Genomic DNA, 54,694 nt, shown 5'->3' with positions numbered 1-54,694 from the left:
CGCGGCCTTGCTGCACGGGATTTCGCGCCAGGCAGTAGACAAGCGCGTGCAGGAAGGAAGCCTGCTCGCTGTGCCCGGGCCAAGCAATCGGCGGATGTATCCGACGATCCAGTTCCAACACGATGGCTCTCTTGTCGAGGGGCTTCGGGCGGTCCGGCGCGCGCTGCCGACCGATAATCCCTGGACCATCCTGAATTTCCTCGTCCATCCCGACGACCGGTTGGGTTCGCGCAAGCCGATCGACCTGCTGAAGGCAGGTGAGGTGGAACTGGTGGTGGAAGCGGCGCGCCGCCTGGGTGAGCAGGGGGCGTGAGCGCGCCTCTGCCGCCTCCGGATCTGGCGGCTCGTTCGCCGGAATTCGTGACGCTTCCGACTGGCACGCCAATCCACCGCTTCTACACCGCACTCTACGAGCCGGTCTTTTTCGATACTTCGCGCAACGGCCGGCTGAATGCGCCCGATGCGAGCTACGGCGTCCTTTATGCCGCGAAGGAAGAAAGTGGCGCGTTCGCGGAAACTTTTCTGCGCGTTCCCGGCCGCACGTTGATCGATACCGGCCTGCTCCGGCGCAAGGCCTATGTCCGCCTGGGTCTCCTTACAGATCTCACGCTCATCAAGCTTGCCGGCCTGGGACTGGCGCGCCTCGGCGCGACCGCCGAAATCGTCCATGCCGGCCTGCCTTATGATGCGCCGCAGATATGGTCGAAGGCCCTGTGGGATCATCCCGCCAAGGCCGACGGCATTGCCTATTATGCCCGCCACGATGATGAGGCGCTTTGTTACGCGATCTTCGATCGAGCCAAAGCGGCATTGCATGAAATCGAGAGGCAGACAGATCTCGATCAGGACTGGTTCTGGCAACTGGCGAACCGCTATGGTGTCGGCATGGCACCGTAGCCGATGATTTCGGTGCGCCGACCTCCTCAGCCACATCGTGGCGGAAAGGTCGGAAGACCGATCATCAACGCCCCTCGAACACGTCAACGGCACGCAGGCGTTCCACATAGGGGGCGGGCAGGAGGTCGCTCCCGGCCAGCAGATGGGCGAGATAGACCGCACGCGGCTTCAGCGCTCCGTCGAGGAAGTTGCGGGCGACATAGGTGACGGCATCGACCTTGTCACCCACCCCGGGGCGGTGAACCGTCACGGCCATGCGCTCGTAATGGCCGGTCGCGACGTTTTCGTAATAGTCGAGCACGTCGAGCCCCGCCTCCGGCATCCGATTGAGCGTGCCCAGCACATGGGCACCGGCGGTGAAGGCAATATTGGCCGCCGAGGCGCCGGGGAAATAGGCCGACGGCTTGTCGAAGACCAGCGACCAGCCCTCCAGCCGGCCGAGAACGCGCTCGGAGCAGGCAATGCCGGCCGGCTGCAGCCGCGCTGTGATCAGGCGGGCCGGATCCATGTTGGAGCCATAGGCGAAGTACCAGACGGAGGGCATGGTGTTGCGGTCCCGTTGAATTTCATTGCCCAGAATTTCATTGCCTTTGTAGGACACAGCTGAAATTTGAGGGAAGAACAAATTCCGCGAATGGTGCCCCATGTCTCCAGCGTCCTCTGCCTCCTCCTCCTGGGATTTCTGGATCGATCGCGGCGGCACCTTCACCGATATCGTCGGGCGCGATCCTCAGGGGCGGCTGCATCCCCACAAGCTCCTCTCCGAGAATCCCGGCGCCTATCGCGATGCGGCCTGCCAGGGCATTCGTGAACTGCTCGGCCTCAAGGCGGGCGAGGCGATCCCGGCCGGGTTGATCGGCTCGGTGAAGATGGGCACCACGGTTGCCACCAATGCGCTGCTGGAGCGCAAGGGCGAGCGGCTGGCGCTCGTCACCACGCGTGGCTTTCGCGACGCGCTCGCCATCGGCTACCAGGCGCGGCCGAAGATCTTCGCCAAAAACATTATCAAGCCCGAGCAGCTTTATGCGCAGGTGGTGGAGCTCGACGAGCGCGTGCTCGCCGACGGCACGGTGGAGAAGGCCATCGATCTCGTCCAGGCCGAAGAGGCGCTGCGGGCGATCAAGGCCGATGGTTTCGAGGCCGTCGCCATCGTCTTCATGCATGCCTATCGCTATCCCGAGCATGAGAAGGCGGTGGCCGACATCGCCCGCCGGCTCGGCATCGCCCAGGTCTCGGTGAGCCATGAGGTCTCGCCGCTGATCAAGCTGGTCGGGCGAGGCGACACCACCGTGGTGGACGCCTATCTCACGCCGATCCTCAGGCGCTATGTCGACCAGGTCGCCGAGGAACTCGATACGGCCCGCACCGGCGCGCGGCTGATGTTCATGATGTCCTCGGGCGGCCTCACTGCCGCGGATCTCTTCCGTGGCAAGGACGCCATCCTGTCCGGCCCGGCCGGCGGCGTGGTGGGCCTCGCCCAGACCGGTGCGCAGGCGGGTTTCCGCCACCTGATCGGCTTCGACATGGGAGGCACTTCCACCGACGTCTCGCATTATGAGGGCGCCTATGAGCACGCCTTCGAGACCGAGGTCGCGGGCGTGCGCATGCGTGCCCCGATGATGCAGATCCACACGGTAGCGGCGGGTGGCGGCTCGATCCTGCATTTCGACGGCTCGCGCTTCCGCGTCGGCCCGGATTCGGCCGGCGCCAATCCCGGCCCTGCCTCCTATGGCCGCAACGGGCCGCTTACCGTCACCGACGCCAATGTCATGGTCGGCAAGCTCCATCCCGAGTTCTTCCCGAAGATATTTGGGCCGGGCCGCGATGCCCCGCTCGATGCCGGCGTGGTGCGCGCCAAATTCGAGAAGCTGGCGGCGGAAGTGGGCGATATCGGCAGCCCGGAGGCGATCGCCGACGGCTTTCTCGCCATCGCCGTCGCCAATATGGCCAACGCCATCAAAAAGGTCTCGGTGGCGCGCGGCTATGACGTGACGCGCTATGTGCTGCAGTGCTTCGGCGGCGCGGGCGGCCAGCATGCCTGCCTGGTGGCCGATGCGCTCGGCATGACCCGGATCCTGATCCACCCGCTTTCGGGCCTGCTCTCGGCCTATGGCATGGGCCTTGCCGATATCCGCGCCACCCGCCAGCGCGCGATCGAGGCGACGCTCGGCGAGGAACTGCTGGGGCGCCTTGCCGCCGAGGCGGACGAGATCGCCGCTGAAGCCCGAAGCGAAGTCGAGGGGCAGGGCATCGCCAGCGACGACGTCACCGTCCTCTCCCGCGTGCATCTGCGCTATGCCGGCACCGATGCGCCTTTGGTGGTGGAAGCGGGCAGCATTGCATCGATGCGGGAGGCCTTTGAAAACGCACATCGCAGCCGCTTCGGCTTCATCGATCCGGCAAAAGCGCTGATCGCCGAAGCGATTTCAGTCGAGGCCGTGGGCGGCGGCTCTCCCTTCAGCGAGCCGGAGTTGCCGCTCGACGGCGGCACGCCGGAAGCAGCCGAGGCCTTGCGCTTCTTCAGCGAGGGCGCCTGGCGTGACGGCCATATCTATCGCCGCGAGACGCTCACGCCCGGCCGCCATGTCGACGGCCCCGCTCTAGTGATCGAGCCGCACCAGACCATCGTGGTCGAGCCCGGCTGGCGGGCCGGCGTCACCGCCAGGAACCACCTGCTGCTCACCCGTGTGGAAGCGCTGCCGGCCCGTGTCGCCATCGGCACCTCGGCCGATCCCGTCATGCTGGAGATCTTCAACAATCTCTTCATGTCGATCGCCGAGCAGATGGGCGTGACGCTGCAGAACACGGCCTCCTCGGTGAACATCAAGGAAAGGCTCGACTTCTCCTGTGCCGTCTTCGCCGCCGACGGTTCGCTCGTCGCCAATGCCCCCCATATGCCGGTGCATCTGGGCTCGATGGATTCCTCCGTGGAAACAGTGCTGCGCCTCAACCGTTCGGCGATGCGGCCGGGTGATGTCTACTGCCTCAACGCGCCCTATAATGGCGGCACACATCTGCCTGATATCACTGTTGTCACGCCCGTCTTCGACGAGAAAGGCGAGGATATCCTCTTCTTTGCCGCCTCGCGCGGCCATCATGCCGATGTCGGCGGCGTCTCCCCCGGCTCGATGTCGCCGCGCGCCACCTTGATCGAGGAGGAGGGCGTCTATATCGACAATTTCAAGCTGGTCGACCAGGGCCGTTTCCGCGAGGCGGAGCTGGAGGCGCTGCTGACCGGGGCGCGCTACCCGGTGCGCAACCTCCTGCAGAATGTCAATGACCTCAAGGCACAGATCGCCGCCAATGAGAAGGGCGTGCGCGAACTGCGCCGCATGGTCGAGATGTTTGGGCTGGAGACGGTCGCCGCCTATATGGGCCACGTGCAGGACAATGCCGCCGAGAGCGTGGCGCGGGTGATCGACCGGCTGGAGGATTCCCGGTTCACCTATGCGATGGACCAGGGGACCGAGATCAAGGTCGCCATCACGGTGGACAAGGAGAAGCGTCGGGCGAAGGTCGACTTCACCGGTACGTCGCCCCAGCAGCCGAGCAATTTCAATGCGCCGGCCCCGGTCGCCCGGGCGGCGGTGCTCTATGTCTTCCGCGTCATGGTGGAGGACGAGATCCCGATGAATGCCGGGTGCCTGCGCAACATCGACATCGTCATTCCGGAAAAGTCGATGCTCTCGCCCGAATATCCCGCCGCCGTGGTGGCAGGCAATGTCGAGACCAGCCAGGCGGTGACCAATTGTCTGTTCGCCGCGCTCGGTTCGCTCGGCATGGCGCAGGGCACCATGAACAACCTCACCTTCGGCAATGCCCGCCATCAATATTACGAGACGCTCTGCTCGGGCGCGCCCGCCGGCCCCGGTTTCGACGGCGCGCCGGCGGTGCACACCCACATGACCAATTCGCGTCTCACCGATCCCGAGATCCTGGAACTGCGCTTCCCGGTTGTGCTGGAGGATTTCCATATCCGCCAGGGCTCGGGCGGGAGGGGCCGCTGGCACGCTGGCGACGGCACCGCGCGCACGCTGCGTTTCCTCGAAAGGATGGATTGCGCCATCCTCTCCGGCCACCGTCGTGTTGCCCCACCCGGCATGGCCGGTGGCGAGGCGGGTGAACTCGGCCGCAACAGCGTGAGGCGGCTGGACGGTTCGGTCGAGACGCTGGAGGGCTGCGACCAGACCGTGCTGGAGGCCGGGGAGGCGATCAGCGTTGTGACGCCCACCGGCGGGGGCTATGGCTCGGCGATATAGGCGTGGGAAATCCGGGTGCACAGGCATCCTGCCCGTTCTTCCAATAATCGGTTCGGTTCAAGAACGGGCAGGATGCCCGTTCACCCGGGGCTATTCGTCCTGATCGCCCGTCGGATCCTGGATCGAGCCGGTGAACTCCGGCTCCGGCTGCGCCATGCCGCGGCGCTCGGCGGTGGCGACCCAGCCGGCGGGGACGCGGGGGCGGCAGATATGGACGTCGCGCGTCGCGCTGTGGCGGGCGAGATCGAGATGGAGATGGTTTTCGTGCATGCCGTCGGAGGTGCCGGGGCCGAGCACGGTGTTGAATTTGCGGCAGCCGCCATAGGCGACATCGCGCCAGAAGGCCTGCTCTTGGGGCGAACCGCGCCAGCCGGTGAGAACGCGCGTCTCGCGGCCGTCGGCGAGCTTGAAGCCCTTGACGTCAACGGCATTGGCGAAGGCATGCTCGGAGAGTTTGCCTACCATGCGGTTGTCACGGCGGCGGCAGGAATAGCTGCCGAAGGTGGTCATCTCCACGATCGGCGAGCCGAAATTGGCGAGCGCTGCCGGCTGTACATCCTGCGTCAGCCAGCGCGTCAAGGTCGGGACCATCGAGCAGGACATCACGAGGCTGCGGTCGAGCGAGACCGAGAACGGTCCGCCGTCGCGCAACTGGACCGGGCCGGCGGACTGCATCGGCTCGGGCTGATAGGGTAGGGGGGCGGCGGCCCCGCCATCGCCGATCGAGCCGGTGGTGTCGCCCACCGGCGCCGGCGGCAGCAGGCCGTCAGGCTGGGCGGCCGGGGCCGGCGTATATTGCGGCTGGACCTGGTATTGGGGCTGCGGCTGGTATTGCGGCTGCACCGTCCGTGGCGCGCGCGGCTGCAGATTGGCATAGACGGGGGCAGAGCCGCCGCCACTGCCGGTATCGAGTGCCGAGACCCGGAAGGGATGGTCGACGCCGCAGGGGCCTGGGCCTTCGATGGCCTTGGCGATGCGGATGCCCGCGGTTTCATGCACTTCGCCGGAAGCCAGGCACTGGGCCTCGACCTGGGCACGCCAGGGCTCGCGCTCTTCCAGATCGAAGAGCGACCCGCAACCAGCCAGGCCATACAGCACGGAGCCCAGCACAAGGGAAAACGCAACGCGACGCAACATGGCTTCACTTTAGGGAGCATTTTCAAAAAGAAGAGTTAAGAGAGGCGTATGAAGTCGCATCCCCTTGGTATTCCGATATGGCCAAACCGTTGGATTGCGTGTAGTCGGCTGACGACAGGCTTGGCTGCATCGACGCAAAGCCGGTGAGAATTCCATGTTTGACGAAGACGATCTGCCTTTGACGGATTACATCGCGGTGGTGCTTGCTGGCGGCGAGGGCCAGCGCATGGGGCGCAACAAGCTGCTGATGGAGATCTCGGCCCGGCCGATGATCCGCCACGTCGTGGAAACCGTCCGCGGCGTCTTCTCCGACATCATCGTCGTCACCGGCCATCAGCGCGAGCGAGTCGAGGAGACACTCGAGCGCTCTCCTGTGGAATTCGTGGATTCGCCTGCCGCCGATGGCGCGGCGGCCGCTGTCAGGGTGGGCATGGCGCAGGCGCGCCGGCGGGCTTCCTATAGCGCCTGCAAGGGGATTGTCCTATGTATTGGCGACCAGCCGCGCTTGACGGAACGTGAAATTGTCGGCCTGATCGAGGTTTATGATGCCGGCGACAAAAGCAAGCCTCTCATACCGGTTCGGGAGGAACATCGTGGCTACCCGGTGATCATTCCGCCCGACTTTGACCTCGGCGATATTGATCTTTCAAGCGAAAGTGTCGTGGCGGATTTCGCCGGCCGCGTCGCAGTCTTTCCGACGAAGAATCCCGTGTATGTCTCGAGCGTCGACACGCCGGAAGATTATCGCACCTTTTTTGCGATCTGAAACTTTCCTTTTACATGCCGCAGTGCGCGGACAATGTGCCCCAACGGCGCAATCGTCCGACTAACGCCAGCGCAAGGGTCCGCGAATTTGAACCTCGGGTGGATTTTGTCTGTATTCAGCTTCCGTTGAGAACGGCTTTACGTAAATATTCCTTTGATATTTCGAGGTATGGATGCGTAGGCGTTCGATTTATTGGGGCAGCTGGAGGGTATTCAGAAATAATCACCTTAACTTTTTTAATTATCGGGGTTGCGCTGTTAAATTAGATTTAATCCAAAAGGGTGCGATTTCCTCATACCGCTTTTGCAAGACTTGCCCTGATGGTATGGGGGCGGTAAGGGGCAAGGCAACATATACCCGTGATTGCCAAGAGGTTTGCAGATGTCCCTTTCCCTCAGGCCAGAGACGACCCTTCCGACGGATGGCGTGGCCGGAACGCTGATCGGACGCGTCTGGCTGCCCGAGGTGGATGGTCCGGCCGTGGTGGTGGCGAAGGGCGACGGCCTGCACGACATCACCAGCAGCTTTCCCACCGTGCGGGATCTGTGCGAGGCGCGCAACCCGGCCCAGGCCGCCGGCGCGGCTCCTTCCGCCGAGGTCGGCTCGATCGCCGAAATCCTGGCCAACACGCCACCCGTCAACCGCGATGCGCGCAAGCCCTGGCTGCTGGCGCCGATCGACCTGCAGGCCATCAAGGCGGCGGGCGTGACCTTCGTCGTCTCCATGCTGGAGCGCGTGATCGAGGAGCGGGCTCGTGGCAATTCGGCTGCCGCCACCTCGCTGCGTAGCGAGATCGTCAAGCTGGTGGGCGACGACCTTGCCAAGCTGCGGCCGGGCTCGGCCGAGGCCGCCAGGCTCAAGGAGGTTCTGATCGCGCAGGGCGTATGGTCGCAATATCTCGAGGTCGGCATCGGCCCGGATGCCGAGATCTTCTCCAAGGCCCAGCCCATGGCCGCGGTCGGCACCGGCGCCGATGCCGGCCTGCATCCCAATTCTACCTGGAACAACCCCGAGCCGGAGGTCGTGCTGGTGGTATCTTCAAGCGGCAAGATCGTCGGCGCCACCCTTGGCAACGACGTGAACCTGCGCGACTTCGAAGGTCGCTCGGCGCTGCTGCTTTCCAAGGCCAAGGACAACAATGCCTCCGCGGCGATCGGCCCCTTCGTCCGCCTGTTCGATTCCACCTTCTCGCTCGATCATGTCCGCCGCGCCGACATCAAGCTCGAAGTCCGCGGGCCGGACGGCTATGTGCTGACGGGCACGAGCTCGATCTCCAAGATCAGCCGCGATCCCGGCGACCTCGTCTCCCAGATGATCGGCGTCAACCATCAATATCCGGATGGCGCCGTGCTCTTCCTCGGCACCATGTTCGCGCCGATCGAGGACCGTGACGAAAAGGGCAAGGGCTTCACCCACAAGATCGGCGACATCGTCACCATCTCGACCCCGGGCCTGGGCTCGCTCACCAACCGCATGGTGCGCACCTCCGACGCGCCGCCCTGGACCTATGGCGCCAGCCACCTGATGCGCAACCTTGCCAAGCGCGGGCTGCTGTAGCGATCCTAGGGGATTCAGCACAATTCCTGTGAGCGCAACTCCTCCGGCGGGTAGCCGGCGGAGACGAAGCCGCGCACGGTGAGGCCGATCTGCCATTCCCTCGGCTTGCCGGTGATGGAGAAGAGATTGTAGGAGGCCGGCCAGCGCGCCCGCTCCGGCGCCGCGGAGGCCGAGGGCGTGCATACGACCGGGATGGTCCCTTTCGGCCCCTTGATGCGGTGCACGAGGCCGGTATGGATGTGGCCATGCAGCACCAGCTCAGCGCCTGTTGCGCGCAGCACGGCCCTGAGCCGGTCGGAGTCGATCAGCATGGCCGTGGGCCCGGCATCCTGCCGGCGTACCGGATGATGCAGCATCACCACGCGGCAATAGCCCTCATGTCCCAAATGTTCGAGAATCGGGCCAAGGCGGGCGATCTGGCGCGGGCCGAGCTTGCCGGTCGCCATGAAAGGCGCCGTCGGGATGGCGCTCGACAGCCCGATCAGGGCGATCTTGCCGCGGATGCGCACATAAGGAAAGCGCTCGTCCTCGTCGAGCGGCCGGGCGCCGGCATTGTCGCCCCGCATCCAGGGATCGAACGCCGAGAGAAGGTGCAGGGCGCCGCCCTTGGTATAGGCATCGTGGTTGCCGGGCACGAGGGAAACATAGTCGGGAGCACCGACCGTCTCCAGAAAGGCGCGGGCGGCCGGATATTCGCCGGGCAGAGCGAGGTTCACGACATCGCCGGTGAGAGCGATATGGTCGGGAGCCTGCGTCCTCAAATCCTCCAGCAATTGCTGCAGCACGTCCATGCGGTGGGTGTCGCGCCGGCCGCGATTCCAGTTGATCCAGCCCAGCACCCGCTTGCCCGCCAGCTCCTTGGCTCTGGCTCGCGGCAGTGGCCCGATGTGGGGGTCTGAGAAATGCGCGAGCTTGAACATCGAAACCAATCGGTACTCCGCAAGGGATGTGGCGCTACCGTGACCTTGCGGACGGTCGCCTGTCAACGCAAAACGCCCGCGCATTCTCGCGAATGGGCGGGCGATGGGATTAAAGCGTCTTGCGATGCCACGGTATCACCGGGTCTCGCAAAGACGCGTCGAAACAGGGGGATAGGGCAAAACGGCGTTTTCGCTTGAACGCGTCTTGCTCTGGCAGATGATGATCATCAACCGCCGCCTTGCGGCAGGACGATCGTCAGTTCTTGGTGAAGGTCAGGAGTGCGACGGCGTCGCGGGCAGGACGGGTCCTAGTACGGATAAGAGCGGCGCTGGCAAGCAGCCGGAAGTAGGTAAACATCGAACTTTACCGGGGCGGCGGCCCCTTGGTCTCCTCTATTAAGGTCCGGGTGATATACGCCAGCAAAGAAATTTTTGCCACCCCCGACAGCCTGCTTGCCCCGCTGGACAGCTATGCGCGAAAAGGATGACGGGTGACAAAGATTAGTTTCGAAAGATATTTTTCAGATCCTGGTCCGATAGGTTCTCATTCACTGGCTGGCCACTCATGTCTTCTTCAGCAATAACCGTGCGCCAAAGGATTGGACGTCTGATAACGCCGCTCCTTTTTGGTTATTTCCATCTCGTGCGTGGCATGACCTTAGGCGTACGGGCGGCCGTGCTCGATGGCGATAACCGGGTGTTCCTGGTCCGGCATACCTATGTGCCGGGCTGGTATCTGCCCGGCGGGGGCATCGAGGCAGGCGAAACCTCGCAGGAAGCGCTGGCGCGCGAACTGGAGGAGGAGGGGAACATCCACCTCGACGGTCCGGCCGAGCTGCGGGGGCTCTACTGGAACCGGGAGGCAAGCCGGCGCGACCATGTCGCCTTCTTCGTGGTGCGGCAGTTCACGCAAGTGAGGCCCCGCCTGCCCGATGCCGAAATCGCCGAGGCCGGCTTCTTTCCGCTCGACGCTTTGCCCGAGGACACCACCCAGGCGACGCATCGCCGGCTCGACGAGGTGGCGGGAAAACGTGACCCGGATGGATTCTGGTAAGTATGACGGGTAAAATCCGGTTGTATCGTTTGAAATTTTGCTGTACCCGCCCCGGCATGATGACGATGAGCCTCCAGCTGCGACGACGAATCGTGGATCTCGCCCACGTGTTTTCGCGCGCCTGAACGGCTGAGCCCGGCAGGCCGAACCTGCCTGCCGGATTTGAACCATGCCTGAAATCGCCATCGACCTCACCCCCGAGACGCCGGATGACTGGCCCGTCATCGACAAGCTGCATGAACGGGCCTTCGGCCCCGGTCGCTTCGCCCGCACGGCCTTCCGGCTGCGCGAAGGCGTTCCGCCCGATCCCAGGCTGTCTTTCGTCGCCCGCATCGGTTCGATGATCGTCGGCTCGATCCGCCTGACGCCGATCCATATCGCCGAGCATTCCGCCTTGCTGCTCGGCCCCCTTACGGTGGAGCCGGCCTTCCGCTCGCGCGGTATCGGCCTGGCGCTCATGCAGGCGAGCCTTTCAGCCTCCGCCAAGGCCGGCCACAGGCTGGTGGTGCTGGTGGGCGACGAGCCCTATTACGGCCGCATCGGTTTCAAGCGTGTCACGCCCGGCCGGGTGATGCTGCCGGGCCCGGTCGATCCGCTGCGCCTGCTGGTGAAGGAACTGGCTGAAGGCGCCTTCGAGGGGGTTTTTGGCGCCGCACGCGGCGGGTGATTTGGGGGGCGGGTCTTCAGACCCGCTGGATGGCGCCGCAGTGCCTGTAAAGAGACAGGCGGGTCTGAAGACCCGCCCCCCCAATTTACGGCGTCACCCTTACCGCATCCGCCAGAATGGCCTGGCGCAGTTCGCGATTGTCCGGAAAGCCTTCGTCGATCCAGGCCTGTTCGGCGCGGGCAAGGATTCTTCCGACGCGTGGGCCCGGCTCGACGCCGAGGCGGGCGATGTCCTTGCCGCCGAAGGGCGGCCGCGGCGCCTTCCAAGCGGCGGGAAGGGCGAGGACTTCGCTGAAATCCTTATCCGGCCTCTGCGCGGCAAGGGCGAGCATGCCGTCCTCGAAGGCCGCCTGACCGAGTCGGTAGAGCAGTTCCCTGGCCCGGCTCGGCGAGGGCATGCCGCGCTCGGCCTCGAGCAGCAGGGCAATGGAGAGGAAGCGCTTGGCCTCGGCATTCGACAGGCGCAGCTTCTTCGCCAGGCGCTCGGCATCGAGCCTTGTGAACAGGCAGAGCACGGCAAGCCGGCGGACCGGATCGGGTGCGACGCCGGAGCGTGCTTCCAGTGTAATGAGCCGGCTAAAATTAGAGACCCGTGCGACCCCGCCGAGGATGATGGCCAGGAAACCCGCGCCGTCTATCTCCGCAAGCACCTCGCCGGCCCGTGCCGCCATCACCAGCTTCAGGAGCTCGGCGCGGATGCGCTCGGCCGAAAGCTGGCGCAGCCCCTCCCGGCTCCGGATCGCCGCGGAAAGGCTCTCGGGATCGACCGGGCCGACGCCGTAGCGGGCATGGAAGCGGAACAGCCTGAGGATGCGCAGATAATCCTCGGCGATGCGCTGCTCTGCCTTGCCGATGAAGCGCACGCGCCGGGCCGCGATGTCGTCGAGGCCGCCCGCATAGTCATGCAGCGTGCCGTCCGGCGAGAGCGAGATGGCATTGATGGTGAAATCGCGACGGAAGGCGTCGGCACGGAAGTCGCGCCCGAAGCGCACCACGGCATGGCGCCCGTCGGTCTCGATATCCTCGCGCAGGGTCGTAACCTCGAAGGGGTGGCTGTCGATGACGACGGTGACGGTGCCATGCTCGATACCGGTCGGCACCGTTTTCCAGCCCTTCGCCCGGGCGCGGGCGTTCACTTCCTCGGGCAGGGCGGTGGTGGCGATGTCCCACTCGACCACCTCTTCGCCGAGCAGGGCGTTGCGCACCGAACCGCCCACCACGCGCGCCTCCTCACCGCCGCCGTTCAGGGCGGCGAGAAGGGAGGCGAGGGGCGGTTTGTTCAGCCAGGGAAAACGCGTCCCCATCAATCTTGTACTCATCGCGTCTCGGGCTGGACCAGCTTGCCGTCTTCCATATGGGCAGGAATATACTTACTGCCGGCCGGCGCGCCACCATAATGCGCGAAGAGGGCGAGCCCCGCCGCCACGCAGATCACCGAGGCGGCCAGCAAGGAGAGGAGAGGCGCCCGCTCCCAGGCCCCGAGGCTGAAGCCGCGCCTGCCGCGAAGCAGGAGATAGAGGCTGTAGGCCAGAAAAGGCAGGAGGAAGAGCACCGTCTCAAACAGGAAAGGCCTCAGCATCAGCCATAGACCCTTTCATAGAGAGTATGGATGATTCCCGCCGTCACGCCCCAGATATAATGGCCCTGCCAGGGCATCGAATAGTAATGCCGCATGATGCCGCGCCATTCCCGGCGCTCGGCGACATGGTTGGCCGGATCCATCAGGAAGGCGAGGGGGCATTCGAACACGCCCGACACCTCGTCCGGATTGAGATGCAGCACCATGCCGGGATCGGCCAGCGCCACCACAGGCGCGATGCGGTAGCCGGAACCGGTGAGATAGAGGTCGAGATAGCCGATCGGCTGCACCAGGGAGCGGGAGAGGCCGACTTCCTCCTCCGCCTCGCGCAGAGCTGCTTCCAGGGGCCCGCGATCCCCTGGATCGATCCGCCCGCCAGGAAAGGCGATCTGGCCCGAATGGCTGCGCAGCGCGCTGGAGCGCTCGGTGAGCAGCACGGTTGGGCCATCAGGTCGGTCGACGATGGGAATCAGCACCGCCGCGGGCTTGGCCGGCACGCCGGGCAATTCGTTCAGCAGCTCGGGCGAGAAGCGGTGGTCGCCATGCGCGGGAATGCTCTCCCGATAGAGCGCGTCCGGCGGCTGGAGGGCAAGCCGCTGGCCCGCGCGCTCCAGGAAGGCGGCGAGCTCGGGATGGACGCTGGTCGTGGTGACGGTGGAGAGCATCGTCAGGACAATGCGCCAATTTCATCGGCCGGCGCCATGGCGAAGAAGCGTCCGCCGGAAGAAAGGCCGAACATGGCCTTGCCGTCGATGTCGCGGATTTCGCCAAGATCGGCAAGGTCGTAGAACAGCGCGCGGTTCACCCGGGCCCACAAGTCCGCCCGCACATGCACATAGGGCTTGAGGCCGTCGGAGGCGCCGATCTCGAAACGCATGGGATGGTCGGGGCCGGCGGTCGTCCAGTCGTCGACATTGGTGCGGAAGGAGAGGGTGCGCGCATCGCCCTCTCCCTCGACGCGCAGCTCGACGGCGATGAAGGGCACGTCTTCGACCACGATACCGACGCGTTCAACCGGCGTCACCAGCACATAGCGCTCGGGGTCGCGCCTGAGGATGGAGGCGAACAGCTTGACCAGCTCGATGCGGCCGATGGGGCTCCTCATGTAATGCCAGGAACCGTCAGCGGCGATGCGCATATCGATGTCGCCGCAGAACGGCGGATTCCACAGATGCACTGGGCGTTCGCCCGCCTGCTTGGCCGCTTTCGTCAATCCGGCCAGATCGGTTTCGGCCATAGCCCTGCCATTCGTGATAAAACGGACGTGAAAACGACATAGAAGCTCTCGCTCCTGCCTTAGTTGGTCTCTAATATCCGGTGATACAAGGGAATCGCGCAAGCGTTCCCGATTCCTCAGCGCCTTCGGGCGTGTTTACAGCGAGGCATGATGACCGCCGACACTGCCACCAATCTTGACGAAGCCATCATCCGATCGGCGGAAAACACGGCAGAACTCATCAAAAAGGCGCGGGAAGCGGTTCATACCGTGATTTTCGGCCAGAATGCCGTCGTCGATGGCGCCCTGATCACCCTGCTTTCCGGCGGCCACGGCCTGCTCGTGGGCGTGCCCGGCCTGGCCAAGACCAAGCTTGTGGAAACTCTCGGCATCGTGCTCGGCCTCGACGCCAAGCGCGTGCAGTTCACCCCGGACCTGATGCCCTCCGACATTCTGGGCACCGAGGTGCTGGACGAGAATTATGGCGGCACCCGCACCTTCCGCTTCATTCGCGGGCCGGTCTTCGCCCAGCTCCTGATGGCGGACGAGATCAACCGCGCCTCGCCGCGCACCCAGTCTGCCTTGCTGCAATCCATGCAGGAATACCACATCACCGTGGCGGGCGACCGGCACGACCTGCCCAAGCCCTTCCATGTGCTGGCGACCCAGAACCCGCTCGAGCAGGAGGGCACCTATCCGCTGCCTGAAGCCCAGCTCGACCGTTTCCTGATGCAGATCGACGTGCCCTATCCCGAGCGCGAGGAGGAGAAGCGCATCCTCCTGTTCACCACCGGCGCCGAGGAAACGCCGGCGCGCCAGGCCATGAATGCGGAGGATCTCCTTGCCGCCCAGCGCCTGGTGCGCCATCTGCCCGTCGGCGAATCGGTGGTCGAGGCCATCCTCACCCTGGTGCGCTCGGCCCGCCCCGGCGAGACGGCCGAGCTTGCCGGCAAGATCTCCTGGGGCCCCGGCCCGCGCGCCAGCCAGGCGCTGATGCTGGCCGTGCGTGCCCGCGCCCTGCTGCAGGGCCGTTTCTCGCCTTCCATCGACGATGTGGTGGCGCTCGCCGAGCCGGTGCTCAAGCATCGCATGGCGCTGAGCTTTGGAGCCCGTGCCGACGGCGAGACCGTCGAGAACCTGATCGGGCGCCTCGCGCGTAAACTGGGCTGAGCCCCATGGCAGTATCCACCCGGCTCGTCAGCGAACAGGCGGCCCTCAAATCGGTCGGTATGCAACAGGCCGCCCTCGATCTCGCGCAGGCCATGCCCAGGCTGGCGCTCGAGGCAAGGCAGGTCGCCGCCACCGCGATGCATGGCCTGCATGGCCGCCGCCGTGCCGGGCAGGGGGAGAATTTCTGGCAGTTCCGTCACTTTGCTTCTGGCGAGGCCGCATCCAGCGTCGATTGGCGCCGCTCGGCACGGGGCGATGCGCTCTATGTGCGCGAGCATGAATGGGACGCCGCGCAGACGCTGTGGCTGTGGGTCGACCGCTCGGCCTCGATGAATCTCGTCTCCAACCTCGCCCAGACCTCGAAGATCGAGCGCGCGCTGGTGCTCTGCCTCGCCTTCGCCGATCTCCTGGTGCGCGGGGGCGAGCGTGTCGGCCTGATTGGCGTGGTGAGGCCCTCCTCGCAACGCGCCATCATCCAGAAGCTCGCCCTTGCCATGATGGCCGCCAAGGAGGAGCCCTCCGGCCTGCCGGACCGTATTGCCCTGGCGCCGCGCAGCGAAGCCATCCTGATAGGCGATTTCCTCGGCGAGCCCGAGACGCTCGCCGCCACAATCGGGGCGCTCGCCAGCCGTGGCGCTCGCGGTCATCTGGTGGTGATCGCCGACCCGGTGGAAGAGACCTTCCCCTTTGCCGGCCGCACCGAACTGATCGATCCCGAAGGCGTCGGCAAGTTCCTGGCCGCCCGCGCCCAGGATATCCGGCAGGCCTATGAGACGCGCCTGGCGGCCCATCGCGACGCCATACGCGCAGTCGCGCGCCGTTTCGGCTGGAGCATGACGCTCCACCGCACCGACAGGCCGGCCTCGCAGGCCGTGCTTGCGGTGCATCCCCTCCTTCAGCAGGGCGCCGGCTGATGTTCGGACCGCTCGCCCTTGCCTCTCCCTGGATGCTGGCCGCCCTGGTGCTGCTGCCGGCGATCTGGCTCTTGCTGCGCCTCATTCCGCCGCGTCCGCAGCGGATCGACTTTCCGCCGCTGCGCCTGCTCTACGATCTCATGCCGCGCCAGCGCGTCGCGGCGCGCTCGCCCTGGTGGCTGACGGCCCTGCGCCTGCTGCTGGCGGCCTGCATCATTGCCATGCTGGCGGTGCCGATCCTCAGGCCGTCGGCCCATACCGGGCTGCCGCGCTCCGGCCCGCTGCTCCTGCTGGTCGACAATGGCTGGGCTGCGGCGTCCAATTGGGACCTGCGCAAGAATGTCATCCAGGCGACGCTGGAGACCGCGGAGCAGGATCACAGGCCTGTCGCGCTGGTGGCCCTGGCCGAGCCGGTGAGCGATCTGTCCCTCAGTCCGGCCGCCGCGGTGGCCGAGAAGCTCGCGGCCCTCAATCCCGAACCCTGGCAGGCCAATCGCGGCGCCTTCGTCAAGGCGATCGGGGATTTCCTGCGCGCCGAGCCCGATACCGAGATCGCCTGGTTTTCCGACGGATTGGCGGGTGCCGATGACAATGCCTTCCTGAAGGTGCTGGCCGCCTCGGGCAAGCAGGGCAAGGTCACCGTCTATCGCGACAGCACCCACGATGTACTGGCCCTCGCCGGCGCCAACAACGCGCCTTCCGGCGTCTCGGTGCGCGTCCTGCGCACGGGCACGCTCGAGGTACCCCTGAAGGGAAGCGTGCGGGCACTCGACCTCAAGAGCCTTCCGGTCGGCCAGGCCGACTTCACCTTCGCGCCCGGCGCGAGCGAGACCACCACCACGCTCGATCTGCCCGTCGATATCCGCAACGACATTGCCCGTATCGAGCTGGTCGGCGCCAATTCGGCGGGCTCGGTGCAATTGCTCGACCGCAATTGGCGCCGTCGTGTGGTGGGTATCGTCTCCGGCCAGGACCAGGACGTCAGCCAGCCGCTGCTGTCGGCCAATTATTATCTGGGACGCGCCCTCCAGCCCTTTGCTGACGTGCGTGCGGCCCAGGGCACGTCGCCGAGTGAGGCGATCGACCGCTTCATCGACGACAAGCTGCCGGTGCTCATGCTGGCCGATGTCGGCAATCTCGGCCCCGCCGAGGACAAATTGTCGGCCTGGATCGACAATGGCGGCGTGCTGGTGCGTTTTGCCGGCTCGCGTCTTGCCGCGGCTGAAAACACGCTGCTCCCGGTCAAGCTGCGGGAGGGCGGACGCACGCTCGGCGGTGCTCTCTCCTGGGAGAAGCCGCAGAAGCTCGGCAGCTTCGACGCCAACGGCCCCTTTGCCGGTCTCGCCATGCCCGACGATATCACCATCAACCGCCAGCTTCTGGCCGAGCCGGATATCGACCTGCCCGGCAAGACCTGGGCGACGCTCGCCGACGGCACGCCGCTGGTGACCGCCGAGAAGAGGGGCAGGGGGCTTCTCGTGCTCTTCCACGTGACCGCCGATACCACCTGGTCCAATCTCGTGCTCTCCGGCACCTTCCCGGAAATGCTGCGCAAGGTGGTCGGACTGGCGACATCGGGGCCCGCCGCCGATGCGAGCGCGGCCGGGACGCCCGCTTCCAGCACCGCTCCGGTCTTTGCTTCGCCCAGCCGGACGCTGGACGGGCTCGGCGCCTTCGAGGTGCCGCCCGCCACCGCGCAACCGGTGCGGGTGGATCAGCCGGGCGTCGGACGTCCGGACCATCCGCCGGGGTTCTACGGCCCCTCGGACGGTCTGGTGGCTGTCAACGCGCTGGCGCCGAATGCTGTCCTGAAGCCGCTGGAATTCGCGCCTCTGAATGCCACATTCGAGGCTTATGCCGTGGCCAAACCGGTGGCGCTCGGCCCCGCAATCCTTGTCTTCGCACTGGCTCTGTTGATGGCGGATGCCCTGATCGTCTTTTTCATGTCCGGCGGCCTGTCACGCCTCACTCGCGCGGGAACGGGCGCCGCCGCGCTTGCCTTGTTCGCGCTGGTGCTGGCGCTGCCGCATGAGGCTCATGCCCAGACACGTCCCTTCGATGCGGCGCTGAGGACGCGCCTCGCCTATGTCGTCACTGGCGACAAGGAGACCGACGACACCAGTCTCGCCGGCCTCAAGGGACTCTCGGCCTATATCACCGAGCGCACCGCCTTGGAGCCGGGGCCGCCGGATGGCATCGATCTGGCCAAGGACGAGCTCGCTTTCTATCCCTTGATCTATTGGCCCGTCGTGCCCGGCCAGGATCCGCCGCCGCCGGCCGTGATGGCGCGTGTCGATGCCTTCATGAAGTCGGGCGGCATGGTCATCTTCGACACGCGCGATGCCGTGCAGCGCGATGCCGGACAGGCGGATACGCCAGCCGGCGACACGCTGAAGCGCCTGCTTGCCGGCCTCGACATCCCCGAGCTCGAGCCTGTGCCGCCCAAGCATGTGCTGACCAAGACCTTCTATTTGCTCGACAAGTTCATGGGCCGTTACGACACCGGCGAGACCTGGGTGCAGGCGACGCCACAGACGGCCGACGATGCCGACAAGCCTGTGCTTGACGGCGATGGCGTCTCGCCCATCATCATCACCTCCAACGACCTGGCGGGGGCCTGGGCCGTTGACGACAGCATGAACCCGCTGTTCCCGGTCTCGACCGGCCTGGAACGCCAGCGGGAGCTTGCCTACCGCGCCGGCGTCAACATGGTGATGTACGCGCTGACGGGCAATTACAAGGCCGACCAGGTCCATGTGCAGGACCTCCTGGAAAGGCTCGGACGCTGATGGGCGATTTCTCCCTGCAATTCGCCCCGCTGCTGCCCTGGGCCGCGATCATCGCGCTGGCCTGCGTGGCAGCGCTCGTCGCCCTCCTGGGCATCCTCGCCCGTCTGCGCGCCGCCTGGCTGCGCACTGCGATGCTCGGCCTGTTCCTGCTGGCGCTGTGCGGCCCCATCCTGTCGCGCCAGGATCGCCAGCCCTTGCCGAATGTCGTCGCCCTGGTGGTCGATCGCTCGGCCTCCCAGGGCATCGGTGATCGCACCGGGCAGGCCAACGAGGCGCGCGATGCCATCGCCCGGCAGGTGCAGGCGCTCGGCAATGTCGATCTGCGCGTGGTGGAGGCGAGCGGCGACCCCGCCAGCTCCGATGGCACGCAACTCTTCGGCGCGCTCTCGAACGCCCTTTCCGACGTGCCGCCAGACCGGGTCGGCGGCGCCATCCTTCTGACCGATGGCGTGGTGGACGATGTTCCCGCCCGTGCGGCCGAGCTCGGCTTCAAGGCGCCCGTGCATGGCCTGATCACCGGCGTGCCCGATGAACGCGACCGCCAGATCTCGCTGGTCGAGGCGCCGCGCTTCGGGCTGGTCAAGCAAGCGACCACCATCCGCTTCCGCATCACAGACCACGGGCCGAACATGCCCTCGACCGCCACGGTGGTGCTGCGCCGCGACGGCGAGGAGATCGCGCGCACCAGCGTGCCGGTGGGCGAGGTATCCTCGCTGCAGGTGCCGATCGACCATGCCGGCCTCAACGTGGTCGAGCTGGAGGCCGATACGGTGCCGGGAGAGCTCTCGCCGGTGAACAACCGCGCCGTGCTGGAGATCGAAGGCATCCGCGAGAAGATGCGCGTGCTGCTCGTCTCGGGCGAGCCCAATGCCGGCGAGCGCACCTGGCGCAACCTGCTCAAGGCCGACGCCAATGTCGACCTCGTGCATTTCACCATCCTGCGCCCGCCGCAGAAGGGGGACGGCACGCCGATCAACGAGCTCTCGCTGATCCAGTTCCCGACCCATCGTCTGTTCGACGAGGAGATCCACCGCTTCGATCTCATCATCTTCGACCGCTACGCCCAGGAAGGCCTGCTGCCCTCGGCCTATTTCGACAACATGACCGAGTTCGTGCGCAATGGTGGCGCCATCCTGCTGGCCTCCGGCGCCGATTACGCCTCCGAAAACAGCCTGTGGGGCACGGCGCTCGCCGATATCCTGCCGGCGGCACCTACGGGCAACGTGCTCTACCAGCCCTTCCGGCCTGCGATTACCGATCTCGGCAAGCGCCATCCCGTGACGCGCGACCTGCCGGGCTCCAGTCCCAACCCGCCGGCCTGGGGACAGTGGTTCACCACGGTCGAAACCAATCTGCGCGAGGGTACCTCGGTGATGTCCGGGGCGCAGGGCGCGCCGCTGCTGGTGCTCGCCCATCAGGACAAGGGGCGGGTGGCGCTGCTGCTCTCCGACCATGCCTGGCTGTGGGCGCGCGGCTATGAGGGCGGTGGACCCTATGTCGACCTCCTGCGGCGCCTGTCGCACTGGCTGATGAAGGAGCCTGATCTCGACGAGGAGGCCCTGCGCGCCAAGGCCAATGGCCGCGACATCACCATCGAGCGCCAGACCATGGCCGACAGCGTCGCGCCGGTGGACCTCACCGGGCCGAATGGCGAGAAGGTGAGGCTGACCCTGAAGCCCGAGAAGCCAGGCCTGTGGACGGCTGACTATGCCACCGACGCTATGGGTATCTGGCACGCGCAGGATGGCACGCTGCAGGCCATCACCAATGTCGGTCCGGCCAATCCGCGCGAATTCCAGGATCTCATCTCGACGCCCGATCGCCTGAAGGGGTTGGCCAAGGAGACTGGCGGCACCGTGCAACGCCTCGCCACGGCCTCGAGCTTCGCGGTTCCGGCCGTGCGCGCCGTCGGCGACGGTTCGCCCTATGGTGGCGATGGCTGGATCGGCCTCAAGCGCAGCGAGGCCACTGTGGTGCGCGGCATTGCCTCCTTCCCGCTCTTCGCCGGCCTGCTCGGCCTGGCGCTGCTGCTGGGCGGCCTGTCGATGATGTGGGCGAGGGAAGGGCGGTAACAAGGAGTGGCGGTCTCCGACCGCCATCTTCCTCCCCGGCAAGCGCGCTGTTTCCAAGAATGGCGGTCGGAGACCGCCACTCCTGGTCACGCCGTCTTATGCACCCACGCAGCAAACGCCGCGCCGAAGCCAGCCAGGTAGTCCTTGCTGGCGTCATTGGCGACTTCGCCGTCCTCGCCGACCACTTGCGCGGAATTGCCGACATACATTTCCGGCTGGGCGAGCTGGGCCATGTTGAGAAAGGTCAGCGACTGGCGCAGATGGTGGTTCGAACCGAAGCCGCCGATCGCACCGATCGAGGTGGAGACAATTCCCGCAGGCTTGCCGTTGAAGGCGTTGTGCCCATAGGGGCGCGAGGCCACATCGATGGCGTTCTTCAACACGCCCGGCATCGAGCGGTTATATTCCGGCGTGACGAACAGGATGGCGTCGCTGGCCTTGATCTTCTCGCGAAACGTCAGCCAATCTGCCGGAGGGGTTGCTTCCAGGTCCTGGTTGAAGAAGGAAACGCCGCCGATCTCGATGATTTCGAAGGACAGGCTTTCCGGGGCGAGGGCGATCACTGCCTTTGCAATTTTGCGGCTGAAGGATTCCTTGCGAAGGCTGCCGATCAGCACGCCGACTTTCTTGACCGATGCCATGAACGCTCCCTATTCGCTGCCTGCAACATCGCGTGTTGCCAAAACCAGTGGCTGAAATGACGCGGTACGGCACCTGAGCATGGCTGCGACGGGTTGCCAACAGGCGGCGAAAAAGACGGCGCTTGCAGCGATGCTTGATGCCCTCACGATTCGACTCTTGCGCCCTCACGCACTACGTTAGGGATGTGGGTTCTGGTGCTGCCCTTCCTTCGGGGAATAGGCCGAGGATGCAATGATGCGTAGCGACGAGATCCGGCCAAAAACGCTTGCCAAGCGCCATGCCGAACGGCGGACGCAATTGTCCTCGGGTTTCCGGCGCGAGAGCTTCACCTTGCCGCGCGAGGAAGCACGCGCCAAGGCCCGCGATTTCTTTTCGCGTTACCCTAAGGCTGCCTATATGACCGAGATCGAATATTGGGAAGAACTGCCCGATGGCCAGATCTTCGTGACCATGCGCCATCTGCCGACGGCTGACTGACCAGCGTTAGCCGGAGCGTGGATGAGTAAGCGTGTCCTGATCACGGCAGGCGGCAGCGGCATCGGCCGGGCGGTGGCCGAGGCCTTCGAGGCGACGGGCGCGCGCATCTGGGTCGTCGATGTCGACGGGACCGCGCTCATCGCCTGCCCCGCCGCCTGGCGCAAGAGCCGGCTCGACGTCACCGATGAGGCCGCGGTCAGCCATGTGTTCGAACAGCTCGAGGCCGAATGGGGCGGCCTCGACACGCTCTGCGCCAATGCCGGCGTCGCCGGGCCGACTGCCCTGATCGAGGATATCGAGCTGGAGGCCTGGCGGCGCTGCCTCTCGGTCAACCTGGAAGGCATCTTCCTCTTCGCCAAATACGCCGTGCCGCTGATGAAGGCGCAGCGCTCGGGCTCGATCATCCTCACGTCCTCGACGGCGGGCATCTTTGGCTATCCCAACCGGGCGCCCTATGCCGCCAGCAAATGGGCGGTGAACGGTCTGATGAAGACGCTTGCCATGGAACTCGGCCCCTTCGGCATCCGCGCCAACTCGATCTGCCCCGGCGCCGTGGAGGGACCGCGCATGGAACGCGTGCTCGCCCATGAGGCCGCCATCAAGGGCACCACGCGCGACGCCATCTATGAAGGCTATGCCAGAGGCACCTCGATGCGCTCCTTCATCACCGCGAAGGACATCGGCGCGATGGCGGTGTTCCTGGCCTCGGATGCGGCGCGCTTCGTTTCCGGCCAGATCATCGCCGTGGACGGGCATACGGAGAATCCGGATCCGAAGGTGTGAGGCACCGCCGATCGGCTCAACTCGCCGCCGCCAACTGCCCCTGCCTTTCGATCCATCCGGCGACGGCCCAGCCGATTTCTTCCGGGTGATCCTCCTGCAGATAATGCGCGCCTGAGGGGAGTTGCACGAATTCGCAGTCGTGCAGGCCCGCGGCGAAGCGCTCGGCGAAGTCCGGCGCGATCAAGGCGCCGGGATTGCCCGCGAAAAGGAGCTTGGGATAACGCGAGGAGGCCAGGGCCCGGTGTGCCTCCTCCATCAGCGCATAGACGTCGGCGGGCTGGCCCTCGATCGGCAACTCGTTGGGGAAGCGCCAGGTGGGCCGGCGGGATTGCGGCGTGGGGAAGGGGGCGCGATAGACAGCCATTTCGTCCTCGCTGAGCGTGCGCATGATTGCCCCCGGTAGCACGCCTTCGACGAAGGCGTTGCCTTCCAGGATGAGCTGTTCGCCTTCTCCCGGCGTGCGGAATTTCCGGAAGATCTCACGCTCCGCCGTTCTGCGCACGAAGTCCTCCCAGCTCGGCATCGGGCGGATGAATTCCATGAAGGCGAGGCCGCGTACGAATTCCGGCCGGCGCGCGGCGAGGTGAAAGGCGAGGGCCGTGCCCCAATCCTGCGCCACCAGATAGGCCGAGGTGATGCCCATCTTCTCGATGAAGGCGTCGAGATAGCGGACGTGATCCTGGAAGCGATAGTCGATGTCGGGCTTGCCGGACTGGCCGAAGCCGATGAGATCAGGCGCGATGCAATGGGCGAAAGGCGCGACCAGGGGCATGATGTTGCGCCAGATATAGGACGAGGTGGGATTGCCGTGCAGGAAAAGGGCCACCGGCGCACCCGGCCGGCGGTATTCGCGATAGGCCATGGTCGAGCCGAGAACGGGGATCTGCGGCAGGCTGATATCCGGTGTCATGAGCGTTGCTCCTCGAAGACGGTGGCGAAGGCGATGCGCTTGAAGCGTTCCAGCGGCTCGGCCGTGCGGTCGACCTTCATGCGCAGGATGGCTCCTTCCCAGGAGGCGAGCAGGAATTCGGCGAGATCCTCGGGCGAGAAGGTCCTGGCAATCTCCCCCGCTGCCTGGGCCTCGCCGATGCAGGCGGCGAAGGGCGCGCGCCATTCGGCAAAGATCTCGATGAGCTGGCTGCGCAGCATTTCGCTCTGCGGCGCGGCCTCGAGGCTGAAATCGCCGATCAGGCAGCCGCGGGTGAAATGGTCCTGCTCCAGGCGCGCCGTGATGATGTCGAGATAGCGCCGCAGGCGCTGGCGCGGTGTCAGGCTGGTATCGTCGAGCGCCTCGCCGACCGCCACCTTTAGATTCTCGAAATAGCGCGCCAGCACGAGGCTGGCGAAGCCCTCCTTCGAGCGGAAATGATTGGTGTAGGAACCGAGCGGCGCGGAGGCCTCGGCCGCGATGTCGCGCACGCCGGCGCCGACATAGCCCTTCCTGAACATGACCCGGATGCCGGCGTCGATGATGCTGTCACGGTGAGATGCTTTAGCCATAATTTATAATGCGTACGAACGTATTAAAAGTCAATCACGGTTTTCGTGTTTGAATTCATGGGCCGGAAGGGCAAGTCTCACCCGTTCACAGGAGAAAATCGCCATGGATATCGATCTGAAGGGGCGTTGTGCCCTGGTTTGCGCGGCCAGCCTTGGACTGGCTTGCGCGACGACACCCCCGTCCGGCATCCTCCGTCACCGAAGCGTCATACTCATTGAAGTACGGGGGAGAAAAAAGAACAGATATTGATTTTTGTTCCTTCCCGTGTTCTCATCCGTCTTGGAATGAGGCGTCAGAAGCCGGCGAAGGAACGACCCGGCTCCGAACCCTCCATCCACCCCGAGAGCCTGTCCAGAGCGATAGGCGCACGGCGATCCTGCTTCTCTTGAAGCCGGCTTCCGGGGGGTGACGAGCGGGACAGACGGGATCGGCACCCCATGGAAGTGCCTCGCGATGGCAGGACCACGCGATCAAGATCCCTGGACGGAGCGTGCCGGGCAACCGCCCGGCACCGCCTTCGTCCCATCTCCCGCCGATGCGGCGAAGACAGCTCATGCTCCCATCCGGCCGGATGGAAACGCAGGGCCCCTTCATCGAGCCGGCGTGCCTGGGTCCGGATGGTCCGTGCCATCCGCCTTGGCCCGCCTCCGCCTTCTCAAGGCGGAAAAACAGGTGGCCTTGCGCGCCTTGTCAGCGCGCCCGGCAGCCGGAACAGGGCGATGGCGTCTGGCCGACAATGCGGCCTGCCATCTTCCATGATCTATGCATTCACGGCTGCTTCGCAGCCGCCATCGCCCGGTCTCTCCTTATCAACCCAGCCGGAAAGGGCGTGGGAACGAGAGCGCTTGCGCGTTGTGGTGAGAAGGCGGCAGAAGGCGAGAGAGGCTGACACTTGGGGCTTTGAGACATCAGCGGATCGGCAAACCGCTATTCCCTACACGTCATTCGGCGATCGTCCGGCCGCTTCTCCCAGAATGATCAATCACGATTTTTCGAGTTGAATTCGCGGGCTAGGAGGGCAAGTCTCACGCCCATGCGCAGGAGGAAATCGCCATGGATGTCGGTCTGAAGGGGCGCCGCGCCCTGGTTTGCGCAGCCAGCAAGGGCCTTGGACTGGCTTGCGCCACTTCTCTCGCCCGCGAGGGTGTCGCGGTCACCATCACCGGGCGCACGCTCGCCACCCTGGAAAGCGCGGCGGCCGCCATCCTGAAGCAGACGGGGGCGCAGGTGACGATCGCCCCCGGCGATATCGCGACGCCCGAGGGGCGGGCGGCGGCTCTCGCGGCGTGTCCCGAGCCCGATATCCTGGTCAACAATGCCGGCGGGCCGCCGCCCGGCGACTTCCGGGACTGGCAGCGCGAGGACTGGATCAAGGCGCTCGATGCCAACATGCTGGCGCCGATCGAGCTGATCAAGGCCGTGGTCGACGGCATGATCGGCCGGCGCTTCGGGCGCATCGTCAACATCACCTCCTCCGCCGTCAAATCGCCGATCCCGACGCTCGGCCTCAGCAATGGCGCGCGCTCGGGGCTCACGGGGTTTCTCGGCGGGCTGGCCCGGCAGGTGGCGCCCAACAATGTGACGATCAACAATCTGCTGCCGGGCTCCTTCCTCACCGACCGCCTGCGCAGCACCAACGCGGCGGAGGCTCGGGAGAACGGTCGCACGCCGGAGGAGGAGATGGCCGAGAGCACCAGGGCCATCCCCGCCGGGCGCTTCGGTGATCCGTCGGAGTTCGGGGAGGCCTGCGTCTTCCTGTGCGCGGCGTCGTCGGGCTACATCGTCGGCCAGAACCTGCTGCTCGACGGCGGTGCGTTCAGGGCGTCGTTTGGGTGAGGCTGGGAGCGCGGACGTCCCGTCCGCTCTTGGAAACGGTGTGTCCACAAGAAAGGGCTATGCCGTCAGTGCCCCGAAAACCGCTTATTCCCTATCCGGCACCGTCTTCGTTTCACGAGCGGACGGGACGTCCGCGCTCCCGGGAAGACGTCCGCGCTCCCGGCTACGGCCACTTCACCGAGGGCGGCATCGAGGACAGGATCGATTCGACGTTGCCGCCGGTCTTGAGGCCGAACAGCGTGCCGCGGTCATAGAGCAGGTTGAACTCCACATAGCGCCCGCGCCGCACCAGTTGTTCCTCGCGGTCGGCATCGCTCCAGCGCGTGGCGAAGTTGCGGGTCACCAACTCCGGGTAGATGGCGGCAAAGTTCTGCCCCACGGCCTGCGTGAAGGCAAAATCAGCGTTCCAGTCGCCGGAGGCCAGGCCGTCATAGAAGATGCCGCCAATGCCACGTGGCTCGTTGCGGTGCTTGAGGAAGAAATAGTCGTCGCACCATTTCTTGTAGCGTGGATAGTCCGCCACCTCGTGCGCCTCGCAGGCCTCGCGCATAGCGGCGTGGAAGGCCCTGGTGTCGGGGTCTTCCTGCGTGCGGCGGCGATCGAGCACGGGGGTCAGGTCGGCGCCGCCACCGAACCAGGCCTTGGTGGTGACCACGAAGCGCGTGTTCATGTGCACGGCGGGCACATTCGGGTTCCAGGGATGGGCGATCAGCGAGATGCCCGAGGCCCAGAAGCGGGGATCTTCGGCGGCGCCCGGAATCTCCTTGCGGAATTCGGGCGAGAATTCGCCATGCACGGTGGAGCAATGCACGCCGACCTTCTCGAACACGCGGCCCTGCATCATCGCCATGATGCCGCCGCCGCCGGCGCTGCCGGTATGGTCGGTGCGCTGCCAGGGCTTGCGGGCGAAGCGCCCGGGCCTCGTGCCGGCCGGCGCCAGCGCATCGGGAAGCTCGTCCTCCAGTTGCTCCAGGGATTGGCAGATACGGTTGCGCAGCTCCTCGAACCAGGCGCGCGCTTTATCTTTGCGGGAATTGAGGTCGGCCGAATAATCTAGCAATTCTGTTGTCATGCCACCTCTATACGTCATCCCGTCGGGGAGGCAATTGCGCCAGATCAAGCCATGACCAGTGATTCTACACCAATCAGGCAAGCGTTTCGCCTGGCAGCCCCTGGAATCCGCTGGTTTGTCGCAGGGCCTCTCCCACCACCATGGCGGCAGTCACGGCGACGTTCAGCGAACGGAAGCCCGGGCGCATGGGCACGATGACGCGAGCGTCAGCCGCCTCATGTACGCTTTCGGGCACGCCGGCCGATTCCCGGCCGACCAGTAGGATGTCGTCGGCCGCAAAGGCAAATTCCGTGTAGGGCGTGGCGCCCCTGGTGGTCAGCAGCACGAGGCGGCGGCGGCTGATGGCGCGCCGGGCCTCGAAGGCCACGAAAGAGGCGTGGCGCGCGATCTCGATACGGTCGAGATAGTCCATGCCGGCCCGACGGAAGGCGCGGTCGGAGACTGGAAAGGCCGCCGGCTCGATGATATCGGCGCTCACTCCCAGGCACGCGCACAGCCTGAGCATCGTGCCGGTGTTCTGCGGGATGTCGGGCTGGTAGAGGGCGAGGCTGAGAGGCATTTCAATATTCACTTGCGATGGGTGAAACGCCCTGGGTTGCCGAATCGTCAAGACAGGTCGACCGAATTCGGTACGAATGGCGTTGATGTCATGCGACATAGCGCCATTAGCAGGCTGCACGATCTAGACAACTTCGCAACAGAGTGGCATGAGCCCGTGATGAGGTTTGCCCTAGTTTCGCCGCGATCCCTTCGTGCGCGCCTGGGGTGGCCGAAGTTTGGCAGAGTTTGGCAGGCGCTGGGCGTCCCCCGTCCCGTTCCTCCCTCATCCTGGCGGCAGCCGGGGTGCGACGTATAAGAAGGATCGATCCGTGGCAACCACGAGCGAAAACGCCGCAGAGCCCACTCGTCGCGATTTCATTTACATTGCTACCGGCGCGGTCGGTGCTGTGGGTGTCGCCAGTGCCGTTTGGCCTTTCATCGACCAGATGCAGCCTGACAAGGCGACCATCGCTGCCGGTGTCCCTGTCGAGGTCGATCTGGCGCCGATTCCAGAAGGTGGGAATGTCAAGGTGTTCTGGCGCGGCAAGCCGATCTACGTGCGCCATCGCACCAAGGAAGAAATCGCGGCGGCCGACAATGTCGACATTTCCTCGCTCCGTGACCCGCAAACGGACGCCGAGCGCGTGAAGAAGGGTGACGAGCAGTGGCTTATCGTCATCGGCATCTGCACGCATCTGGGCTGCATCCCGCTCATCAATGAGGGGCCCTATCACGGCTGGTTCTGCCCCTGCCACGGCTCGGTCTACGATACGTCCGGCCGCATTCGCCAGGGGCCTGCCCCGCTTAATCTTGCCGTCCCGCCCTACAGTTTCGAGAGCGCGAGCAAGATCATCATCGGCGCCGAATCCGATTCGACCCCCAAAGCTTAAGGTCACATTTCATGAGCGGATCCTCGACCTGGACCCCGAAAAGCGCCCTCGGACAGTGGTTCGAAAGCCGCCTGCCGCTTGGCGCACTGGTTCATTCCTCCTTCATCGCCTATCCTACGCCGCGCAACCTCAACTATATGTGGACCTTCGGCGCCATCCTGTCGTTCATGCTGGGTGCGCAGATCCTGACCGGCGTCGTGCTGGCCATGCATTACGTGCCGGACGCCAAGCTCGCCTTCACGTCGGTCGATCTTATCCGCCGTGACGTGAACTGGGGCTGGATGATCCAGAAGCTGCATGCCAACGGCGCCTCGATGTTCTTTATCGCGGTGTATCTGCATATCGCCCGCGGCATGTATTACGGCTCCTACAAGGGCCCGCGCGAGGTGCTCTGGCTGCTCGGCGTGGTGATCTTCCTCCTGATGATGGCCACCGGATTCATGGGCTATGTGCTGCCCTGGGGCCAGATGTCCGGCTGGGGCGCCACCGTGATCACCAACCTGTTCTCGGCCATTCCCGTGGTTGGCGATACTATCGTGACCTGGCTGTGGGGCGGCTATGCCGTCGGCAATCCGACGCTCAACCGCTTCTTCTCGCTGCATTACCTCCTGCCCTTCATGATCGCGGGCGTCGTGGTCCTGCATGTGTGGGCGCTGCATGTGGTGGGCCAGAACAACCCGGCCGGCGTCGACATCAAGACGGAGAAGGACTCGGTCGCCTTCACGCCCTATGCGACGCTGAAGGATGCCACCGGCACTGCCCTCTTCCTCATCCTCTACATGTATTTCGTGTTCTACATCCCCGATTATCTCGGCGATCCCGTGAACTATGTGCCGTTCAACCCGGCGCAGACCCCGGCCGAGATCGTGCCCGAATGGTACTTCCTGCCCTTCTACGCCATCCTGCGTTCGATCCCGGACAAGCTGCTCGGCGTCATCATGATGTTCGGCTCCATCGCCATGCTGGCATTGCTGCCCTGGCTCGACACCTCCAAGGTGCGCTCGGCGGTCTATCGCCCGGTGTTCAAGTGGGTGTTCTTTATCTTCGTGGCCGTTTGCCTCGGCCTTGGCTGGGTCGGCTCGCAGCCGCCGCAGGGCGTTCTGCTGACGGTTGGCCGCGTGTTGACCGCCCTCTATTTCTCTTACTTCATCATCGTTCTGCCTCTCCTGGGGCTGTTCGAGCAGACAAAGCCGGTACCCGCGTCCATCGCGGATGCGATCCTGGCGAAATCAAGCGGAGATCCCGCTCCGCAACTCAACGGCTGAGGGTGGAACTGCAATGATTCGGATGTTCAAACCCTCACCGCGTCTGGTCCGTTTCGGCCTCGCGCTGGCAGCCCTCACGATGGTCGCCGGCTATGCGGTTCCGGCGTCTGCGCAGGACGACAGCAATATCCCGGAAACGCCGCCGGTCATGTATCCGCCGAAGCAAAGCTGGAGCTTCGCGGGCCCTCTCGGCAAGTTCGACCCGGAACAGCTGCAGCGTGGCTTCAAGGTCTACAAGGAAGTCTGCTCCGCCTGCCACAGCCTGCATCGCGTGGCCTTCCGCAACCTTTCCGACCCAGGCGGTCCCGAGTTCACCGAAGGCCAGGTCAAGGCCCTCGCTGCGACCTATTCGATCGCCGATTTCGACGACAAGGGACAGCCTGTCGACCGTCCCGGCCGTCCGGCGGACTATTTCCCGCTGGTGTTCCCGAACGATGACGCCGCGCGTGCTGCCAACAACGGCGCCATTCCGCCGGATATGTCGCTGCTCGCCAAGGCGCGCGGCGCGAAATCAGGATTCCCCTGGTTCATCTTCGACGTATTCACGCAGTATCAGGAGCAGGGGCCGGACTATATCCATGCGCTGATCACCGATGGCTATCTCGACGAAGCCAAGGGCGAGAAGCCGCCGTTGATTGCAACGGATGATCCGAACAATCCGGGCAAGAAAATCGTGGCCCCCTTCAAGGTGCCGGAGGGCCTGCATTACAACAAGGTCTTCGAGGCCCACTCGATTGCCATGGCCAAGCCGATCCAGGACGGCCAGGTGGAATACACCGACGGCGCGCCGCAGACCATCGACCAGTACACCAAGGACGTCGCGGCGTTCCTGGCCTGGGCTGGGGATCCGACGCTGGTCGAGCGCAAGCAGAACGGCCTCAAGGTCTTGATCTTCCTGATCGTGCTCTCCGGACTGCTCTGGTACACCAAGAAGAAGGTCTGGGCTGACGCCCACTGATGGCCGATCGATATCGTGATGAACAAAGCGGCCGGAGTGAATGCTCCGGCCGCTTTCGTTCGGGGTTTTGCGGTTCGGCACAACCTGATCATTCCCAAGGTTTGCAACCGCGCCGGAATCGTGCATCGAAGAGACGTATCCCGGAGCAAAGCGCGATTGAGCGAAAACGCTCTATTCATTAGCTCTTAGTTTCGACGCGTCTTTGCGATTCTTGGCGATTCCGTCAGATCGCAAAACGCTTTAGGAAGGCGCCATGACCAGCCCGATCGCCCGCATCCTCAAGGATGCCATCCGCACCATTCCCGATTATCCCAGGCCAGGCATCGAGTTCCGGGACATCACCACTTTGCTTGGCGATGCCTGGGCCTTCCGGCGTGCGGTCGACGAACTGGTGCAGCCCTGGGCCGGCTCGAAGATCGACAAGGTGGCGGGCATCGAGGCACGCGGCTTCATCCTCGGCGGAGCCCTGGCCCACCAGCTTTCGGCCGGCTTTGTGCCCGTGCGCAAGAAGGGCAAGCTGCCGTCTGCGACGGTGCGCATCGCCTATTCGCTCGAATATGGCCTCGACGAGATGGAAGTGCACAAGGATGCGGTGAAGCCGGGCGAGAAGGTCATCCTGGTCGATGATCTCGTCGCCACCGGCGGTACGGCGGAAGCGGCCGTGAAGCTGCTGCGCGAGATCGGAGCGGATGTGATCGCGGCCGTCTTCGTGATCGACCTGCCGGCGCTGAAAGGCGCGGACAAGATCCGGGCGCTCGGCGTGCCCGTGCATACGCTGATGTCGTTCGACGGGCACTGACTGGGAGCGCGGACATCCTGTCCGCATCTTGGAAACGTCGCGTGTGCTGGAAAGGAAGCGGCGGACAAGATGTCCGCGCTCCCAGTTTCTCGTCGCCAGACCATTTGCATTTTGCGAGCGTTAGGGCTATGAGACCCCGTCCCGCGACCAGACACCCCTGGAGGCAATGCGGGACAGCCGAACCGGCCGCATGCGCGGCCTTTTTATTTGATCCTACCAAGGAATATCCAGATGTCCGTGAAGCAGATTTCCGCCACGGCGCGTACGCAAGTGGGCAAGGGGGCCGCGCGTGCCGTTCGTCGTGAAGGAAAAGTGCCGGCCGTGATCTACGGTGCCGGCAAGCCCCCCGTTTCCATCGCGCTCGACTCCAAGGCGACCAACCTTCTCGTCTATGCCGGCCACTTTCTCACCACCGTGTTCGAGATCGAGGTCGACGGCAAGAAGACCCGCGCCATTCCGCGCGACTACGCGCTCGACCCGGTGAAGGACACCGTCGAGCATGTCGACTTCCTGCGCATCGATGCCGGTTCGCGCCTGCGCGTTGAAATCCCGGTCCATGCCATCAACGTTGCCGCCTCCCCCGGCGTGAAGCTCGGTGGTTCGGTCAACGTCGTGACCCACGCGCTGACGGTTCTGGCGCCGGCCGACAAGATCCCCGATGCGATCGACGTCGATGTCTCCACGCTCGCGATCAACGATTCCGTGCATATCTCGCAGATCACGCTGCCGGAAGGCGTTTCCTATGTCGGCCAGGACGATGCGACCCTCGTCTCGATCCTGCCGCCGGCTGGCGAGGAAGCCGCTCCTGCTGCTGCGGAGCCCGCCGCTGCACCCGTCGCTGCCGCTGCGCCGGCTGCCAAGAAGTAATCCGGCCTGTCTGCCGTTTCTGGAGTGGCCGGGCTTGTCCCGGCCATTTCCATTTCAAACAACAGGTCTGCTATCCGCTGATTGAGTCCTGCCATGCGTCTGTTCGTCGGGCTCGGCAATCCGGGCGCCAAATATGCCGGCAACCGGCACAATATCGGTTTCCTCGCCATCGATGAGATCGCACGGCGCCATCGCTTCGCGCCCTGGCGTTCGCGCTTCCAGGGCCAGGTGAGCGAGGGCACCATCGGCAATGAGCGGGTGATGCTGCTCAAGCCCCAGACCTATATGAACGAGAGCGGCCAGTCGGTGGGAGAGGCCATGCGCTTCTACAAGATCGGCCTTCCCGACATCTCCGTCTTCCATGACGAGCTCGATCTGGCTCCCGCCAAGATGCGGGTGAAGGTTGGCGGCGGCAATGCCGGGCATAACGGCCTGCGCTCGATCACCGCCCATTGCGGCAATGATTATCGCCGCATTCGGCTCGGCATCGGCCATCCCGGCGACAAGGCGCTGGTGCTGCATTTCGTGCTGGCCGATTTCGCCAAGGCGGAGTGGCCCTGGGTCGAGGATCTCTGCACGGCTTGCGCCGATGCCGCACCGCTCCTCGCCGATGGCGAGGATGCGAGCTTCCAGAACAAGGTGCACCTGTTCATGGAGGGGCGCGGGCACGGCGCCGCGAAGCTGGCGGGGGCTTGATCGGGGGGCGGATCTTCAGATCCGGCCTTTTTCGGGTGACGCTGTCTTTTCAGGCGGGTCTGAAGACCCGCCCCGTCTTCCGGCATTGACGCCGCGCCCCTTCCTATCTACCCAGCGCATAACAATTTTACCGGAGGCGAGGACGCCCCGGCCCCTGATGAACGAGCGAGAGCCATGGGTTTCAAATGCGGTATCGTCGGCCTGCCCAATGTCGGCAAGTCGACCCTGTTCAACGCGCTGACGCAGACGGCGGCGGCGCAGGCGGCAAATTATCCCTTCTGCACCATAGAGCCGAATGTCGGCGATGTTGCCGTGCCCGATGAGCGGCTGGACAAGCTGGCGGCCATCGCCAAATCGGCCAACATCATTCCGACGCGCCTCACCTTCGTCGACATCGCCGGCCTGGTGCGCGGCGCCTCGAAGGGCGAGGGCCTCGGCAACCAGTTCCTCGGCAATATCCGCGAATGCGACGCCATCGCCCATGTCGTGCGCTGCTTCGAGGACGGCGACGTCACCCATGTCGAAGGCAAGATCGATCCGGTCGCCGATATCGAGACCATCGAAACCGAATTGATGATCGCCGATCTCGACAGCCTGGAGCGCCGCGTTACGGCGCTGGAGAAGAAGGCCAAGACCGGCGGCGACAAGGAAGCCAAGGAGACGCTCGAACTGGTCAATCGCGCCTTGGTGCTGCTGCGCGAGGGCAAGCCCGCGCGTCTGGTCGAGGTCCGGCCGGAAGAGCGCCGCGCTTTCGACATGCTGCAGCTGCTCACCGCCAAGCCCGTGCTCTATGTCTGCAATGTCGAGGAAGCCTCGGCCGACAAGGGCAATGCCTTCTCCGACAAGGTCAAGGCTCGCGCCGCGGAGGAGGGCGCCAAGGCCGTGGTCGTCTCCGCCAAGATCGAGAGCGAGATCGCCGTGCTGCCGCCCGAGGAGCAGAAGGATTATCTCGAGGCGATTGGGCTGGAGGAACCGGGCCTCAACCGTGTCATCCGCACGGGCTACGAGCTCCTCAGCCTGGTGACCTATTTCACCGTCGGCCCCAAGGAGGCGCGTGCCTGGACCATCACCCAGGGCATGCGGGCGCCGCAGGCGGCCGGTGTCATCCATTCGGATTTCGAGAAGGGCTTCATTCGTTCGGAGACCATCGCCTATGGCGACTACGTCACCCTGAACGGCGAGAGCGGCGCCAAGGAGGCCGGCAAGTTCCGGCTCGAAGGCAAGGATTATGTCGTCGCCGATGGCGATGTCCTGCATTTTCGCTTTGCGACGTGAGGCATCGTGCGATTACAATCAAAAGTTGTAAGATCCGGCTATATGTTCCCTGATGGTAGCATGTAGCGGGCTTTGCTTTTTTCGGCACCCTTGTTGTGCACGAACGAAAAAACCGATTTATTTGTGTTATGCTGGTCACACGGCCTTGTTCGTGACAGAGGCAGGAAACAATGGCCCCAGACGAGCCGCAGCGAAGATCAACTGGCGAACGGCCGACGATTCACGATGTCGCCAGGCTCGCCAACGTATCACCCGCCACCGTCTCCAAGGTGCTTCGCGGCCTTGGTGCCGTGAAGGCGGAGAGCGTTGCTCGCATTCATGCCGCGGTGCGCGAACTCGGCTTCCGCGTCGATCCGCTGGCCGCCAATCTGCGCCGTTCGCGCCGCTCCATCATTGGATTGGTGGTGCCGGACTTCCGCAACCCCTTCTTCGGTTCCATGGTCGCTTCCTTCGAGCGTCTGGCCGAGGGCAGCGGCTACCGCCTGGTGGCGGTGAGCAGCGCCGAGAAGGTGGAGCGCGAGGCCGCTCAGATCGAAGCCTTGCTCGACTGGCGCGTGGCCGGCCTGATCGTGGTGCCGACCGAAGCCCGCCTGGCGGCGGAGACCTCCATCCTCGACCAGAAGGTCGCTACCGTCCTGCTTGACCGCGTGCCGGATGAGAGCAGCTTCGACAAGGTCAATGTCGACAATATCGAGGCGAGCGCCGCCGTCATCCGTGAACTCGTGGCCATGGGTCACAAGCGTATCATGATCGCCACCGCCACGCTCGAACGCACCAATATGCGCGACCGCCTGGCAGGCGTGATGATGGCCGCGCAGGAAGCCGGCATTGCCGACAGGATCGAGGTGGTGCAGTGCGGGCCCGATGTCGGCACGGCGACCGAGGCGATGGTCGCTCGTTTCGACAAGGGCAAGCTGCCGAGCGCTGCCTTCGCCCTGCTGGGCCCGGCGACCATGGCGATCCTGCGCGAGGTGGAGCGCCGAGGCCTGGTGGTGCCTGCGGACCTCTCCGTGGTGGGCTTCGATGACGTCGAATGGATGCAGGTGACGCATCCCCCCATCGCCGCCGTGATCCAGCCCATCGACCAGATCGCGGAGGCGGCCTGGAAGCAGATGATCGCCCGTCTCGCCAACCCCGCCGATCCGCCGCGGTCCCTGGAAGTGCAGTGCCAGCTCGATTTTCGCGGTTCGGTGGCGACGCTTTCGAGCTAAGCGGGTTTGTTCTGCTGGCAAGGCAGTTCAGGGCCGAGTGCGGCCCCGAATGGTGTGCCGGTCTTCAGACCGGCATGGAACTTCGACGGTTGGGACAAGAAATTTCCCAAGGCCGACTCTTCCTGCCGGCGAGGCGTTTCCGTGCCGGTCTGAAGACCGGCCCACCGAGGCGCGGATCTGATTACTCCGCCGCCTGGCGCCCGCTGCTCGACAGCTCTGCCCGCAGATGCGCCAGCAGCCGGTCGACAGCGGCTTCGACCGGCCCGTCATTGGTGATGATGAGATCGGGATGAAGCGCGTCCTCGCGGTCGACCTTGCGGGCGAGGCGGGCGCGAATCACCTCGGCGCTTTCGCGCCCGCGTGCCGCCAGCCTTTGGGCGATGACCTCGGCTGGCGCGGTGACCAGCACGACATTCACCCGGAAGCGCTCGCGCGCCTCCGACAGGCTCGAACGCGAGAGGTTGCAGACGGCATGGATGCCGCGTTCGGTGGCGCTGCGCACCTCGCGGGGCAAAGCGTAGCTCAGCCCATGCGCGCGCCAGGAGAGCGAGAAGCCGCCCTCGGCCTCGATCCTGGCGAATTCGGCTTCGGACAGCGTGTCGTGATCCTCGGCCGAGGAGCTCTCGCGAGTGATGATCCGGCGGGGGAAGACGAGGCCGGGATGTTCGGCGAATTCGGCGCGCGCGGCATCGATCAGCGTGTCCTTGCCGGCGCCGCTCGGCCCGACAATGGCGATGAGCTTGCCGTGGCTAGGCACCGGCGCGAAGGGAACCTTCTCTTCGGTGCTCATGCCGCGATCCGGCCCTGGCGCCAGACGCGGCGGATGATCGGCGTGGTGCCCGCCTGGATCACGCGCACGATGTCGGCGCGGCGGCCCTTCTCCAACCGGCCGCGATCGTCGAGCCCCGTGGCCTTGGCCGGCGTGTCGCTGACCATGCGTATGGCGGCGGCAAGATCGATGCCATCGACGCGTTCCGGCAACTGGAAGGCGGCGAGCAGGAGCGAGGCCGGCACGTAGTCGGAAGAGAGGATGTCGAGCACGCCCTCCCTGGCAAGATCGGCTGCGGCGATGTTGCCGGAATGCGAGCCGCCGCGCACGACATTGGGCGCGCCCATCATCACTCTGATGCCGGCCTTATGCGAGGCGAGGGCGGCTTCCAGCGTGGTGGGGAACTCGGCGATGGCGACGCCGTCGGCCACCGCTTCCTCGACATGACCGGCAGTGGCATCGTCATGGCTGGCGATGACGATGCCGTGCTCGCGCGCCGACTTGACCAGGCTGGTGCGGCTGAAGGCGGCGTATTGCTGGTGTTTCGCCAGCTTGGTCTGGATGAACTCCTCGACATCGGCATCGCCTCGCACCCGGCGCGGCATGTAGAACTTTAGCCACTGGTCGAGATTCTGGAACTGGCGCTGACCGGGCGTGTGATCCATCAGCGAGATCATGTGGATCGGATAGGTCTCACGAAAATAGTCGAAGTCGGTGACGACATCATGGGTCGCGAGTTCGCAGCGCAGATGCGTGCGGTGCTCGACGCGCAGATGCCCGCCCTGCCGCGCTTCTTCGAGCGCGTCGGCAAGCTGCCGGCCCTCGCTTGCGATCGTGCTTTCCAGGGCGGCGGAGCCGAGGCGGATCGAGTCGAACACGGTGGTGATGCCGGCGCTGGCGATCTGGGCGTCATAGGCCATCACCGCGCTCAGCGTATGCCAGCGCACCGAAGGGCGGGGCGTATAATGAGCTTCCAGATGGTCGGTATGCAGCTCGATCAGGCCCGGCAGCAGATAGTCGCCGCCCATGTCCAGGCCCTTCTCGGGAGCATCGCCCTCGCCGAGATCGGCGATCTCGCCCTTGTCGACGGCGAGCCACCCCTTTTCGATCACCCCGTCGGCCAGGACGAGGCGGGCGTTGGTGAGGAGGAATTGATCAAGGTCCGGCATAGGTCAGGTCCAATTGGGTCGATACAGTCAGGCAGCAGCTTGGGCAGGCGAAAAACGGGTGACGTCGACGATTCGGTCCGCAACTTTCTCGCGAACATCTTCATCATGAAAAATGCCCACAATTGCGACACCGGCCGTTTTTTTCTCGGAAATGAGATCGACCACCACAGCCCGGTTGGCCGCATCGAGCGAGGCGGTGGGCTCGTCGAGGAGCAGGAGCGGGCGGTCGGGCGCGAGACCGCGGGCGATGTTGACGCGCTGCTGCTCGCCGCCGGAGAAGGTGGCTGGTGGTAGGCCCCACAGCCGCTCGGGCACGTTGAGCAGGCTGAGCAGGCGCTTGGCGCGAGCGATCGCCTGTGCCTCGTCGAGCCCTGTCTCGCGGGCGGCATCGACCACGATGGCAAGCGCCGGCACGCGGGGGATGACACGCAGGAATTGGCTGACATAGCCCATGGTGTGCTTGCGCAGGGCAAGGATGCGCCTGGGCTCGGCGGTGGCGACATCCACGACCGCGTCGCCATCCTGCAGCCGGATCGAGCCGACATCACAGCGATAATTGCCGTAGATCATCTTGAGGATCGAGGACTTGCCGGCGCCCGAGGGCCCGCCCAGCACCAGGCATTCGCCGGGTGCGACGGAAAAGCCGACATCCTGCATTACGCCGATGCTCAGGCCGCCCTGCAGATGCAGGGTAAAGCTTTTGGAGACGCCTTCGAGGGTGAGGATGGGAGTGGTCATGCCGCAAGCACCGAAGAAACCAGAAGCTGCGTATAGGCCTCGTGCGGGTCGTCGAGGACCTGATCGGTCAGGCCAGTCTCGATCACGCGGCCCTGCTTCATCACCATGATCCGGTGCGATAACAGCCGTGCGACAGACAGGTCATGCGTGACGATGATCACGGCGATGCCGAGATCCGCCACCAGACCGCGCAGGAGGTCGAGCAGGCGGGCCTGCACGGAGACGTCGAGGCCGGAGGTTGGCTCGTCCATGAAGACCAGGCGCGGCTTGGTCACCAGGTTGCGGGCGATCTGCAGGCGCTGACGCATGCCGCCGGAAAAACTGGTCGGCCGGTCGTCGATGCGGTTGGCCTCAATCTCGACGCGGCCAAGCCAGTCGAGCGCCGCCGCGCGAATATCGCCATAATGCCGGGCGCCGACAGCCATCAGCCGCTCGCCGACATTGGCGCCGGCCGAGACGCCCATGCGCAGGCCCTCGCGGGCATCCTGGCGCACGAAGCCCCAGTCGGTGCGCAGCAGGAAGCGCCGCTCGGCCTCGCTGAGCGAGAAGAGGTCGCGCGTCTCGCCGTCGCGCATCCGGTAATGCACCTGGCCCGAGGTCGGCTCGAGCTCGCTGGAGAGCAGGCTCAGCAGCGTGGACTTGCCGGAGCCGGACTCGCCGACGACGGCGAGAACCTCGCCCTCATAGAGGTCGAAGGAAACGTCGGCGCAGCCGAGACGCAGGCCGTAATGCTTGGCGAGGCCGCGGGCCTGGAGGAGGGGGGTGTCGCTCATGGCGCAGCCTCCCTGGGAGCGCGGACGTCCTCGTCCGCTCTTGGAAACGTTTCGCTCGACGACGAAGGAAGAGCGGACGGGGACGTCCGCGCTCCCAGCAGGGGTGCCTCGCCCAGCATGGCTCCCTTGTGGCCGTCCGCACGGCGCTTCTCGCAGTAATCCGTATCCGAGCAGACGAACATGCGCCCGCCGCGGTCATCGAGCACGACCTCGTCGAGATAGACGCCCTCGGCTGCGCAAAGGGCACAAGGCTGCTTGAATTTCTGCACCGTGAAGGGGTGGTCCTCGAAATCGAGGCTCCTCACCCTGGTGTGCGGCGGCACGGCATAGATGCGCTTCTCCCGGCCGGCCCCGAAGAGCTGCAGCGCCTCGCAATTGTCGATCTTCGGATTGTCGAATTTCGGCGTCGGCGAGGGGTCCATGACATAGCGCCCAGCAACCTCGACCGGATAGGCATAGGTGGTGGCGATATGGCCGTGGCGGGCGATGTCCTCATAAAGCTTCACATGCATGAGGCCGTAATCGGCGAGCGCATGCAGCTTGCGCGTCTCGGTCTCGCGCGGCTCCAGGAAGCGCAGGGGCTCGGGGATCGGCACCTGATAGACGAGGATCTGATCGGGCTTCAGCCTGGCTTCCGGCACGCGGTGACGCGTCTGGATGATGGTCGCCTCTTCTGTGGAAGTCGTGGTGGCGACGCCGGCAGTCTTGGCGAAGAAGCGGCGGATGGAGACGGCATTGGTGGTGTCGTCGGCGCCCTGGTCGATGACCTTGAGCACATCGTCCGGGCCGATCACCGCCGCCGTCACCTGCACGCCGCCGGTGCCCCAGCCATAGGGCATCGGCATCTCGCGCGAGGCGAAGGGCACCTGGTAGCCGGGAATGGCGATCGCCTTCAGGATCGCCCGGCGGATCATGCGCTTGGTCTGCTCGTCGAGATAGGCGAAGTTGTAGCCGGGCGAGGTGTCATCCCGGCCGGAGCGTAGCGCAGAGCCGGGACCGTATGCAGGATGAGCCTCATTCGTCGGACGGTCCCGTGTCTGCGGCGCATCGCTCCGCGCTGCACCGCGCACGGGATGGCTGTCTGTCCCGCTCATGCCACATCCTCCCCGACCTTCGCCCGCCGTTCGGCGTGCTCCGCCCGCAGGCGCCGCACCAGGTCGAGCTCGGCCTGGAAGTCGACGTAATGCGGCAGCTTCAGATGCTCGACAAAGCCGGTGGCCTGTACGTTGTCGCAATGGGACATCACGAATTCCTCGTCCTGTGCCGGCGACCTCGCTTCCTCGCCGAATTCGCGCGCCCGCAGCGAACGATCGACCAGCGCCATCGACATCGCCTTGCGCTCGGCCTGGCCGAAGACGAGGCCGTAGCCCCGGGTGAACTGCGGCGGCGCCTCCGCCGAGCCGGCGAACTGGTTGACCATCTGGCATTCCGTTACTGTGATCGCCCCCATTGGCACGGCAAAGCCGAGCTCCTCGGGCACGAACTCCACCTCGACCTCGCCGAGGCGGATCTCGCCGACGAAGGGATGGGTGCGGCCATAGCCGCGCTGGGTGGAATAGGCGAGCGAGAGCAGGAAGCCTTCGTCGCCCCGCGCCAGCGACTGCAGGCGCAGGTCGCGGTCGGCGGGAAATTCCAGCGGCTCGCGCGTCATGTCGCCTACCGGCTTGCCATCGTCGGGGGCGGCATTGCGCTCGATCAGGCCTTCGCCGCCGAGGAGATCGCTGACGCGCGGTGTCTTCTCGCCGGTGGCGGGCTTTTCTTCCGGCGCCTCGACCTCGCCGCCCGCTTCCAGCAGGAAATCGATCAGGCGGTGGGTGTAGTCGAAAGTAGGCCCGAGGATCTGGCCGCCGGGCAGGTCCTTGAAGGTGGCGGAAATGCGCCGGCGGATCGCCATGACGTCGGTGTCGAGCGGCACGCCATGACCGAAGCGCGGCAGCGTGGTGCGATAGGCGCGCACCAGGAAAATCGCCTCGACGAGATCGCCGCGCGCCTGCTTGATGGCGAGCGCCGCGAGGTCGCGGTCATAGAGCGAGCCTTCCGCCATCACGCGATCGACGCCGAGCGCAAGCTGCTCGCGGATCTGGTCCGGCGTGAGTTCGGGGATGCCGGTGTCACCGCGCCTGATATGGCCGAGCAGGCGATGGGCGTTGTCGATGGCCTCTTCGCCACCCTTCACCGCGACGTACATTCAAACCTCCCCAATCAGCTGGGACGAGCGCGGCAAGGCGGCGATGCGCCCCGGCGCCGTGAAGATGAGATCGACCCCGCGCGGGAAGAGTGCGGCATTGGCGCGGAGCTGCTCCCGGAAGCCTGATGGCAGCGGGGCGATGCTGAGGCCGATGCGCTCCTTGATGCCGGGGCCGGTGAAGGCGAATTCCTCGGCCGCTTCCAATCGGTTGACCGCAATCAGCAGCGTGGTCGAGCGATCGGGATATTCGTCGCTTCCCAGCGCAAACCGCTCGAAAGGCGGGCAGGCGGCAGCATCGCTGATAAGCGCAAATGCAGCCTCGGCCGGATCGTCGACGAAGCGGGCGCCGGTGTGGAAGGCGAGGTAGCGCCGCACCGCTGGCTCCGTCCGCAGCGCCGCATCCAGCCACAGCGGCGCTTCATGGTCGGCCAGGGCCAAGGCGAGGGCCGCCAATTCCGGCGTCAACAGGGCGGGCGGCACCAGCTCCGTGGCGAGAGGCTGCGGCGAAGCCGGGCGGGCGAGGGCGTTCATGCAGGCACGGAACACGGCCTGCGAGTCGAGAGCGGCGTCGGCGAAGCCGGGAGCGAGATCGGTCATCAATCCTCTCCCCGGACCATGGTGAAGAAATTGACCTTCGTGGCCGCCGTCTGCCGCGTCGTTGTCGCCGCTTCTGCTTCGAGGCGGGCGGCGACCGGTTGCAAAGCTCTGCTCACCGCCTCGCGCCGGCCCTCGTCCTGCCAGAGTGCATCGAGCAGAGCGGCAGCATTGGCCTTGGCGAGGTCGCGGCCGAGATGGTAGGCGAAGCCGATTTCGCCGCTTGCGAGGCGTATGGCGGCGCGCGAGGCGCTGGCTTCGCCGAGATTGAACGGCGCGCCGTCCCCACCGATCCGCCCCTGCAGCATCACGAGCCCCGTCTGGGCCGGGCGCAACGGGGCGTGGGTCGGCAATGGCGCGAGGCCGGCGAGGGCCTGGTCGAGCTCCGCGCGGGAGGCGTGGGCGCATAGCCGCATCGTGGCCTGACGGGCCTTCAGGCTGGTCTGGACCTGGCGGTGGATAGCGGGAGAGGTTTCATTCATGACGAAGCCGGATTCGAGCTTTGCGATGATGTTGTCTAGTGATATAGACAACTATATGACCAACTCTGCAACGATGCCATGACAAAACCGGCTCCGGCTCAGGAATTTTTTGCCAACCGCGGCGACGGTATCGCCGCCTGGCGCAAGATCGCCGATCATCTGGAAGCGGAGATCGCCGGTGGTCTACTGGCGCCAGGCGGCCAATTGCCGACCGAGGCGGTGTTGGCGACGCGCTTCACGGTCAACCGCCATACGGTGCGCCGGGCGTTGGCCGAACTCGCCGACAAGGGGCTGGTGCGCACGGCGCAGGGGCGGGGCACCTTCGTGGAGGCGGCGCGCCTCGCCTATCCCATCGGTACGCGCACCCGCTTCAGCCAGAACATGGCGCAGGAGGGCCGCGAACCCGGTGGTGTCGTTCTCGATGCGGCGGAGATCGAAGCCGATGCGCGCATTGCCGGCCTGCTGGCGATACCGCCCGGCAGTCTAGTCCTCAGGCTGCACACGGCGCGGCTTGCCGACGGCGTGCCGATCGCCATCGGCCACTCCCACTTTCCCTTGCCGCGCTTTGCCGGCTTCGAGGCCGCCTATCGCCGCTTCGGAGCCGTTACGCCGTCCTTTGCCGCCTACGGGGTCGATGACTACAAGCGCCGGGAAACCAGGGTCAGCGCCCGCTTCGCCTCGCCCGAGGAAGCCACCGGCCTGGACATCGCCCCAGGACGGCCGGTGATGGTGGTCGACAGCATCAATGTCGATCTCGACGGCGTGCCCATCCAGGCCACCAGGGGCGTCTTCGCCGCGGATCGCGCGGAGATCGTGCTGCAGAGCTGAGGGAAGCGAAATGGAGTGTCGATCACCGATCGACATTCTTGAAACGTTGCGTTTGACGGCAAGGAAAAGGGCGATCGGTGATCGCCCCTCCGCGCTCACCCCCGATAAGCGTGCGTACCACCCTGCGGATCGGTCACGACATACCCCTCTTGCGTCTTCTCCAGATAACCCGGCCCGATCGGCACCTTGCCGTGGCCGCCAGGGATGTCGAGCACATAGGTCGGCTGGCCCAGCCCGGTGAGGTTGCCGCGCAGTTCGCGCATCAGGGCCTGCCCCTCCGCGATGCTTGTGCGGAAATGGCCGGTGCCCTTGGCGAGGTCGCCGTGATGGAGGTAATAGGGCTTGATGCGCAGGGTGAGCAGGGCGCGGAAAAGCGCCGTCAGCGCCTCCGGCGTGTCGTTGACACCGCGCAGCAACACGCTCTGGCTCACCATGGCGATACCCGCCTTCACCAGCTTGGTGCAGGCCTCGCGGGCGGCTGGTGTCAGCTCGCGCACATGGTTGGTGTGCAGAGCGACGAAGACGGCCTTGTCGCTGCCAAGGCTCTCCACCAGTTCGGTGGTGACGCGTTCCGGCGCCACCACGGGCACGCGGGTGTGGAAGCGGATCACGCCGACATGCCCGACGGCCGAGAGCGCCTCGACGATCCCCCTGATACGCCGTGGCGAGAGGGCGAAGGGGTCTCCGCCCGTGACGATCACCTCGAAGATGGCGGGATTGCCGGCAATATAGGCGAGTGCCGTCTCGAGCTCGGCGTTGGTCAGGTTCTCGCCCTCCGGCCCCACCATCTCGCGCCGGAAGCAGAAGCGGCAATAGACCGGGCAGACATGCAGCGGCTTCAGCAGCACGCGATCGGGATAGCGGTGTACGATGCCGGGGACCGGCGAAAAGGCTTCGTCGCCGATGGGATCAGCAAGCTCCTCGGCGCTGAACACCAGCTCCCGCTGATCTGGCACGAATTGCGCGGCGAGCGGATCCTCCGTCGGTGGCCCGCCGATGAGATCCGCCATGGCCGGTGTGATCGCCACCGAGAAGCGGCGCGCCACCTCCTCGATGCCGATGCGCTCTGCCGGCGCGATGAGGCCCTTGGCTTCCAGATCGGAAGCGCTCCGAAGGCTGGAATGCTTGTTCATGGCTTATGTCCGACGTGAGGGCCTGCTCTTAAACGATCACCTGTTGAGACGAAAGTCCCAATGGAGAATCCGCCTCGACCGTACGGCGCAATCGGCGCATCATTCCCAAGGGGCTCCAGGGAGAATCATCATGACCCGTCTGCTTTCGATCGCACTCGTCTCGTCCTGCCTCGTTATCGGCGTGACTTCCGCTGCTCTGGCCGATGCCAGCTGCAAAGTGCAGGCAACCGACAAGAAGCTGGCGGGCGCGGCCATGACCAGCTTCACCAAGAAATGCGCCAAGGATGCGGCCAGCGCCTGCGAAGCGCAGGCGGCCACCAAGAAGCTCGCCGGCGCTGCCAAGACCAGCTTCGTGAAGAAGTGCACGTCGGACGCCGTAGGCGGTTGAGATTTGGGGGGCGGCTCTTCAGAGCCGCATGCCCTGTGTATCTGACGGGCGGGTCTGAAGACCCGCCCCCCCGATTACGCCTTCACCAATGGCGCGTGTGGCGCGGAGGTCTGGCGCAGGAAGATGCGCTCCTCTTGGCGGATGAAGCCCTCGCGCTTGGAGAAAGCGTAGTTGGCCTGTCCTTCCGGCGTGTTGCGCAAGCGCGCCCGGTAGGCCTCGTAGGCCGCGAGATTCTCGATGTTGTAGACGCCATAGGCCGTGGTGGCCGAGCCCTCATGCGGCGCGTAGTAGCCGATGAGATCGGCGCCGCAGCGCGGGATGATCTGGCCCCAGTTGTGGGCATATTCCTCGAAGGCATCCACCTTGAAGGGATCGATCTCGTAGCGGATGAAGCAGGTGATCATGCCGGGTTCCTCTCGATTGGCATTGCGATAGCGGAACCCTAGCCGATTGCCGCACGCGCATGGTTCGGCTAAGATCGTAGTATGAAGGATGGACCCGTTATCGCTTCGGTCGCCGCCCTGATGGGCGACCCGGCCCGCGCCAACATGCTGACGGCGCTGATGGATGGGCGCGCGCTCACGGTCAGCGAATTGTCGGAAGCCGCCGGTGTAACGCTGCAGACCGCCAGCGGGCACTTGGCCAAGCTCGACGCCGCCGGCCTGCTTACGGCGGAAAAGCAGGGGCGGCACCGCTATTTCCGCCTTTCCGGCCCCGATGTCGCGCAGGTGCTGGAGGGGCTGATGGGCCTTGCCCAGCGCACCGGCGCGGTGCGCGTGCGCACGGGCCCGCGCGATGCGGCCATGCGCACTGCCAGGATCTGCTACGACCATCTCGCCGGCGAACGCGGGGTCGCGCTGCTGGACGGCTTCATCTGCCAGGGGCTGGTGACCGACGAGGAAGCGCCCGCCGTGACATCGGAGGGAAAGCGCTTCTTCTCCGGCCTCGGCCTCGAGATCGACGCCATGGCCAGGGCGCGCCGCCCGCTCTGCCGCCGCTGCCTCGACTGGAGCGAGCGCCGCAGCCATCTCGGTGGCGCGCTTGGCGCAAGGCTGCTCGACTGGGTGATCGACCAGAAATGGGCGCGGCGCGAGAAGGGCCGCGTGATCACCTTCAGCCCCACAGGCGGGCGCGCCTTCGACGAGAGGTTCGGGTTGGCGGGGTGAGATTGGGGGGCGGGTCTTCAGACCCGCCTTTCTCGCCACCGCGGGGGATCAGGCGGGTCTGAAAAGCCTGACTCAAAAGTTGTGAAGAAGCGGAGAGAGACGCAGATTTTGTCATGCCCGGGCTTGTCCCGGGTATCCAGACTCCGCATTTCCGACGTTTGCGCTTCCCTGGATTGCCGGGACAAGCCCGGTAATGACAAAAAGTCGAGGTACCGTCGACTTTTCGGTCAGGCTCTGGAGACCCGCCCCCCTCAGCGCTTCTGAGGCTGGCCGATGATGGCCAGACGCAGCCGCGAGGAAATGCGGTCGATCACAGCCACAGTGACCAGGATCATGATGATCAGCACGCAGAGCGGCGGCAGGCCGAGCACGCGCAGCAATTCCTGGAGATATTGGCCGACGCCGCCTGCGCCGACAATGCCGAGCACGGTGGCCGAGCGGACATTGGATTCGAAGAAATAGAGCGTCTGGCTCGCCATCACCGGCAGCACCTGCGGGAGCAGCGCGAAGCGGATGCGGTGGAGCTGGCTGCCGCCGGCGGAGATCACGCCTTCGCTCGCCTTGGTGTCTGTGGCCTCGATGGCTTCGGAGAACAGTTTGCCCAAGCCGCCGAAATCGACGCAGATGATGGCGAGCACGCCAGCGAAGGGGCCAAGGCCGACCACGCTCACCCAGGCTAGCGCCCAGATCAGCACGTCGATCGCCCGGATCACGTCGAGGCCCCGGCGCGCGGTGAAATGCGCGAAGGGGTTGGGGACGACATTGATCGCTGCGAGGAAGGCGATGGGCGCCGCCAGCAGCGCCGCGATCAGCGTGCCGGCGAAGGCGATGGCGAGCGTCTCCCCCAGCGCCTGGACGAAGAACCAGAATTTGCCCTCGGAATTGGGCGGGAACATCAACACGGTGAAGTTGCCGAGGCGGCTGATGCCGCTGAAGAAGCGCTCGGGCGTGAATTCGAGCCGCACCATGGCCACGACAAGCAGGGCAAGCATGGCGGCGACAATGCTGGCCGTGAGCGCGCGTCCACGCCAGGAGGACTGGAAATAAGCGGGATGGCGCGCCGCGATGGCGGAAAGATCGCGCTGGCGCAGGGGGCTGTCGCTCATGGCTCCTTCTCCATGCCGGCCAGCCTATGGCGCAATTGTTCGCTGATCATGTCGATGAGGAAGACGGTGCCGATCATCAGGAGCAGGATCGCGCTGGGATCGCCCGTCCGATAGGTGCGGATCGCCGTCAGCAGTTCCTGGCTGATGCCGCCGGCGCCGACGAAGGCCATCACTGTGGCGCTGCGCACATTGATCTCGAAGCGCAGCAGCGTGTAGGAGGCAAAGCTCTGCAGCACTTGCGGCAGCACGGCAAAGCGCACCGTCTCGATCCAGGAGGCTCCGGTGGCGGTGGTGCCTTCCACCGGCTTCATGTCGATGTTTTCGACCACTTCCGCGAACAATTTGCCGAGGGCGCCGATGGTATGCACCGCGAGCGCAAGGCCGCCCGCCATCGGCCCCGATTTGAAGGCGACGAGAAAGATCATCGCAAAGACGAGGTCGGGCACCGAGCGGCAGAATTCGAACAGGCGCCGCACCGTCTCGCGCAGCACCCAGCTCGGCATCAGGTTCGCGGACGCGGTGAAGCAGAGCAGAAAGGCGCCGATCGCGCCGGCGACCGTGCCGAAATAGGCGATTAGCAGCGTATCGCCGAGCAGGGCCACCCATCGCTTGAAACCCCAGAACCAGGCGGCGATATCCGGGAAGAGGTGGTCGAGCCGAAGGACGGGCAGCATGCGGCCGACATAGCCGCCAAAATTGCCGATATGCGTCCACAGCACATAGGGCCTGACATCGGCGATGTGGAGCGAGAGCGCAAAGCAGGCGATGGCGACGATGAAGCCCAGCCAGATCCTGCGCCGCCTGAGCGCGGATGCGGCCTGGTAGGCGGCAAGTAGGGCGTGCGACTGGCCGTCAGGAAGGTTGTTGATTGCCGGCAAAGTGTTTTTCCCGGGAGCGCGGACGTCCTCGTCCACTCTTCCTTTGTCATGGAACATATCGTTTCCAAGAGCGGACGAGGACGTCCGCGCTCCCAGGAAGAGAAGCCCTGCTTACTGGCTCTTGTTCAGGCTGTCGTTGAACTTCACCATGTCGACGATCGGCTGGTAGTCCTTGGCGGAGATCGGGGCGAGCTCGATATCCTTGCCGTCGGAAAGCTTGTCGAAATCGGCCTTATCGTTCTTCGAATAGTCGGTCAGCGCCGTGGCGATCTTCTTCTTCAGATCGTCGGGGAGCGAAGAGAGCACGGCATAGGGTCCCTCCGGCAGGAAGGCCGTCTTGTAGATGACGCGGAAGTCGGCCTTGGTCATCGGGGTGCCGTCATCCTTCTTGAGGATGCCGCGGTTCAGCATGCGGGTGAGGTTGGAATCGTCTTCCGAGTTCCAGCTGTTGGCGGCGGCGTCGGCCGTGCCCTGGGCGAGCGCAAGGACGGCGTTGTCATGGCTGCCGGCATAGAAGTTGGAGCCGAAGAAGCTGTCGATGTCGATGCCATCCTTGTGCAGGCCGAAGCGCGGGGCATTGTTGCCGGAGGTCGAGTTGGGGTCGACGAGGGCGAGCTTCTTGCCCTTGAGGTCGGCAACCGTCTTGTAGGGGCTCTCGGCCTTCACATAGATCACGGAGTAGTAGCCGGTCAGGCCGTTGTTGTGACGCGAGACGGCGACCGGTTCGGTGGCGACGCCGGTGATCACGGCGCGGGCATAGGAGGCCGGGCCATAGAAGGCGATCTGGGCAAAGCCGGCGCGCTGGGCTTCGATCACCGCGGCATAGTCGTTGGCGATGTTGAGCTTGACGGGAACGCCGACCTGCTTGGCGATGTAGTCGGCCAGCGGCTGGTAGCGGTCGGCCGTGGTGGAGGCGTTTTCAGCCGGGATGACGGCGAGCGTCAGTTCCGGATACTGGGCCTTCCAGTCCTGGGCGTAGGACGCGGTGGCGGTGAAGCTGAGAGCCGCGGCGGCAAGGCCGAGCAACGTACGGCGCGAAAGCATGGTTCTCTCCTGTCGAGATCTGACGTCTTGTCGGTAACGCTTGTGGTTACTTCGGGTGGAGCGCGCTGCCCGTCTCAGGCGGCGGCGCCGGCTGGGCTGGTTTGGCCGGCCCAATTCGCTTCGGTTTCGCTATCCATCACCTCGCCGGCCTCCAGGCCGTAAAGCTCGCGGGCGGCTTCTGCGGTGAGGGCGGCGGGCACATCGTCGAACACGACCTGGCCCGCCGCCATGCCGACCAAGCGGTCGCAATAGGAGCGGGCGAGATCGAGCGAATGCAGGTTGCAGATCACGGTGATGCCGAAATGCTTGTTGATACGCAGCAGCGCATCCATCACCACCTTGGTGTTGCGCGGGTCGAGCGAAGCGATCGGCTCGTCGGCCAGGATGATCGAGGGCTCCTGCACCAAGGCGCGGGCGATGGCCACGCGCTGCTGCTGACCGCCTGACAGGCTGTCGGCGCGCTGGGCGGCGAGACTGGCGATGTCGAACTGCTCGAGCGCGGACAGGGCCAGCGCCTTGTCCTCCTTGCTCCACAGCTGCAGCACGGCGCTGGCGGTCGAAACCTTGTTGAGACGGCCCATCAGCACATTGGTGAGCACGTCGAGGCGGCCGATGAGGTGGAACTGCTGGAAGATCATGGCGCAGCGGGCGCGCCAGTCACGCAGGGCCTGGCCGCGCAGCGCGGTGACATCGACGCCATCGAAGACGATCTTGCCTTCGCTCGGATCGACAAGACGGTTCAGCATGCGCAGCAGGGTTGATTTGCCGGCTCCGGAACGGCCGATCACGCCGATGAAGGCCCCGGGCGCGATTTCCAGATTGACGTTGGAAACGGCGGCCTTGCCGCCAAAACGCCGGGAAACGCCTTCGATTGCCAGCATGGAAACGCCCCTTCGCATTTGCAGCATGCCAGTCGGTACCCCTGCCCGATTACAGCGGGATGGCGTTTGAATGACGCTTCCATGACCATGCCCATACGGGACGTGTCACAATCTTGGATTGCAATTATTTTTTGATTGCAGCTTGGGGGACATACGAGGCTGGGCTTCAGCATGTGTCATCGAAATGTCGCCGGGCGGTGGGAAGGGACCGGTCTTTCCAGCAAGTGGAGTTTGCGCCGGTGACCAAGCTCAGCCCCACGCCGCTCATCGATCCCAGCGCCACCGTAAAGGCAAGCCGCCTGGGTCGCTATACGGAGGTCGGCGCGCGCACCAGCCTCCTGGAGGTCGAGCTCGGCGACTATTCCTATGTCGTCAACGACGCCAACATCGCCTATGCGCAGATCGGCCGCTTCACCTCCATCGCGGCCCATACCCGCATCAATCCCGGCAACCATCCGATGCAGCGCGCCAGCCAGGCGCATTTCACCTATCGTGCCTCGGCCTATTTCGAAGGCGAGAGCGACGAGGAGGCGTTCTTCGCCTGGCGCCGCAGCCATGGCGTGACCATCGGCCACGATGTCTGGATCGGCCATGGCGCCGTCATCCTGCCGGGACGGCGCATCGCCACCGGCGCCGTGGTCGGGGCGGGCGCCGTCGTCACCAAGGACGTGGAGGCCTATATGATCGTCGGCGGCAATCCAGCGAAGCCGATCCGGCAGCGCTTCGGGAGGGGCGCCGCGGCGCGCCTGGAGGCTCTGGCCTGGTGGAACTGGCCGCATGAAACTTTGCGCGCCGCCCTGCCGGATTTCCGAGCCCTGCCGGTCGAAGGCTTTCTCGACAAATATGAAGCTCTTGCCGTGAGCGGTGCAATCGGTTCAATCTGAGGCCATGACCGATGCATTGCTCCATTTTGAAGATTTTCCAGTCGGTGAAGTCGTCACCTATGGTTCCTACAAGCTGACGCGCGAGGCCATCCTGGCCTTTGCCCGCGAATACGACCCCCAGCCCTTTCATCTCGATGAGGAAGCGGCGAAGGACACCCTGCTCAGTGGGCTTGCCGCCTCGGGCTGGCATGCCTGCGCCATCCTGATGCGCCTCAACTGCGATGGTTTCCTGTCGAACTCCACCTCGATGGGCGCGCCAGGGATCGACGAGGTGAAATGGCTTGCCCCGCTGCGGCCCGATGTCACGCTGAGCGTCCGGCGTACCGCGCTGGAAGCTCGGACCTCGAAGAGCCGGCCGGAACTCGGCTTCGTCAAGTTCCTGTTCGAGCTGATCGCGGACGAGAAGGCCGTGGTAGCCACGCAGGTCTGCTCCATCATGTTCGGCCGGAGACAGGCGCCATGAAATATTTCGAGGATCTTGCCATCGGCGATATCGATGAGATCGGCGCCTTCACTTTCTCGGCAGAGAACATCAAGCGTTTCGCCCGCGACTACGACCCGCAGCGCTTTCATGTCGATGAGGCCGCCGCCGAGGCGAGCCTCTATGGCGGTCTGATCGCCTCGGGCTGGCAGGTCGCGGCGATCTGGATGAAGCTCATGGTGGCGCATCAGGAGACCGAAGTGGCGCGGGCGCGGATGCTCGGCAAGCCGGTGGTCAAGCTCGGCCCCTCGCCAGGCTTCCGCAACATGGTTTGGGCCAAGCCCGTGCGTCCGGGCGACACGCTGCGCTACAGCGTCGAGATCACGGCAAAGAAGGAAAGCGCCTCGCGGCCGGAATGGGGCATCGTCTCCATGCAGAGTTCGGCGCTGAACCAGCATGGCGAACAGGCCTTCAAGTTCGACGGCATGGTGTTCTGGGAAAGACGCGGATAATCGGCAGGACCGCTCACGGTTCGTCAGGGAGACACAATGCTTTTGGGAGCGGTAGCCGACGATTTCACCGGCGCCAGCGACCTTGCGAACACGCTCGCGAGGGGCGGCATGCAGACGATCCAGTTCGTCGGCACGCCCTCCGGTACGGCGCCGGGCGATTGCGAGGCGGGCGTGGTCGCCCTGAAGACGCGGTCGATCGCGGTTGCGGATGCCGTGCGCCAATCGCTGGAGGCCGCGAGCTGGCTGCTCGACCAGGGCTGCCGCCAGCTCGTCTTCAAATATTGCTCCACCTTCGATTCCACCCGCGAGGGCAATATCGGTCCGGTGGCGGAGGCGCTGCTTGATCTCACCGGCGCCGAGGTGGCGGTGGTCTGCCCGGCCTTTCCGAGGACGGGCCGGCGGCTGTTCATGGGCCATCTCTTCGTCGGCGACCGGCTGCTGAACGAATCGGGCATGGAGAAGCATCCGCTCACGCCGATGACCGATGCTGATATCCGGCGCTGGCTGGGTTACCAGGTGAAGGGCAAGGTCGGCCATGTGCCGCTCGGGCTGGTGCATGAGGGCGGCGCTGCGCTCGCCCAGGCCTTCGCGGCAGAAGCGGCCGCGGGGCGGCGTCTGGTCGTGGCCGATGCCGTCGAGGATGGCGATCTCATGATCCTCGGCAAGGCCATCGCCGGCCACCGGCTGGTCACCGGCGGTTCCGGCATCGCCCTGGGCCTGCCGGCCAATTTCCGGGCCGAAAGCCTGCTGGCCGACCGCGCCGCGGAACTGCCGGTCGCCCAGGGGGCCGGCGTGGTGCTGTGCGGTTCCTGCTCCATCGCGTCGCAGCAGCAGGTCGCGGCTTATCTCGACGGTGGGGAAGGCTTGCGGATCGGTCCGGCGGACCTCCTCTCCGGCCACATGACAGCGCAGGTAGCGGCGGGCTGGGTGCGCGAGCGCCAGCAGGCGGGTGTGGCGCCGATCGTCTATTCCACCGCCGATCCCGCCTCCGTTGCCGGCGCCCAGCAGGCGCATGGCAAGGCCGAGACTGCCGGCGCCATCGAGCATTTCTTCGGTGATGTCGCGCGTCTCCTGGCCGATGCCGGCACGCATCGCATCGTGGTCGGCGGCGGCGAGACCTCGGGCGCCGTGGTGGAGGCGCTTGCGGTGAGCGATCTGCGCATCGGCGCCGAGATCGATCCCGGCGTGCCGGCGCTGGTCACTGACAGGGGCGGGCCGCTCGGCCTTGCCCTCAAGAGCGGCAATTTCGGCAGTCGCGACTTTTTCGCCAAGGCGCTGCGACAGGTGGGGACGGCATGAGCGAGCGGGCACTTCGGGACGCCATCGTGCGCTGGGGCAAGTCGCTGTTCGAGCGGGGTCTCACGGCCGGTTCCTCCGGCAATCTTTCGGCGCGGACCGAGCAGGGCTTCATCGCCACGCCTACCAATTCCTGCCTCGGCTTTCTCGATGCGGACCGTCTGTCGATCCTCGATGAGGAAGGCAAGCATGTTGGCGGCGATCCGCCCACCAAGGAGCTGCCGCTGCATTTCGCCTTCTATCGCAACCGGCCCAATGCGAGGGCCGTGGTGCATCTGCATTCGACCTATGCCACGGCGCTGTCCTGCCTCGCCGATGTCGATCCCGCCGATGCCGTGCCGCCGATCACGCCCTATGTGGTGATGCGTGTCGGCAAGGTGCCGGTGGTGGCCTACACGCGCCCCGGCTCTGCCGAGGTCGCACCGCTGATCGATGCGGTGGCGCCCGACCACGCCGCCGTGCTCCTGCAGAACCACGGGCCTGTCGTCTCCGCCCCATCGCTGGAAAGCGCCGTCTTCGCCATGGAGGAACTGGAGGAGACGGCCAAGCTCGTCCTGCTCACACGTGGCATGAAGGTGCGCCTGCTCGACGCCGGCCAGATCGCCGATCTCGAACGCAATTCCAAATTGAGATGATCATGCCGAAATTTTCAGCCAATCTCGGGTTCCTCTGGCCCGACCGGCCCCTGCTCGCTCGGATCGACGCCGCCGCAGCGGCCGGCTTCAAGGCCATCGAACTCCACTGGCCCTATGACGTTCCGCCCGCTGACCTCCGCGCTGCTTATAAGCGGCACGGCCTCGAAATCCTCGGCATCAATACGCCCATCGACGCCGCCAAGGGCGAGTTCGGCCTCGCCGCCGTGCCCGGCCGCCAGCAGGATTTCCGCGAGGGTTTCAGCCGCGCCGCCACCTACGCCCATGCCATTGGCGCCCGCTCGATCCATGTCATGGCAGGCGACGTGCCGCCGGAACGGAGGGCCGAGGGAACGGAACAATTCCTCGACAATCTGGCCTGGGCGGCCGAGCAGGCGCCGGACCTCACCCTGCTGCTCGAACCGCTCAACAAGCACGACCGGCCGGGCTATTTCTATTCGACCAGCGGCGAGGGCGCGGCCATCACCGCTGCGGCCGGCGTGCCCAATCTGAAGCTGATGTTCGACGCCTATCATGTCGGTCGGACCGAGGGGCATGTGGTCGAGCGCCTGGAACAGCATTGGGGCGTGATCGGCCATGTCCAGATCGCCGCCGTCCCCAGCCGTACCGAGCCCGACGACAGCGAGGTCGACTACCGCGCCTTTTTCACTGCGCTGGACCGGCTTGGGTATAGCGGCTGGGTCGGCTGCGAATACAAGCCGCGCGGCGATACGGATGAGGGGCTGAAGTGGACTTCGGCGCTTGGGGTGCGGCTGTGAGTGGAGGCTGTCTTCGGCCGCACAGGCTTGTGCTGCCCCTCACCTCTATCCTCTCCCCGTAAAGAACGGGGCGAGGGGACTTTGAAGGCAGGGCTCTGCTTGAAACGCCTCATCTCGCTCAACCGGTTGGGCGAGATGAGCGGTCGGAGAACAAGTCGCAACGATTGCGCCCCCTCGCCCCGTTCTTACGGGGAGAGGATAGAGGTGAGCGACTATCTGAGCTGT

Annotated in this window: 55 protein-coding genes and 1 pseudogene (1 of these 56 cut by a window edge); 30 read left to right on the top strand and 26 right to left on the bottom strand. The window is 65.2% G+C overall.

Translation table 11 applies throughout. The features are described from left to right. Positions 1-313, top strand: partial view of a hypothetical protein gene (locus QQL24_RS34855; protein WP_284316920.1) — the end only. It extends 368 nt beyond the left edge of the window; 313 of the gene's 681 nt are visible here — the last part of the coding sequence; its start codon lies beyond the left edge, outside the window; its stop codon occupies positions 311-313. Continuing rightward, on the top strand, positions 310-897 hold the full coding sequence (locus QQL24_RS34850; RefSeq protein ID WP_284316919.1) for an RES family NAD+ phosphorylase: 588 nt from the start codon (positions 310-312) through the stop codon (positions 895-897). The genes QQL24_RS34855 and QQL24_RS34850 overlap by 4 nt, the downstream gene beginning before the upstream one ends. Before the next feature lie 64 nt (positions 898-961). On the opposite strand, the gene QQL24_RS34845 is transcribed toward QQL24_RS34850, so the two are convergent. After that, entirely contained in the window at positions 962-1,441 is a 480-nt protein-coding gene (locus tag QQL24_RS34845; RefSeq protein WP_284316918.1) for a gamma-glutamylcyclotransferase, read from the bottom strand. Between the two features lie 100 nt (positions 1,442-1,541). On the opposite strand from QQL24_RS34845, the gene QQL24_RS34840 reads away from it, so the two are divergent. After that, positions 1,542-5,156, top strand: a complete 3,615-nt coding sequence (locus QQL24_RS34840; protein WP_284316917.1) for a hydantoinase B/oxoprolinase family protein — start codon at positions 1,542-1,544, stop codon at positions 5,154-5,156. 90 nt (positions 5,157-5,246) lie between these two features. On the opposite strand, the gene QQL24_RS34835 is transcribed toward QQL24_RS34840, so the two are convergent. Continuing rightward, positions 5,247-6,293: an extensin-like domain-containing protein gene (locus QQL24_RS34835; RefSeq protein WP_284316916.1), complete on the bottom strand. Its 1,047-nt coding sequence runs from the start codon at positions 6,291-6,293 to the stop codon at positions 5,247-5,249. 154 nt (positions 6,294-6,447) lie between these two features. Here QQL24_RS34835 and QQL24_RS34830 point away from each other — a divergent pair, with 154 nt between their 5' ends. Beyond that, on the top strand, positions 6,448-7,059 hold the full coding sequence (locus QQL24_RS34830) for a nucleotidyltransferase family protein (RefSeq protein WP_284316915.1): 612 nt from the start codon (positions 6,448-6,450) through the stop codon (positions 7,057-7,059). Between the two features lie 381 nt (positions 7,060-7,440). Beyond that, positions 7,441-8,616, top strand: a complete 1,176-nt coding sequence (locus QQL24_RS34825; RefSeq protein ID WP_284316914.1) for a fumarylacetoacetate hydrolase family protein — start codon at positions 7,441-7,443, stop codon at positions 8,614-8,616. A 14-nt stretch (positions 8,617-8,630) separates the two neighbouring features. Here the strand turns inward: QQL24_RS34825 and QQL24_RS34820 are convergent, their stop codons facing one another. Continuing rightward, positions 8,631-9,536 carry a metallophosphoesterase family protein gene (locus QQL24_RS34820; protein WP_284316936.1) on the bottom strand — a complete coding sequence of 302 codons (906 nt, stop codon included), beginning with the start codon at positions 9,534-9,536 and terminating at the stop codon, positions 8,631-8,633. Positions 9,537-10,188: 652 nt separating this feature from the next. Between QQL24_RS34820 and QQL24_RS34815 the strand changes: the two genes are divergently transcribed. Together QQL24_RS34815 and QQL24_RS34810 are read left to right on the top strand one after the other, a co-directional pair. Next, positions 10,189-10,590, top strand: a complete 402-nt coding sequence (locus QQL24_RS34815; protein WP_431310808.1) for an NUDIX domain-containing protein — start codon at positions 10,189-10,191, stop codon at positions 10,588-10,590. Positions 10,591-10,759: 169 nt separating this feature from the next. After that, entirely contained in the window at positions 10,760-11,257 is a 498-nt protein-coding gene (locus QQL24_RS34810; protein ID WP_284316912.1) for a GNAT family N-acetyltransferase, read from the top strand. A gap of 85 nt (positions 11,258-11,342) precedes the next feature. Here the strand turns inward: QQL24_RS34810 and QQL24_RS34805 are convergent, their stop codons facing one another. The 4 genes from QQL24_RS34805 to QQL24_RS34790 are packed head-to-tail and all read right to left on the bottom strand — an operon-like array spanning position 11,343 to position 14,072. Then, positions 11,343-12,560 (bottom strand): CCA tRNA nucleotidyltransferase, encoded by a 1,218-nt coding sequence (locus QQL24_RS34805; RefSeq protein ID WP_284316911.1) that lies wholly within the window; start codon positions 12,558-12,560, stop codon positions 11,343-11,345. 11 nt (positions 12,561-12,571) lie between these two features. Next, on the bottom strand, positions 12,572-12,835 hold the full coding sequence (locus QQL24_RS34800; RefSeq protein WP_284316910.1) for a DUF6111 family protein: 264 nt from the start codon (positions 12,833-12,835) through the stop codon (positions 12,572-12,574). After that, positions 12,835-13,500: a CoA pyrophosphatase gene (locus QQL24_RS34795; RefSeq protein WP_284316909.1), complete on the bottom strand. Its 666-nt coding sequence runs from the start codon at positions 13,498-13,500 to the stop codon at positions 12,835-12,837. Before QQL24_RS34795 ends, QQL24_RS34800 begins: the two co-directional genes overlap by 1 nt. A 2-nt stretch (positions 13,501-13,502) precedes the next feature. Beyond that, the gene (locus tag QQL24_RS34790) at positions 13,503-14,072 is read right to left on the bottom strand and encodes a DUF1285 domain-containing protein (protein WP_284316908.1); all 570 of its coding nucleotides are present in this window, start codon (positions 14,070-14,072) and stop codon (positions 13,503-13,505) included. Positions 14,073-14,222: 150 nt separating this feature from the next. On the opposite strand from QQL24_RS34790, the gene QQL24_RS34785 reads away from it, so the two are divergent. From QQL24_RS34785 to QQL24_RS34770, 4 genes are read left to right on the top strand one after another with little or no spacing between them, the layout of a single operon-like run. Beyond that, positions 14,223-15,221, top strand: a complete 999-nt coding sequence (locus QQL24_RS34785) for an AAA family ATPase (RefSeq protein WP_284316907.1) — start codon at positions 14,223-14,225, stop codon at positions 15,219-15,221. 5 nt (positions 15,222-15,226) lie between these two features. Continuing rightward, complete coding sequence (locus tag QQL24_RS34780; protein ID WP_284316906.1) at positions 15,227-16,135, top strand: DUF58 domain-containing protein; 909 nt, start codon at positions 15,227-15,229, stop codon at positions 16,133-16,135. Continuing rightward, positions 16,135-18,924 carry a DUF4159 domain-containing protein gene (locus QQL24_RS34775; protein WP_284316905.1) on the top strand — a complete coding sequence of 930 codons (2,790 nt, stop codon included), beginning with the start codon at positions 16,135-16,137 and terminating at the stop codon, positions 18,922-18,924. The genes QQL24_RS34780 and QQL24_RS34775 overlap by 1 nt, the downstream gene beginning before the upstream one ends. Beyond that, positions 18,924-20,996, top strand: a complete 2,073-nt coding sequence (locus tag QQL24_RS34770) for a hypothetical protein (protein ID WP_284316904.1) — start codon at positions 18,924-18,926, stop codon at positions 20,994-20,996. Before QQL24_RS34775 ends, QQL24_RS34770 begins: the two co-directional genes overlap by 1 nt. A gap of 86 nt (positions 20,997-21,082) precedes the next feature. Here the strand turns inward: QQL24_RS34770 and QQL24_RS34765 are convergent, their stop codons facing one another. Then, positions 21,083-21,637, bottom strand: coding sequence for an NADPH-dependent FMN reductase (locus QQL24_RS34765; protein ID WP_284316903.1), 555 nt, complete (start codon positions 21,635-21,637; stop codon positions 21,083-21,085). 235 nt (positions 21,638-21,872) lie between these two features. On the opposite strand from QQL24_RS34765, the gene QQL24_RS34760 reads away from it, so the two are divergent. Next, positions 21,873-22,115 (top strand): hypothetical protein, encoded by a 243-nt coding sequence (locus QQL24_RS34760; protein ID WP_284316935.1) that lies wholly within the window; start codon positions 21,873-21,875, stop codon positions 22,113-22,115. Between the two features lie 21 nt (positions 22,116-22,136). Then, the gene (locus QQL24_RS34755; protein WP_284316902.1) at positions 22,137-22,898 is read left to right on the top strand and encodes an SDR family oxidoreductase; all 762 of its coding nucleotides are present in this window, start codon (positions 22,137-22,139) and stop codon (positions 22,896-22,898) included. A gap of 16 nt (positions 22,899-22,914) precedes the next feature. Here the strand turns inward: QQL24_RS34755 and QQL24_RS34750 are convergent, their stop codons facing one another. Both QQL24_RS34750 and QQL24_RS34745 read right to left on the bottom strand, forming a co-directional pair. Further along, complete coding sequence (locus QQL24_RS34750; protein WP_284316901.1) at positions 22,915-23,808, bottom strand: haloalkane dehalogenase; 894 nt, start codon at positions 23,806-23,808, stop codon at positions 22,915-22,917. After that, complete coding sequence (locus tag QQL24_RS34745; RefSeq protein WP_284316900.1) at positions 23,805-24,398, bottom strand: TetR/AcrR family transcriptional regulator; 594 nt, start codon at positions 24,396-24,398, stop codon at positions 23,805-23,807. Before QQL24_RS34745 ends, QQL24_RS34750 begins: the two co-directional genes overlap by 4 nt. Before the next feature lie 1,054 nt (positions 24,399-25,452). Here QQL24_RS34745 and QQL24_RS34740 point away from each other — a divergent pair. Further along, complete coding sequence (locus tag QQL24_RS34740) at positions 25,453-26,235, top strand: SDR family oxidoreductase (RefSeq protein WP_284316899.1); 783 nt, start codon at positions 25,453-25,455, stop codon at positions 26,233-26,235. 163 nt (positions 26,236-26,398) lie between these two features. Here QQL24_RS34740 and hemF read toward each other — a convergent pair whose 3' ends face one another. Both hemF and QQL24_RS34730 read right to left on the bottom strand, forming a co-directional pair. Continuing rightward, positions 26,399-27,307 carry an oxygen-dependent coproporphyrinogen oxidase gene (hemF, locus tag QQL24_RS34735; protein ID WP_284316898.1) on the bottom strand — a complete coding sequence of 303 codons (909 nt, stop codon included), beginning with the start codon at positions 27,305-27,307 and terminating at the stop codon, positions 26,399-26,401. Between the two features lie 73 nt (positions 27,308-27,380). Continuing rightward, a complete protein-coding gene (locus QQL24_RS34730) occupies positions 27,381-27,866 on the bottom strand; it encodes a tRNA (cytidine(34)-2'-O)-methyltransferase (RefSeq protein WP_284316897.1) in 486 nt (161 codons plus the stop codon). A 310-nt stretch (positions 27,867-28,176) separates the two neighbouring features. On the opposite strand from QQL24_RS34730, the gene petA reads away from it, so the two are divergent. The 7 genes and pseudogenes from petA (at position 28,177) to QQL24_RS34695 (ending at position 35,808) form a co-directional block, all read left to right on the top strand. Further along, a complete protein-coding gene (gene petA / locus QQL24_RS34725) occupies positions 28,177-28,737 on the top strand; it encodes a ubiquinol-cytochrome c reductase iron-sulfur subunit (RefSeq protein WP_284316896.1) in 561 nt (186 codons plus the stop codon). Positions 28,738-28,748: 11 nt separating this feature from the next. Continuing rightward, positions 28,749-30,960, top strand: a pseudogene (locus tag QQL24_RS34720) (cytochrome c1). A gap of 253 nt (positions 30,961-31,213) precedes the next feature. Further along, the gene (locus tag QQL24_RS34715; protein WP_284316895.1) at positions 31,214-31,759 is read left to right on the top strand and encodes an adenine phosphoribosyltransferase; all 546 of its coding nucleotides are present in this window, start codon (positions 31,214-31,216) and stop codon (positions 31,757-31,759) included. A 231-nt stretch (positions 31,760-31,990) separates the two neighbouring features. Then, positions 31,991-32,626, top strand: coding sequence for a 50S ribosomal protein L25/general stress protein Ctc (locus tag QQL24_RS34710; RefSeq protein WP_284316894.1), 636 nt, complete (start codon positions 31,991-31,993; stop codon positions 32,624-32,626). A gap of 93 nt (positions 32,627-32,719) precedes the next feature. Continuing rightward, entirely contained in the window at positions 32,720-33,322 is a 603-nt protein-coding gene (pth, locus tag QQL24_RS34705) for an aminoacyl-tRNA hydrolase (protein ID WP_284316893.1), read from the top strand. Between the two features lie 174 nt (positions 33,323-33,496). Next, entirely contained in the window at positions 33,497-34,597 is a 1,101-nt protein-coding gene (gene ychF, locus QQL24_RS34700) for a redox-regulated ATPase YchF (protein ID WP_284316892.1), read from the top strand. Positions 34,598-34,767: 170 nt separating this feature from the next. After that, positions 34,768-35,808, top strand: a complete 1,041-nt coding sequence (locus QQL24_RS34695; protein ID WP_284316891.1) for a LacI family DNA-binding transcriptional regulator — start codon at positions 34,768-34,770, stop codon at positions 35,806-35,808. A 181-nt stretch (positions 35,809-35,989) separates the two neighbouring features. On the opposite strand, the gene phnN is transcribed toward QQL24_RS34695, so the two are convergent. The 8 genes from phnN to phnG form a co-directional block, all read right to left on the bottom strand. Next, positions 35,990-36,598 carry a phosphonate metabolism protein/1,5-bisphosphokinase (PRPP-forming) PhnN gene (gene phnN / locus QQL24_RS34690; protein WP_284316890.1) on the bottom strand — a complete coding sequence of 203 codons (609 nt, stop codon included), beginning with the start codon at positions 36,596-36,598 and terminating at the stop codon, positions 35,990-35,992. Further along, a complete protein-coding gene (locus QQL24_RS34685) occupies positions 36,595-37,746 on the bottom strand; it encodes an alpha-D-ribose 1-methylphosphonate 5-triphosphate diphosphatase (RefSeq protein ID WP_284316889.1) in 1,152 nt (383 codons plus the stop codon). Before QQL24_RS34685 ends, phnN begins: the two co-directional genes overlap by 4 nt. 27 nt (positions 37,747-37,773) lie before the next feature. Continuing rightward, positions 37,774-38,484 (bottom strand): phosphonate C-P lyase system protein PhnL, encoded by a 711-nt coding sequence (phnL, locus tag QQL24_RS34680; protein ID WP_284316888.1) that lies wholly within the window; start codon positions 38,482-38,484, stop codon positions 37,774-37,776. Continuing rightward, a complete protein-coding gene (gene phnK, locus QQL24_RS34675) occupies positions 38,481-39,257 on the bottom strand; it encodes a phosphonate C-P lyase system protein PhnK (protein ID WP_284316887.1) in 777 nt (258 codons plus the stop codon). The genes phnL and phnK overlap by 4 nt, the downstream gene beginning before the upstream one ends. Next, positions 39,254-40,171: an alpha-D-ribose 1-methylphosphonate 5-phosphate C-P-lyase PhnJ gene (locus tag QQL24_RS34670; protein WP_431310810.1), complete on the bottom strand. Its 918-nt coding sequence runs from the start codon at positions 40,169-40,171 to the stop codon at positions 39,254-39,256. The genes phnK and QQL24_RS34670 overlap by 4 nt, the downstream gene beginning before the upstream one ends. A 176-nt stretch (positions 40,172-40,347) precedes the next feature. Next, on the bottom strand, positions 40,348-41,445 hold the full coding sequence (locus tag QQL24_RS34665; RefSeq protein WP_284316885.1) for a carbon-phosphorus lyase complex subunit: 1,098 nt from the start codon (positions 41,443-41,445) through the stop codon (positions 40,348-40,350). Continuing rightward, a complete protein-coding gene (gene phnH, locus QQL24_RS34660) occupies positions 41,446-42,042 on the bottom strand; it encodes a phosphonate C-P lyase system protein PhnH (RefSeq protein ID WP_284316884.1) in 597 nt (198 codons plus the stop codon). Continuing rightward, positions 42,042-42,521, bottom strand: coding sequence for a phosphonate C-P lyase system protein PhnG (gene phnG / locus QQL24_RS34655; RefSeq protein ID WP_284316934.1), 480 nt, complete (start codon positions 42,519-42,521; stop codon positions 42,042-42,044). Before phnG ends, phnH begins: the two co-directional genes overlap by 1 nt. A 78-nt stretch (positions 42,522-42,599) precedes the next feature. Between phnG and phnF the strand changes: the two genes are divergently transcribed. After that, positions 42,600-43,349, top strand: coding sequence for a phosphonate metabolism transcriptional regulator PhnF (phnF, locus tag QQL24_RS34650; protein WP_284316883.1), 750 nt, complete (start codon positions 42,600-42,602; stop codon positions 43,347-43,349). A 95-nt stretch (positions 43,350-43,444) separates the two neighbouring features. On the opposite strand, the gene QQL24_RS34645 is transcribed toward phnF, so the two are convergent. Further along, complete coding sequence (locus QQL24_RS34645) at positions 43,445-44,482, bottom strand: lysine-2,3-aminomutase-like protein (protein ID WP_284316882.1); 1,038 nt, start codon at positions 44,480-44,482, stop codon at positions 43,445-43,447. 130 nt (positions 44,483-44,612) lie between these two features. On the opposite strand from QQL24_RS34645, the gene QQL24_RS34640 reads away from it, so the two are divergent. After that, complete coding sequence (locus QQL24_RS34640; protein ID WP_284316881.1) at positions 44,613-44,870, top strand: hypothetical protein; 258 nt, start codon at positions 44,613-44,615, stop codon at positions 44,868-44,870. 74 nt (positions 44,871-44,944) lie between these two features. Here QQL24_RS34640 and QQL24_RS34635 read toward each other — a convergent pair whose 3' ends face one another. Beyond that, on the bottom strand, positions 44,945-45,274 hold the full coding sequence (locus tag QQL24_RS34635) for an NIPSNAP family protein (protein WP_284316880.1): 330 nt from the start codon (positions 45,272-45,274) through the stop codon (positions 44,945-44,947). Between the two features lie 81 nt (positions 45,275-45,355). On the opposite strand from QQL24_RS34635, the gene QQL24_RS34630 reads away from it, so the two are divergent. Further along, a complete protein-coding gene (locus tag QQL24_RS34630; protein ID WP_284316879.1) occupies positions 45,356-46,036 on the top strand; it encodes an ArsR/SmtB family transcription factor in 681 nt (226 codons plus the stop codon). A 251-nt stretch (positions 46,037-46,287) separates the two neighbouring features. Here the strand turns inward: QQL24_RS34630 and phnE (QQL24_RS34625) are convergent, their stop codons facing one another. The 4 genes from phnE (QQL24_RS34625) to phnC all read right to left on the bottom strand — a co-directional run bounded on the left by phnE (QQL24_RS34625) (position 46,288) and on the right by phnC (position 49,945). Further along, positions 46,288-47,142 carry a phosphonate ABC transporter, permease protein PhnE gene (gene phnE, locus QQL24_RS34625; RefSeq protein ID WP_284316878.1) on the bottom strand — a complete coding sequence of 285 codons (855 nt, stop codon included), beginning with the start codon at positions 47,140-47,142 and terminating at the stop codon, positions 46,288-46,290. Continuing rightward, positions 47,139-48,020, bottom strand: coding sequence for a phosphonate ABC transporter, permease protein PhnE (gene phnE, locus QQL24_RS34620; RefSeq protein WP_284316877.1), 882 nt, complete (start codon positions 48,018-48,020; stop codon positions 47,139-47,141). Before phnE (QQL24_RS34620) ends, phnE (QQL24_RS34625) begins: the two co-directional genes overlap by 4 nt. Before the next feature lie 111 nt (positions 48,021-48,131). Beyond that, the gene (gene phnD, locus QQL24_RS34615) at positions 48,132-49,064 is read right to left on the bottom strand and encodes a phosphonate ABC transporter substrate-binding protein (RefSeq protein WP_284316876.1); all 933 of its coding nucleotides are present in this window, start codon (positions 49,062-49,064) and stop codon (positions 48,132-48,134) included. A gap of 74 nt (positions 49,065-49,138) precedes the next feature. After that, the gene (phnC, locus tag QQL24_RS34610) at positions 49,139-49,945 is read right to left on the bottom strand and encodes a phosphonate ABC transporter ATP-binding protein (protein WP_284316875.1); all 807 of its coding nucleotides are present in this window, start codon (positions 49,943-49,945) and stop codon (positions 49,139-49,141) included. 239 nt (positions 49,946-50,184) lie between these two features. Between phnC and QQL24_RS34605 the strand changes: the two genes are divergently transcribed. The 6 genes from QQL24_RS34605 to QQL24_RS34580 are packed head-to-tail and all read left to right on the top strand — an operon-like array spanning position 50,185 to position 54,469. After that, positions 50,185-50,829: an LbetaH domain-containing protein gene (locus QQL24_RS34605; RefSeq protein WP_284316874.1), complete on the top strand. Its 645-nt coding sequence runs from the start codon at positions 50,185-50,187 to the stop codon at positions 50,827-50,829. A gap of 4 nt (positions 50,830-50,833) precedes the next feature. Continuing rightward, on the top strand, positions 50,834-51,292 hold the full coding sequence (locus QQL24_RS34600) for a MaoC family dehydratase (RefSeq protein ID WP_284316873.1): 459 nt from the start codon (positions 50,834-50,836) through the stop codon (positions 51,290-51,292). Continuing rightward, the gene (locus tag QQL24_RS34595) at positions 51,289-51,762 is read left to right on the top strand and encodes a MaoC family dehydratase (RefSeq protein ID WP_284316872.1); all 474 of its coding nucleotides are present in this window, start codon (positions 51,289-51,291) and stop codon (positions 51,760-51,762) included. Before QQL24_RS34600 ends, QQL24_RS34595 begins: the two co-directional genes overlap by 4 nt. Positions 51,763-51,798: 36 nt before the next feature. Continuing rightward, complete coding sequence (gene otnK, locus QQL24_RS34590; protein WP_284316871.1) at positions 51,799-53,061, top strand: 3-oxo-tetronate kinase; 1,263 nt, start codon at positions 51,799-51,801, stop codon at positions 53,059-53,061. Then, positions 53,058-53,693, top strand: a complete 636-nt coding sequence (gene otnC / locus QQL24_RS34585) for a 3-oxo-tetronate 4-phosphate decarboxylase (RefSeq protein ID WP_284316870.1) — start codon at positions 53,058-53,060, stop codon at positions 53,691-53,693. Before otnK ends, otnC begins: the two co-directional genes overlap by 4 nt. Before the next feature lie 2 nt (positions 53,694-53,695). Next, the gene (locus QQL24_RS34580; protein WP_284316869.1) at positions 53,696-54,469 is read left to right on the top strand and encodes a hydroxypyruvate isomerase family protein; all 774 of its coding nucleotides are present in this window, start codon (positions 53,696-53,698) and stop codon (positions 54,467-54,469) included. Positions 54,470-54,694 lie beyond the last annotated feature (225 nt).

The organism is Labrys miyagiensis, assembly GCF_030160835.1.
Lineage (GTDB): Bacteria > Pseudomonadota > Alphaproteobacteria > Rhizobiales > Labraceae > Labrys > Labrys miyagiensis.
This window is presented reverse-complemented; position numbering and strand designations above follow the sequence as displayed.

Bases quoted from the DNA above. Each gene is read 5' to 3' on its own strand.
- QQL24_RS34845 (WP_284316918.1), bottom strand. From the start codon at position 1,441: ATGCCCTCCGTCTGGTACTTCGCCTATGGCTCCAACATGGATCCGGCC.
- QQL24_RS34840 (WP_284316917.1), top strand. From the start codon at position 1,542: ATGTCTCCAGCGTCCTCTGCCTCCTCCTCCTGGGATTTCTGGATCGAT.
- QQL24_RS34835 (WP_284316916.1), bottom strand. From the start codon at position 6,293: ATGTTGCGTCGCGTTGCGTTTTCCCTTGTGCTGGGCTCCGTGCTGTAT.
- QQL24_RS34830 (WP_284316915.1), top strand. From the start codon at position 6,448: ATGTTTGACGAAGACGATCTGCCTTTGACGGATTACATCGCGGTGGTG.
- QQL24_RS34825 (WP_284316914.1), top strand. From the start codon at position 7,441: ATGTCCCTTTCCCTCAGGCCAGAGACGACCCTTCCGACGGATGGCGTG.
- QQL24_RS34820 (WP_284316936.1), bottom strand. From the start codon at position 9,536: ATGTTCAAGCTCGCGCATTTCTCAGACCCCCACATCGGGCCACTGCCG.
- QQL24_RS34815 (WP_431310808.1), top strand. From the start codon at position 10,189: ATGACCTTAGGCGTACGGGCGGCCGTGCTCGATGGCGATAACCGGGTG.
- QQL24_RS34810 (WP_284316912.1), top strand. From the start codon at position 10,760: ATGCCTGAAATCGCCATCGACCTCACCCCCGAGACGCCGGATGACTGG.
- QQL24_RS34805 (WP_284316911.1), bottom strand. From the start codon at position 12,560: ATGGGGACGCGTTTTCCCTGGCTGAACAAACCGCCCCTCGCCTCCCTT.
- QQL24_RS34800 (WP_284316910.1), bottom strand. From the start codon at position 12,835: ATGCTGAGGCCTTTCCTGTTTGAGACGGTGCTCTTCCTCCTGCCTTTT.
- QQL24_RS34795 (WP_284316909.1), bottom strand. From the start codon at position 13,500: ATGCTCTCCACCGTCACCACGACCAGCGTCCATCCCGAGCTCGCCGCC.
- QQL24_RS34790 (WP_284316908.1), bottom strand. From the start codon at position 14,072: ATGGCCGAAACCGATCTGGCCGGATTGACGAAAGCGGCCAAGCAGGCG.
- QQL24_RS34785 (WP_284316907.1), top strand. From the start codon at position 14,223: ATGACCGCCGACACTGCCACCAATCTTGACGAAGCCATCATCCGATCG.
- QQL24_RS34780 (WP_284316906.1), top strand. From the start codon at position 15,227: ATGGCAGTATCCACCCGGCTCGTCAGCGAACAGGCGGCCCTCAAATCG.
- QQL24_RS34775 (WP_284316905.1), top strand. From the start codon at position 16,135: ATGTTCGGACCGCTCGCCCTTGCCTCTCCCTGGATGCTGGCCGCCCTG.
- QQL24_RS34770 (WP_284316904.1), top strand. From the start codon at position 18,924: ATGGGCGATTTCTCCCTGCAATTCGCCCCGCTGCTGCCCTGGGCCGCG.
- QQL24_RS34765 (WP_284316903.1), bottom strand. From the start codon at position 21,637: ATGGCATCGGTCAAGAAAGTCGGCGTGCTGATCGGCAGCCTTCGCAAG.
- QQL24_RS34760 (WP_284316935.1), top strand. From the start codon at position 21,873: ATGCGTAGCGACGAGATCCGGCCAAAAACGCTTGCCAAGCGCCATGCC.
- QQL24_RS34755 (WP_284316902.1), top strand. From the start codon at position 22,137: ATGAGTAAGCGTGTCCTGATCACGGCAGGCGGCAGCGGCATCGGCCGG.
- QQL24_RS34750 (WP_284316901.1), bottom strand. From the start codon at position 23,808: ATGACACCGGATATCAGCCTGCCGCAGATCCCCGTTCTCGGCTCGACC.
- QQL24_RS34745 (WP_284316900.1), bottom strand. From the start codon at position 24,398: ATGGCTAAAGCATCTCACCGTGACAGCATCATCGACGCCGGCATCCGG.
- QQL24_RS34740 (WP_284316899.1), top strand. From the start codon at position 25,453: ATGGATGTCGGTCTGAAGGGGCGCCGCGCCCTGGTTTGCGCAGCCAGC.
- hemF (WP_284316898.1), bottom strand. From the start codon at position 27,307: ATGACAACAGAATTGCTAGATTATTCGGCCGACCTCAATTCCCGCAAA.
- QQL24_RS34730 (WP_284316897.1), bottom strand. From the start codon at position 27,866: ATGCCTCTCAGCCTCGCCCTCTACCAGCCCGACATCCCGCAGAACACC.
- QQL24_RS34715 (WP_284316895.1), top strand. From the start codon at position 31,214: ATGACCAGCCCGATCGCCCGCATCCTCAAGGATGCCATCCGCACCATT.
- QQL24_RS34710 (WP_284316894.1), top strand. From the start codon at position 31,991: ATGTCCGTGAAGCAGATTTCCGCCACGGCGCGTACGCAAGTGGGCAAG.
- pth (WP_284316893.1), top strand. From the start codon at position 32,720: ATGCGTCTGTTCGTCGGGCTCGGCAATCCGGGCGCCAAATATGCCGGC.
- ychF (WP_284316892.1), top strand. From the start codon at position 33,497: ATGGGTTTCAAATGCGGTATCGTCGGCCTGCCCAATGTCGGCAAGTCG.
- QQL24_RS34695 (WP_284316891.1), top strand. From the start codon at position 34,768: ATGGCCCCAGACGAGCCGCAGCGAAGATCAACTGGCGAACGGCCGACG.
- phnN (WP_284316890.1), bottom strand. From the start codon at position 36,598: ATGAGCACCGAAGAGAAGGTTCCCTTCGCGCCGGTGCCTAGCCACGGC.
- QQL24_RS34685 (WP_284316889.1), bottom strand. From the start codon at position 37,746: ATGCCGGACCTTGATCAATTCCTCCTCACCAACGCCCGCCTCGTCCTG.
- phnL (WP_284316888.1), bottom strand. From the start codon at position 38,484: ATGACCACTCCCATCCTCACCCTCGAAGGCGTCTCCAAAAGCTTTACC.
- phnK (WP_284316887.1), bottom strand. From the start codon at position 39,257: ATGAGCGACACCCCCCTCCTCCAGGCCCGCGGCCTCGCCAAGCATTAC.
- QQL24_RS34670 (WP_431310810.1), bottom strand. From the start codon at position 40,171: ATGATCCGCCGGGCGATCCTGAAGGCGATCGCCATTCCCGGCTACCAG.
- QQL24_RS34665 (WP_284316885.1), bottom strand. From the start codon at position 41,445: ATGTACGTCGCGGTGAAGGGTGGCGAAGAGGCCATCGACAACGCCCAT.
- phnH (WP_284316884.1), bottom strand. From the start codon at position 42,042: ATGACCGATCTCGCTCCCGGCTTCGCCGACGCCGCTCTCGACTCGCAG.
- phnG (WP_284316934.1), bottom strand. From the start codon at position 42,521: ATGAATGAAACCTCTCCCGCTATCCACCGCCAGGTCCAGACCAGCCTG.
- phnF (WP_284316883.1), top strand. From the start codon at position 42,600: ATGACAAAACCGGCTCCGGCTCAGGAATTTTTTGCCAACCGCGGCGAC.
- QQL24_RS34645 (WP_284316882.1), bottom strand. From the start codon at position 44,482: ATGAACAAGCATTCCAGCCTTCGGAGCGCTTCCGATCTGGAAGCCAAG.
- QQL24_RS34640 (WP_284316881.1), top strand. From the start codon at position 44,613: ATGACCCGTCTGCTTTCGATCGCACTCGTCTCGTCCTGCCTCGTTATC.
- QQL24_RS34635 (WP_284316880.1), bottom strand. From the start codon at position 45,274: ATGATCACCTGCTTCATCCGCTACGAGATCGATCCCTTCAAGGTGGAT.
- QQL24_RS34630 (WP_284316879.1), top strand. From the start codon at position 45,356: ATGAAGGATGGACCCGTTATCGCTTCGGTCGCCGCCCTGATGGGCGAC.
- phnE (WP_284316878.1), bottom strand. From the start codon at position 47,142: ATGAGCGACAGCCCCCTGCGCCAGCGCGATCTTTCCGCCATCGCGGCG.
- phnD (WP_284316876.1), bottom strand. From the start codon at position 49,064: ATGCTTTCGCGCCGTACGTTGCTCGGCCTTGCCGCCGCGGCTCTCAGC.
- phnC (WP_284316875.1), bottom strand. From the start codon at position 49,945: ATGCTGGCAATCGAAGGCGTTTCCCGGCGTTTTGGCGGCAAGGCCGCC.
- QQL24_RS34600 (WP_284316873.1), top strand. From the start codon at position 50,834: ATGACCGATGCATTGCTCCATTTTGAAGATTTTCCAGTCGGTGAAGTC.
- QQL24_RS34595 (WP_284316872.1), top strand. From the start codon at position 51,289: ATGAAATATTTCGAGGATCTTGCCATCGGCGATATCGATGAGATCGGC.
- otnK (WP_284316871.1), top strand. From the start codon at position 51,799: ATGCTTTTGGGAGCGGTAGCCGACGATTTCACCGGCGCCAGCGACCTT.
- otnC (WP_284316870.1), top strand. From the start codon at position 53,058: ATGAGCGAGCGGGCACTTCGGGACGCCATCGTGCGCTGGGGCAAGTCG.
- QQL24_RS34580 (WP_284316869.1), top strand. From the start codon at position 53,696: ATGCCGAAATTTTCAGCCAATCTCGGGTTCCTCTGGCCCGACCGGCCC.